Source organism: Paractinoplanes polyasparticus, from assembly GCF_019710575.1.
Classification (GTDB): Bacteria; Actinomycetota; Actinomycetes; order Mycobacteriales; family Micromonosporaceae; genus Actinoplanes; species Actinoplanes polyasparticus.
The window spans coordinates 1-57671 of sequence record NZ_JAHWFK010000025.1 but is presented as its reverse complement, the minus strand read 5'-3'; the positions used below and the strand labels follow the sequence as shown (position 1 = coordinate 57671).

Below are 57671 nucleotides of genomic sequence, written 5' to 3'. Positions count from 1 at the left end.
GCTGGTCCGTCAGGACGGGGGCGAGGGCGAGCGCCGCTCGACCGCCGGCATCGTGATCCCGGCGACGGCGTCGATGGGGCGACGGCTTTCCTGGGCCACCGCGGTCGGGGTCGGGCCCAACGTCCGCTCGATCGTCGTGGGCGACCGCGTGCTTTTCGACCCCGACGACCGCTCCGAGGTCGAACTGCACGGCCGGGAGTACGTGCTGCTCCGCGAGCGTGACGTGCACGCCGTGGCCGCCGTGCGGGTCGAGCCGGACGGCACCGGGCTCTACCTCTGACCCGCTCTTGATCATTCGGGGAGCGCCTCGGGGCGGTCCGTCGCCTTTCGGGTGACTACGCTGGCCACATGGCCGACGATTCGCCCGCTGCTGTCGCTCCCCCCTCAGAGCCGACGGCCGCTGTCGGCACCGAGGTCATGCCTGGCACCGGGCTGTCCGTGGCCGCGCGCCGCACGGGGTGGCGGCGGTGGCTGCCGATCGCCGGCGTCGTCTCCTTCCTGCTGGCCGGCGCCATCGGCATGCTGCTGTTCCTGGGCGTCAACATCGGCCCCACCGGCCTGGCCATCGGCCTGACAGCGGCCGTGCTACCGGTTCCGCTGCTGGTCGCCGCGTTCCTGTGGCTCGACCGCTACGAACCCGAGCCGATCCGCTATCTCGCGTTCTGCTTCGCCTGGGGCGCCGCCATCGCGACCGCCGTGGCGCTGCTGGTCAACACGGGCTCGGCCATCCTGTTCGACAAGATCGGCCTGCCCGACGCGCTGGTGGCGGTGCTGGTGGCCCCGTTCATCGAAGAACTGATGAAGGCGGCCGGCCCGCTGCTGCTGTTCTGGCGGCGCCGCGCCGAGTGGTCCGGCATCACCGACGGCATCGTCTACTGCGGCCTCTCCGCGCTCGGCTTCGCCATGGTGGAAAACGTCCTCTATCTGGGCGAACACGGCTACGCGGCCGGTGTCGAACAGTACGGCCCGGCCACCGGCCTGCAGAACCTCTTCGCGATCTTCATCGTGCGCATCCTCTTCACCGGCTTCGCCCACCCGCTGTTCTCCGCGATGACCGGCATCGGCCTGGGCATCGCGGCCCGCGCGGGCGACCGCAAGGTGCGCTGGCTGGCCCCCATCGCAGGCCTGCTGCTGGCGATGATCCTGCACGGCACGTTCAACCTGCTGCCGACGCTCTCGGTGAGCCTCGCCCAGCCCCTGATCATGCTGTACGGCTATCTGGGCTTCATGGTGCCGTTCTTCTTCGCGGTCGTCGGCTTCGCCATCGCGCTCCGCGCCTGGGAGGGCCGGCTCACCGAACGGGTCCTGCCGTTCTACGTCTCCACGGGCTGGTTCTCACCCCCCGAGGTCGCCGCGCTGGGCAGCCTGGGCCGGCGCTACTCGGCCCGCCAGTGGGCACGCCGGGTGGCGGGCGAGGCCGGCCAGAAGGCGATGAAGAGCTTCCAGTTCGCGTCGACCCAGCTGGCCCTGCTGCGCGACGGCATGAACCGCGGCCTCGACCGCAAGCCGCAAGACCTCCAACGCGCGGCGGCCGAGGAGCAGCGGCTCCTCACCGAGATCCTCGAATACCGGGCGGTCTTCACCGCCAAGGACCCGCAGACCCCGCAAGCCTTCTGGGACGGCCACAACTACCAGATAGCGTTCCCCGACGGGGTTACCCGCACAGTCCCGCCACCCGCCGAGCCGGTGGTCCCGCTGCCGATCCGGTTCGCCCAGCCCGCGTACGCCCAGGGCGGCTACCCCGGGCTTCCGTACGGCGCCCACCCGACGAGCGGGGCGTACGGTGGCCCGCCGCCCAGCTACGGCGTGCAGCCTGGCTACGGAGCGCAGCCCGGATACGGCAGCCAGCCGGGGTATGGCGGGCAGCCCGGCTACGGCACCCAGCACGGGTACGGCGGCCAGCCCGCTTACGGCGCGCAGCCTGGGTACGCCACCCAGCCCACCTCCGGGCCCCAACTTGGGTACAGCCAACCCGTTTCCGGCCCTCAACCCGGGTATGGCGGCCAGCCAGGCGACGGAACTCAGCCCGGGTACGGCGGGCAGCCCTGGTACGGCAGCCAACCCACCTCCGGGCCTCAACCTGGGTACAGCCAACCCGTTTCCGGCCCTCAACCCGGGTATGGCGGCCAGCCGGGCGACGGAACTCAGCCTGGGTACGGCGGGCAGCCCTGGTACGGCGCTCACCCTTGGTACGGCGGCCAACCCGGGTACGGCCCTCAGCCCGGGTACGGCCCTCAGCCCGGACACGGCCCTCAGCCCGGACACGGCCCTCAGCCCGGACACGGCCCTCAGCCCGGATACGGCGGCCGACCCGGATACGGCCCTCAGCCCGGACACGGCGGCCAGCCTGGATACGGCGGCCAGCCGGGACACGAGCCTCAACCCGGATATGGTCCGTCGCCTGTGCCGGGCCAGCAGTCCGGAAACGGCAGTCAGCCGGGTTACGCCGCCCAGCAGGATCACGCCGCTCCAGCAGGACACGGTAGCCAGCCGGAGCACAGCCCCCAGTCAGGCCTCGGTGCCCAACCCACGGGCGGAGTGGGATTCAGTCAGAGTGGCCAATCTGGCTACCCTGACCAGCCCGGGCACTCGGCCCAGGCCGACGACAGCGCGCGGACCGGCGACAGCGCTCAGCCCGGCACGCCGAGCTATGGCGCCCAGCCGACCATCGGCGCTCAGCCGGGGTACGGCCCCCAACCCGGTTACAGCTACCCGCCCGACCACAGCTCTCGGCCCACGACCGGCGGCTACCCGACACCCCCGCCATTCGCCTCACCGCCCGCCGACGTCCCACCGGCCACCGAACCGGAGAGCCGCCCGGCCGACCCGCCGCAGCAGTAGCGGATCACACAAGCGAGAAGCCGCGAGAGCAGCCCGTCGGCGCCCATCTGTCTGTCGGCCGCGCGGGCGACCCAGGCCGTCGCCCCAGCCGCCACACGCGCCTCAGCCGCCACAAGCGACAACCAGCCGCCAGGCGTGAGGACCAGCCGCCACAAGCGAGGCCAGCCGTCAGACGGGAGGGCGGCCCAGGGTCGGGCGGGTAGCGGGCTTGCGGCGGCGGGAGTGGGGACGGCCCACGGCTCGGCGGACCAGGCGGGGCGCCTCGGCGTAGTCGATGCCGCTGGCGCGCAGGATGTCGGTGGCGGCGGTGCGGACCTGGGCGACGATGACTCCGCCGGAGAAGCCGACGCCCTCCTCGTACGCCTGGCCGCACTCGGTCGCGGCGCGTAGGGCGCGTTCGCGGGCGGCGACCGGCTCGACACCTTTGGCCCATTCCTGGCGCAGCAGGTCGACCGCGTCGCCGAGCAGACCCACCGAGACGGCGAGCACCTCCGGGATCGGCTCGTCGTCGCCGAGCGCCGTGTCGGCTCTCCGGCTCATCACGCGGCAGTTCCTCAGGGCGTACGTGATGTGGTTGGCCCCGTCGACGTAGAGGGCCAGCGCACCCCGGCTGCGCCAGCGGGCCGGCGCGAAGGCGACGTTCTCGCGGGCGGCGGTGACAGCCGACGAGAACGCGGCGAACGACGTCTCGGCGGTCCGCAGGTTGCTCAGCGCGTCCGCGATGGTGTCGCGGTTGCGCTCGGCCAGCCCGATGCCGACCTGGTGCAGGCCGTCGGCCAGCGCGCGCAGAGCCGGGTCGGCCGCGCGGCGCACGACGTTGAGCGGGTTGAGGGGCAGCAGCACCGTCATCACGGCCAGGCCGACGCCACCGCCGACCAGGGCGTCGAAGAATCTGGTCCACGGCAGCCCGGTGGTCGAGGTGAGCGTGGCCACCAGCACGGCCGACGAGGCCGACTGCACCACCAGCGGCGTGCCACCCCCGACCGCCGTGGCGACCACCACGGCGAGCAGGACGATCAGCCCGATCTGCCACGGTCCGCTGCCGATGAGCAGGATGATGGCGTCGCCGATCCCGATGCCGATGGCCACTCCGAGCACGAGTTCGGCCGTACGCCGCGCACGCTGCCCCACCGAGGACGCCAGCGTGATCACGGCGGCGATCGGCGCGAAGAACGGCGTGGGCCGCCCGATCACGTCATGCGCGACATACCAGGCGATCCCGGCCGCCACCCCCGCCTGGAGCGCGAGCGCCAGCCCGTGGCGGGCCCGCCGCAGCCCCGCTCGCACGCCGGTTCCGGCCCGGGCGCGCACCCGCGCAACCCGCCCCTGCCGTGCGACCTCGGTCATGACCACAAACCCTAGGTCCTCACCGGCCGCACCATGCAGCACCCAGAGGCCAAGGCCACGCCTGTGGACAACCCGCCGCCCCAGCTGGACAGAAAGCGTAGTTTCACCGCACCCCGGGCGGGTGGGCAGGCGAGGCGACGTTGGGCACGCGAGCCCCGGGGTTCAAGGTCGTCGGGTGGAGCTGAGGCTGCGGGCGGCGTGTTCGGGGGCGGTGCCAGGATTGGGGGGTGGAGAATCTTGTGGGGCGGTTTCGGGAGGCGGTTCGGGCGGCGGGGGCCACGGCGCCGGACGGGGATCTCGACGCGGCCGGTGGGTATCTGATCGGGCGGTGGTCGGAGCCGCAGCGGCAGTACCACACGGTGGCGCATCTGACCGCTGTGCTCGACGTGGTCGACCGGTTCGCTGGGCTGGCGCCGCATCCGGAGCGGGTGCGGCTGGCGGCCTGGATGCACGACGCCGTCTATGACCCGCGGGCCCTGGGCGACGCGAACGAGCGGGACAGCGCCGAGTTCGCCGAGGGGCTGCTGGCCACGCTGGGGGTGCCGGACGCGACCGCGGCTGACGTCGCGCGGCTGGTCGGGCTCACGGCGGGGCACGCGACCGGCGACGACGATCCGGACGGTGAGCTGTTGTGCGACGCCGACCTGGCCGTGCTGGCGGGGGATGACGAGGCGTACGCGGCATACACGGCAGCCATCCGGCGCGAGTACGCCCACGTGCCCGACGAGGACTTCAAGGCGGGCCGGGCCCAGGTTCTCAAGGCCCTCCTCGAGCTGCCCTCCATCTACCGCCTGCCCCCGCTGCGCGAACAGTGGGAGTCGAAGGCCCGCGCCAACCTGGAGCGGGAACTCAACGGCTGAGAGCCGGCTACCGGTGAAGGTGTTTGGGCCGGCGCAGTCCGGCTGCTCGCAGGCGGGCGGCCAGGTCACGCGAGGGCAGCAACGTCGCGCCCAGCCACAGGGCGCTCCGAAACCGTGTTTCGGGAATGTCGTAATGGTCGCGGTCGAAGGCCCGGCGCGGGGCGCCCAGCATCTCGGCGAAGACGTGCAGTTCCTCGTAGCTCGCATCGCTGACCAGATGGGACCAGAGGCGGCCCCGGGCCGGCCAGCGCGGCTCGTCGACGAGGATCAAAGGTCGACTTGCAGCAGGTCGATCCCGCGGTCGGCGGCGTAGCCCCGGACGTCCGGGGCTCCGAGCCGGGCCGCGTCGGCCGCTACGTCATCGGCCATCGTCTGGCTCTGGCGTTCGGCCGTCACGCGGGCCACGTAGTGCTCGATCTCGCGCTCGCGCACCGCCTCGTCCCAGCCCAGCGCCTCACCCATCACCTTCGCCGCGTGCGCTACCGACTCGCTGCCCCGGTGGGCCGTCTCGATCGAGATCCGGGTACGCCGGGTCAGCACGTCGTCGAGGTGCAGGGCGCCTTCGGCCAGGGCCGCGTACGCCACCTCGGCCGCCAGATACTCCGGAGCACCGGCCAGCGGCGTGGCCAGGGCCGGATCCGCCTTGATCATGGCGAGCAGGTGGACCGAGAGCGTGCCGTACCGCTCGAGCAGATGCTCGATCACGCCGGTGGTGACGCCGTGGCGGCGGGCCGTGTCCTGCCGGTCGCGCCACGCGGCCGCGTAGCCGTCGGCCCCGAGCAGGGGCAGTTCCGCCGTACGGGACGGCCGGTCGACACCGAGGCGCCGGGCCGCCCGGTCGATGACGTCGGCCGCCATCACCCGGTACGTCGTGTATTTGCCCCCGGCCACCAGCAGCAGCCCGAGCATCGGCTCGACCACCGCGTGCTCGCGCGACAGCTTGGACGTCGAGTCGGCCTCGCCGCTGAGCAGCGGTCGCAGCCCGGCGTACACGCCCTCGATGTCATCGGTGGTCAGGGGGCGGTCGAGCACCTCGTTGACCTGGTCGAGCAGGTAACGGATGTCGCGCGCGGACGCCGCCGGGTGGGACCGGTCGAGCTTCCAGTCGGTGTCGGTGGTGCCGATGATCCAGTGGCCGCCCCACGGGATGACGAAGAGCACCGACGTGGGCGTGCGCAGGATGAGCCCGGCCTCGCCGGTGATCGCCGAGCGCGGCACCACGAGGTGCACCCCCTTGGACGCGCGGACCCGCAGGCCGGGCCGGACGCCCACGTCGCGCAGCATCTGCGACATGTCGTCGCTCCAGACGCCGGTGGCGGCGACGACCGTACGCGCCCGGACCTCGAATTCCGGCGAGTCGGGCGATTCCAGGTCGCGGACCCGGACGCCGACCACCTCGCGGGCCTCGCGCACGAAGCCGACCACCCGGGCGCTGGTCACCACGGCCGCGCCCAGGCTGGCCGCCGTGCGGGCCAGGTTGACCACCAGGCGGGCATCGTCGACCTGGCCGTCGTAGTAGCGGATGGCGCCGCTCACCGTGTCGGCCCGCAGGCTCGGGAAGAGGTGGCGGGCGCCGTCGCGGCTCAGATGCCGGTGCAGCGGCATGCCCCGGCCCGTGCCGAAGATGCCGGCGAACACGTCGTAGGCGGCGACACCGAGCCCGTAGTAGGCCCGGCGGCCCACCCGGGCGGCCGGGTTGCCGGCCGGCAGCGGCACCAGGATCGGCACCGGGCGTACGAGGTGGGGCGCGAGCCGGGTCGAGAGAAGGCCCCGCTCGGTCAGCGCCTCGTGCACCAGGTGCAGTTCGAGCTGTTCCAGGTAGCGCAGACCGCCGTGAATCAGCTTGCTGGAGCGGCTGGACGTGCCGGCTGCCAGGTCGCGGGCCTCGACCAGCGCCACTTTGAGGCCGCGGGAGGCTGCGTCGAGGGCTGCCCCGGCGCCGGTGACGCCGCCGCCGACGACCAGGACGTCGAATTGTTCGTCACGCAGGCGCCGGAGGTCGGACACCCGCCGGATCGGGGAGAGACGGCCGGCCGCGTAACGGGAGACGGAGGGTTCGCGCACCTGTCCCACGGTACGCGGCCCCGCCGCTCCCCCAAGTGGCTCAGCCACCGCGAGTGACAGAACAGCAAAAGGGCGGGTCGCTCACGCGACCCGCCCTTTCAAGACTGGACTCAGAAGTCCATGTCACCGCCGCCCGGGGCACCGGCCGGAGCCGGGTTCTTCTCGGGCTTGTCGGCCACGACGGCCTCGGTGGTGAGGAACAGCGCGGCGATCGACGCGGCGTTCTGCAGCGCCGAGCGGGTGACCTTGGCCGGGTCGATGATGCCCGCGGCCAGCAGGTCGACGTACTCGCCGTTGGCGGCGTTGAGACCGTGACCGGCCTCCAGGTTGCGCACCTTCTCGACCACGACGCCGCCCTCGAGGCCGGCGTTCACGGCGATCTGACGCAGCGGGGCGTCGAGCGCGACCTTGACGATGTTGGCACCGGTGGCCTCGTCGCCGACCAGGTCGAGCTTGTCGAACGCGGTCTTGCCGGCCTGCACCAGGGCGACGCCACCACCGGGCACGATGCCCTCCTCGACGGCCGCCTTCGCGTTGCGAACGGCGTCCTCGATGCGGTGCTTGCGCTCCTTGAGCTCGACCTCGGTGGCCGCGCCGACCTTGATGACCGCAACGCCGCCGGCCAGCTTGGCCAGGCGCTCCTGCAGCTTCTCGCGGTCGTAGTCGGAGTCCGACTTCTCGATCTCGGCGCGGATCTGGTTGACCCGGCCCTGGATCTGATCGGCGTTGCCCGCACCATCGACGATGGTGGTCTCGTCCTTGGTGATGACGATCTTGCGGGCCGAGCCCAGCAGGCTCAGGTCGGCGTTCTCGAGCTTGAGGCCGACCTCTTCGCTGATGACCGCGCCACCGGTGAGGATGGCGATGTCCTCGAGCATGGCCTTGCGACGGTCACCGAAGCCGGGGGCCTTGACGGCGACCGACTTGAAGGTGCCGCGGACCTTGTTGACGACCAGGGTGGCCAGGGCCTCGCCCTCGACGTCCTCGGCGATGATGACGAGCGGCTTGCCGCCCTGCATGACCTTCTCGAGGACCGGCAGCAGGTCCTTGACCGCGGAGATCTTGCTGTTCGCGATCAGGATGTAGGGGTCGTCGAAGACGGCCTCCATGCGCTCGGCGTCGGTCATGAAGTAGGCCGACACGAAGCCCTTGTCGAAGCGCATGCCCTCGGTGAGCTCGAGCTCGAGACCGAAGGTGTTGCTCTCCTCGACGGTGATGACGCCTTCCTTGCCGACCTTGTCCATGGCCTCGGCGATGATTTCGCCGACCGTGGAGTCACCGGCGGAGATGGAGGCGGTCGAAGCGATCTGCTCCTTGGTCTCCACGTCCTTCGAGAGCTGCTGAAGAGCCTCGGAAACGGCCGAGACGGCGGCCTCGATGCCCCGCTTGAGGGCCATCGGGTTGGCGCCCGCGGCGACGTTGCGCAGGCCCTCGCGAACCAGCGCCTGGGCCAGGACGGTCGCCGTCGTCGTGCCGTCACCGGCGACGTCGTCGGTCTTCTTGGCGACCTCCTTGACCAGCTCGGCGCCGATCTTCTCGAAGGTGCCCTCGAGCTCGATCTCCTTGGCGATGGATACACCATCGTTGGTGATCGTGGGCGCGCCCCACTTCTTCTCGAGCACGACGTTGCGGCCCTTGGGGCCGAGCGTCACCTTGACGGCGTCGGCGAGCTGGTTCATACCACTCTCGAGGCCGCGACGAGCTTCCTCGTCAAATGCGATGATCTTGGCCATACGGCTGTGTCCTCCTGGACATTCGAGGTGCTGGGCCGTGGGCCCCGCCCCCGCACGTGTGCGGAACTCTGCGGACGTCACCACCTGGCGATGTGACGTCCTCAGGCCGAGCCGGATAGCCCGCGACGACCGGCCCCGTGCCCCGGCGCCGATGGCGACGCCGCGACCGAGACCCCACCGTCCCGACCTGCTTGGCACTCAGCAGTACCGAGTGCCAATGACTTGTTTAGCACTCTCACAGGGCGAGTGCAAGAAAACCCGTCCGACCGCCCCGCCCCCGCCCAAGACCTGACTGAAGGCTGAGCTGCTGGCCCTGCCCGCTCAGTCCTCGGGGGCGGCCAGCTCGCGCATCAGGGAAAGGCTGGTCACCGGCTCGTCGGCCCGGCGCGCCTGCGCGTACGTGACCAGGGCCGCGATCGCCCACAGCTGAACCGCGACCACCCCGGCCGCGGTGGCCGCGAACCCGCCGAGCAGAGCCTCGGCCACCCCCGGCGCCACGACGACCGCGGCCGCCGCGGTGATCAGGCCGACCGGCCGGACCCGCGTGAGCAGATGCAGCGCGCGGCGGCGCCCCCGGCCGCGTTCGATCAGCACGACACAGCCGAGGACGCCGCCGAAGGTCAGCACGCCGGTGGAGACGACCCCGAGCACGACGGCGAGCGGCACAGCGGCGGCCAGACCGAACTGATCCTCGGTGAGCAGCAACGGCAGGCTGCCGGTGAGCACCGAGAAGGCGGCGAACCACAGCCACAGGGCCCGCAGCCGCAGGGCGACCAGCGACCAGGCGCGGCGCAGCCGGGGTCGGGAGCCGCCGGCCGCCCGGGGCACGGCCACCCCGGCCACCCCGGCCAGGCTCAGCACCTGGGGCAGCGCGGACACCGCCAGATAGGCCAGCCACATGAACGGGAGCAGCAACAGCCCCAGACCGTCGGCCAGGCCGGAGAGGTACGGCGCGGCGATCACCGCCTCGTCGAGCCGGCCGACGAAGAAGTGCATGGGCAGGGCGATCAGGACCATCACGGGCAGCAGGGCGAGCGCGTTGCGGCCGAGCACCCCGCCGAAGCGGTGCGACCACTCCGCCTGGCCCGGGCCGGGGACCAGCGGGTCGGACAGCGACGGGGCCGGCGGCACAAACGCGCGGGACAGGGTGAGGTCGGCCGTGCGCCCCTCGGCGTCGAAGGGGTCGGCGGCGGCCACCACCGGCGCCTCGACCATGAAGATGCGAGCCTCGCCGTGGTCCATCCGGACACCATGCCCGAGCCAGGGCCGGGCCGCCACCCCGTCCGATGTGCGCCAATCCGCTTGCCGCCCGGCACCGGGCGGGGTAGTCAGGACGGCATGGGCAGCTGGAACGTGCATCGGGTGACGGCGGACGACGCGGCTCGCATGCGCGCGTTACGGCTCGAGATGCTGGCCGACAGCCCCCTGGCGTTCCTCGAGACGCTCGCCGACGCGGCCGCGCGGTCCCACGAGTCCTACCGCCGCCGCATCATCGAGGCCTCGACCGGCGCCGGCTTCGCCAATTTCGTGGCCGATCCCGGCCACGGCGGCCGCCTGATCGGGCACGCCGGCGGCACGGTGATGCCCGAGTTCCCGGGCGAGACGGTGATCTTCGCGGTCTACGTCACGCCGGCCCACCGCGGCGGCAAGGTGCTGGCCGACCTGATCGAGGCGGTCAACGACTGGAGCCGGGCCGCGGGCCGCAGACGGGCCCTGCTCGAGGTGGTCGTGGGCAACGACCGGGCCGTCCGGGCGTACGAGAAATTGGGTTTCACCGACACGGGTGAGCGCGTGCCCCACCCGGTGATCCCCACGCTCACCGAGCTGCGGATGCGCCGGAGCCTCTGATGCCCGCGCGCCACGTGACCCGGGGCATCCTCACCGCGCTGAACGGCACCACCGGCGCGGGCCTGCTGATCGCGCTGGCCACGCGCACCCGGCTGCGCCGTGGCCGGCACGGGGTGCTGATCGCCGAGGGCTACCGCCTGCCGGTTCCGCCGGCCTCCTGCTTCACGGTCGGCTCGGTGATCCTGACCCGGCGCAGCGCCGAGTGGCTGCTCGACGACGAACGGGCCGCGCTCTTCGGCCACGAGCACCGCCACGCCGAGCAGTACGCGGTGCTCGGCCCGCTCTTCTGGCCCGCCTACTGGGCCGCGTGCGGGTGGTCGTACGCCACGACCGGCTCGTGGGGCGTCCGCAACTTCCTCGAGAAGCACGCGGGGCTGAAGGCCGGCGGCTACCCCGCCGACCTCCCGCTGCGCCCGTGGGCGGTCAGAGGTCTTTCTGCCATTCGATCCAGGCGTCGACCGCCCGGAAGCCCATCGCCCGGTTGATGTTGAGCATGAAGGCGTTCTCGGTCGCGTTGAACGTGTCGATCGCCTTGAGCTGGGGCTTGTGCTCCCGCAGGTGGTCGAGGTTGTCCAGTTTGACCAGCATGCCCAGCCGGTGGCCGCGGTGGTCGGGGTCGACCAGGGTGGTGTTCTGCCAGGCGTGGGTCTCTTCGTCCATGTCGGAGACCAGCCAGGTGAAGGCCACCATCTTGTCGCCGATCATCGCGCCCGACTGGTAGCTGCGGCGCCCGCGTCGCTCGCGCGCCTCTTCGCCCTTGCGCATGCGGTCGGCGTCGAGGTTCTCCTGCTCCCAGTTGATGCCGCCGGTGGGGGCGTCGACGTTCAGCCGGCCCTCCAGATAGGCCAGGTCGTCGATGATGTCGTCGGGCGCGACCCCGACCCACCGGCGCAGGTGGTAGCCCTCGGCGTGTTTCTCGGCATCGGCCCGCAACTCGGCCAGCCGGGTTTCGTCGAGAGTGGTGAGATCGAGCCGGCTGCGGGTCTCGGCCAGGCCGGCCTTGGCCCCCATCGCCTCGGCGAAGGCGGCGCCGTCGGGGTGCCGGTCGACCGTGGCCGCGATCAGATGCCGGCGGTTGTTGGCCCGGGCGCGCTCGACGGCGAGGTCGTGGAACGCCCGGCCCAGCCCGTGACGCCGATGAGCGGGCAGCACGAGCAGGTCGACGTCGACATTGGCCAGATTGTCGAGCTGCGGGTACGAGAGCTCGAGGTAGCCGGCGGGCTGGTCGTCGACGTAACCCAGATAGCGCTCGTATGTCACACCGGGTGGCGGATAGTCGAAGAGCGCGAGGAAATTTTTCTGCGACTGGTAGGGGATGTCGGGACAGTCGTGGACCGCCGTCGCCCGGGCGATCTCGTAGGCGATCTCGGGTGAGGTGAGGGGCCCCGTAGAAATGCGCATGGCCGCCACCCTGCTCGGTGACGGCCATGAACGCTAACGAATTAATCGTTTGAAGTTGGTCGGGATGGCGGACGCACAGCGCCTCCGGCACTGGGTCGTTGGGCACCTCGAGAGATTGTCGCCAAGCTCGAAGGTGAGGGGCCACGTACGGCGTCACGCCCTCCCGCAGAGAGCATCCTGCCGATCCGGAGATGCCGGCGCAAGCCCTCTGGCGATGGAATTCTCACTTCCTGGCGGAACGCCGACTACGCAGCGTCATCCCAGCAGGCCCGCCTCGCGCGCGCCGCGCAGCGACGGCTTGATCCGATGCGTGGGCCCGACCTGCTCGGCGACCGCGTCGATGGTCTTGAGGCCCTCACCGGTGTTGTAGACGACCGTCTCCTTCTCGGGATCGAGCTTGCCGCTCTCGACCAGCTTCTTGAGCACCGCCACGGTCGTGCCGCCCGCGGTCTCGGCGAAGACGCCGGTGGTCTCGGCGAGCAGCCGGATGCCGGCCCGGATCTCGTCGTCGTCGGCGAAGTCCATCCAGCCGCCGGTGCGCCGGACCGCCTCGATCGCGTACGCCCCCGCCGCCGGGTCGCCGATGTTGAGCGACTTCGCGATGCCGGTCGGCTTGACCGGCACGATCTCGTCCGTGCCGGCCTGCAGCGCGGTCGCGATCGGGTTGCACCCGGCCGACTGCGCGCCGAACACCTTCCAGCCGCCCTCGGGCGCCTCGACCAGGCCCGCCTCGACCAGCTCGGAGAACGCCTTGTCGACCTTGGTGAGCAGCTCACCCGAGGCCATCGGGATGACCACCTGGGCCGGGATGCGCCAGCCGAGCTGCTCGGCCACCTCGTAGCCGAGGGTCTTGGAGCCCTCGGCGTAGAAGGGCCGGACGTTCACGTTGACGAACGCGGTGTCCTCGAACTCGTCGGTCTCGACCAGCTCGCCGCAGAGCCGGTTGACGTCGTCGTAGGAGCCCTCGATGGCGACCAGGTCACCGCCGTACACCGCGGTCGTGATGATCTTGCCCTGCTCCAGGTCGGACGGGATGAAGACGATGCTGGGAACGCCGGCCCGGGCCGCGTGGGCGGCCACCGAGTTGGCCAGGTTGCCGGTGGAGGCGCAGGCGAACCGGGTGAAGCCGAGGCCGCGGGCGGCGGTCAGCGCCACCGAGACCACCCGGTCCTTGAACGAGTGGGTCGGGTTGGCCGAGTCGTCCTTGACCCACAGCGGGGCCCGCAGCCCGACGGCGGCGGCCAGAGCGGGCGCGCTGACGAGCGGGGTCAGGCCGGGGTCGAGGGTGACGCGGGTGGCCGGGTCCTGACCGGCCGGCAGCAGGCCGGCGTAGCGCCAGATGTTCTGCGGACCGGCCTCGATCTGCTCACGGGTGACCCGCGCGAGGGCGGCCTGGTCGTAAGCCACCTCGAGCGGGCCGAAACACTCGTAACAGGCGTGCTGGGCGATCAGCGGGTATTCGGCGCCGCAGGCGCGACAGACCAGCCCGGTGGCGGGCGAGGCGGAGACAGAAGCGGGTGCGCTGACGGCAGACGTCATTTTAGAGGCCTTCCCTCTCATCTTTCCCCGCGGCGATCTGCCGGACCGGGGACGGAATTAGCACCTGCCACGCGCGGCCTCTCCGTCGAGACATGCGTGGTGGTTGCCGGGGCTTCACAGGGCCGTTCCCTCTGCCCCTCTGGATGAGGTATTCAGTTGTGTTTCCAACACCTTACGTCGAGATCCCCCGCAATAAAGCAGGGGATCCCGAGGTGTGAGCAAGACCCGCGCCTACGAGGTGACGTCCTTGCGGGTGAAGCGCCAGAACGCCACGCCCCAGCACAAGGTCGCGTAGGCGATCGCGCTGATCGCCCCCTTGACCAGGTCGTCCACCTGCGCCGGGGTGGAGAGCAGACCCATCCAGGCATCACTGAAGTGGGTCGGCAGGAGGTAGCGGACGGTCCCCAGCGCGGTGATCTGGTCGAGGATGCTGGACAGGATCCAGATCATCACCGCGCCGCCCACCGCACCCAGCGGCGCGTCGGTCAGCACCCCGAGCAGGAACGAGAGCCCGGCCACGACCAGCATCGAGATCGCCAGGAAGCCGACGATCGCCAGCAGCCGCAGCAGGCCCGGCCCGGGCGCGATCTCGGCCGCCACCGTGCTGCCCAGCGGGTTCCAGCCGTAGCGCAGGGTGCCGGCGATCAGCGCGACACCGGTCAGCACGAGCAGGGCGACCGCCGAGTAGGCCAGCGCGACGATCAGCTTCACCGCGAGCAGCCGGGCCCGCGGCACCGGCACCGCCAACAGGTAGCGCAGGCTGCCCCAGCTGGCCTCGCTGGCCACCGTGTCGCCGCAGAACAGCGCGACCACCACGACCAGCAGGAAGCCGGCCGAGACGGCCAGACAGAACAGCGCGAAGTTGAGCCCGCCCGAGGTGGCCAGGCCGACCAGGCTGTCGAAGGCGCCACCGCTCTCCTCGTCCTCGCCGCCGCCGAACTCGAAGGCGGCCAGGACGATCAGCGGCAGCACCGCCATGAAGCCCAGGGCGAGCTGGGTGCGCCGGCGCGACGCCTGGCGGCGCACCTCGGCCCAGATCGGCATGGTGCGTGACGGCCGATATCCGGTCGCGCCCGACTCCGTAGCGACGCTCATCGGTCCCCACTCCCCCGCGAGTTGTCCCCCACCAGCGCGAGGAAGGCGTCCTCGAGCCTTCGCCGCGGCACCACCCGGTCGACGGCGACCCCCGCCCGGACCAGCGACGCCACCACCTCGGAGCGGGGCGTGCCGTTCATGTCGACGATCAGTCCCGACGGCCCGTCGGGCAGCACCGAGCGCACGCCCAGCTCGTCGAGCACCCGCTCGGCGGCCGGCACGTCGGACACCTCCAGCTGCACCGACGGGGATTCGCCGACGATTTCCTCGACCGGGCCGGAGGCCACGATCCGGCCCTTGTTGACCACGACAGCATGCGTACAGGTCTGTTCCACCTCGGCCAGCAGGTGGCTGGAGACCAGGACCGCCCGGCCGTCGGTGGCGTACCGCTTGAGCACCCGGCGCATCTCGGCGATCTGCGGCGGGTCGAGCCCGTCGGTCGGCTCGTCGAGCACCAGCAGCTCGGGCAGGCCGAGCATGGCCTGGGCGATGGCGAGCCGCTGGCGCATGCCGTGGCTGTATTTCTTGGTACGCCGGTGGATCGAGTCGCCCAGCCCGGCGATCTCCAGCGCCTCGTCGAAGCGGGCGTCCGCCCACGGCCGGCCGGTCGCCTTCCAGTACGCGTGCAGGTTTTCCAGCCCGGTCAGGTGCGGCAGGAAGCCGGGCCCCTCGACGAGCGCCCCGACCCGCGACAGCACCGGGGAGCCGGGCTCCAGCCGGTGGCCGAACACCAGCGCGTCGCCCGCGGTCGGCATGGTCAGGCCCATCAGCACCCGCAGCGTCGTGGTCTTGCCGGCGCCGTTCGGCCCGAGCAGCCCGACCACCTGGCCGCGCTCGACCGTGAAGCTGATCTCCTCGACGGCGACGAACCCGTCCCCGTACGCCTTGCGCAGCTTGCGGACCACGAGCGGCGTCTGTGCGAACTCGGGCAGGGTCGGCTCGTGCTGCCCGCGGGCGCGCCGGCGCCGCACGAGCAGCAGCACGGCCAGACCGAGCACGATCGCCCCGAGGAGGCCGGCCAGCACGTAGCGCCAGATGGTTTGCGGGTTGGCGATCGGCGTGCCCACAGCGGTCGGCAGTTCGAGGGCGGAGGCGACCTGCACCGTGTACGTCGCCGGCTGCACCGGCGACAGGAAGGCCTGGTCGGTCGTGGCCACCACGACCCGTACGGTGTGACCGGCCTCGATCCGCCGCACGATGGCCGGCAGCCGGATCGTGCGCTCCTGCGCCTGCTCGACCGAGGTGGGCAGCTCGGTGAGCCGCACCGGGGCGACCAGCCCCGCGCTCAGCGTCGGCGTGCCGGACTCGTCGACGTCGTAGAGCTTGACGAACAGTGTGGCCTCACCGGTCGGCGAGGCGGCCCGAAGCCGGACGGCGGGCGCCCCGACCACGTCGATCGCCGAGCCCACGGGCCGGGTCTCGAACGTCGCGAACTGGCCCGGGATGTCGGCCGCGACACCGGAGAGCAGCTGACTCAGCCGTCCGCCGGTGCCGGGCAGCGACGAGATGGCGCCGGGGTTGCCGTTGGGCGGGTTGGCGATCGGCTGCGCCGGGCCCTCGAGCTCGAGCTCGGTCCGGCCGGTTCCGGCCAGTCCCGGGTACGCGTCGGTCGAGTAGCCGTTCGTGACGAGATCCCGGTCGAGCGCGCTGAAGCCGGCCACCCGCGAGTAGGTGAAGCTGTCGGACGGCGCGTCGCCCTCGCCCTTCACGTAGTGGTCGAGCCACTGCACGGTCAGGAACTTCACCCTGTCCTGGTCGCTCTGCGGCCCGGCCCCGCCGTCGTGCCCGCCGGTGAACCAGGCGACCCGCACCGGCGTGCCGGTGGCCGCGATCGAACGGGCGTTGGCGTCGGCCTCGCTGAGCGGGAAGAGCGTGTCGACCGCGCCCTGCACGAGCAGCGTGGGCGCCTTGATCTGTCCCACCGTGCCGGCCGGGCTCGACCGGCGCAGCAGGTCGAGCGTCGACGCCTCGGGGCTGCCGGTGGTGGCCACGTCGAGGTAGGCCTTGCACACATCGGCGGCGAACCGCCCGCAGGCCGGGTCGATGGTGATGCCGGTCGGCGGTGGTGCGGCGGCCCCGTCGGCCGGCACCGTGCCGCCGTTGCCGAAGAAGACGCCGGCCCAGCCCTTCTTGAAGACGCCGGTGGCCGACGTGTCGGCCGACTGCGGCAGGAAGACGTTGGTCAGGTCGTTCCAGGTGATCGAGGGGACGATCGCGTCGACCCGCGGATCCTGACCGGCCAGCATCAGGGCCAGCGCCCCGCCGTACGACCCGCCGACCACGCCCACCCGTGGGTCGCCGGCCGCGTCGGTCCGGATCTCGGGCCGGGCCGCGAGCCAGTCGAGCAGGCCCTGAGCGTCCCGCACCTCGTAGTCCGGGCTGTTCAGGTGGATCTGGCCGCCGCTGCGCCCGAAACCCTGGGCGGTGTAGGTCAGCACCGCGTAGCCGCGCTCGGCCAGCGACTCGGCGTCGCTGCTGACCGACTCCTTGGTGCCGCCGAAGCCGTGCGCCAGCAGCACCGCGGGCACCTTGCCGTCGCGGTCGCGGGGCAGGTAGAGCCGGGCGTCGAGGGCCACGTTCTCGTTGCGCTCGGGCCCGCTGACCACGGTGATCATCTCGTCCTGCGTGGTCCACCCGTCCCGCTCGGGCCACACCGCCCAGCCGACCAGCCCGGCGACGAGCACGAGAGTGGCCGAACCGGCGATGATGCGCCTGCGGGTCGGCCGGGGCAGGGCGCGGCGCAGCCGGCTCGTCCAAGACATGCATGAAAGCTAGCCTGAGCGGTCTGAGCAGTGCCTGTGAAACCTCTCAGCAAGCGGGCGGGCGATGCTGCGGCCGGGCGATAACGTGGACCATCGGGATCAGACGCTCGACCGACAGGGGCCTGCACGCGTGGATGAGGAACTGAAGCTGACCGCGACCCTGCGGCCGGCCGGGCTCGACGACCGTCGCGGGATCGTGCGGCTGCACCCCGAGGTGATGACCGCGTTGGAGATCAACGCGGGTGATCCCGTACGCCTTCGGGGTGTCACCACGACGGCGGCGCTAGCGGCCAAGGCCGAAGCCGGCGCCAGCCGCGAGTTCCTCTACGCCGACGACCTCACGCTCGGCAACCTCGGGCTGCGCGAGGGCGGCCAGGTCACGATCGCCCGGCAGCCAGCGGTGGCGGCCCGCCGGGTGACGCTGGCCGGCGAGGCCGACGTGGTCGCGTTGGTCTCGCCCGAGATCCTGCGGCTCGCCCTGCTCGGCAAGGTGGTCAGCACGGGCGACCGGGTGTCGCTGCGCCCGCAGGACGTGCTGCCGCTCGGCGACCGCCCCCAGATGCCCGACATCGGCCGGCGGCTGCGCAACCGGCTGGGCTATCAGTGGAACGTCGCCCTGCTCACCGTGGCCGAGGTGACCGACTCCGACGCGGCCGTCATCACCATGGGCACCGTGGTCGCCTGGCAGGACGGTCCCGTCTCCACCCCGGTGCCCGGCCCGGCCGCCCGCCCGCAGGAGCCGGCCACCACCGATCCCGAGGTGCCGCCGCTCAGCATCGACGACCTGCCCGGCCTGCGCTCACAGGCCAAGGAACTGGAGGAGCTGCTCGATCTGGGCTTCAACCACGGCGAGGTGCTGGCCCGCCTGGGCACCAAGATCTCGCTCGGCGTGCTCGTCTCGGGCCCGGCCGGCTCGGGCAAGTCGGCGCTCGTCCGGGCCGTCGCCACCCAGGTCAAGGCGCGCGTGGTCCAGGTCTGGGCGCCCGGACTGGCCGCGCTGACCAACACCGCGGCCGCCGGCCGTCTGCATGAACTGGCCCGCGAGGCCCGCGCGGGCGGCGCCACCGTGCTGCTCTTCTCGGACGTGGATTCCATCGCGCCCCGCGACGAACCCGGCCCGATCTCCATCGTCTTCCGCCAGGTGCTCGAGGAAACGCTGCGGGCCGGGGTGGCGGTGGTCGCCACGACCAGCCGGCCCGAGTCGGTCGACACCTCGTTGCGCTCGCCCGACCTGCTGGCTCTGCAGCTCGCCGTGCCGCTGCCGGACTCGGCCATGCGGCTGGAGCAGTTGCGTGTGCTGACCCGTGGCATGCCGCTGGCCGAGGACGTGCGCCTGGACGACATCGCCGGGCGCACTCCGGGATTCGTCGCGGCCGACCTCGGCGCGCTGGCCCGCGAGGCCGGCGTCCGCGCCGCCCTGCGGCAGACCGACAAGAACAAGGACGGCGAGTCCGACACCGAGTCCCCAGACCCCGCGCAGGTCACCATGGCCGACTTCGAGGGCGCGCTCGACGTCGTGCGGCCGACCTCGATGGCCGACTCGACGCTCGAGGTGGCCGCGGTGACCCTGGACGACGTCGGCGACATGGTCGAGGTCAAGCAGACGCTGACCGAGTCGGTGCTGTGGCCGCTGACCTACCCCGACACGTTCGCCCGGCTCGGCGTCTCGCCGCCCCGCGGGGTGCTGCTCTACGGGCCGCCCGGCTGCGGCAAGACCTACCTGGTCAAGGCGATCGCCGGCACCGGCAAGGCCAACGTGCTCTCGGTCAAGGGAGCCGAGCTGCTGAGCAAGTGGGTCGGCGACAGCGAACGCGCGGTCCGCGAGCTGTTCCGCCGGGCCCGCGAGGCCGCTCCCACGCTGGTCTTCCTGGACGAGGTCGACGCGCTGGCACCCACCCGCGGGCAGGCCAACGACGGCGGCACCACCGACCGGGTGGTGGCCGCGCTGCTCACCGAGCTCGACGGCGTGGAAGACCTGCGCAACGTGGTGGTGATCGGCGCGACGAACCGGCCCGACCTGATCGACCCGGCCCTGCTGCGGCCCGGCCGGCTGGAGCGGCTGGTCTACGTGCCACCGCCGGACGCCGAGGCGCGGACCGAGATCCTCAAGGCGACGGCCAAGTCGGTGCCGCTGGACGAGGAGGTCGACCTGGCCGAGCTGGGGGCCGAGCTGGAGGGCTTCTCGGCGGCCGACTGCGCGGCGCTCATCCGGGAGTCGGCCCTGTCGGCGATGCGCGAGTCGCTCGAGGCCACGACGGTCACCGCGGCCAACGTGGCCACGGCCCGCAGGCGCGTACGGGCGTCACTCGACCCCGGCCAGGTGGCCTGGCTCGCCGCGTACGCGGAAACGCACCAGGCTTAGCGGCGGCGGGTCCTTGCTTTGCTGGAGCGGAGGCGCCGCAGCCGGCCGACGAGAACCGGGTCGTGCTCGAGCGCGGCCGGGTTGTCGAGCAGAGCGTTGAGCAGCTGGTAGTAACGCGTGGAGCCGAGGCTGAACGTGTCGCGGATGGCCTGTTCCTTCGAGCCGGCGTGCTTCCACCAGCGGGCCTCGAAGGCGAGGATCTGCTGCTCACGCTCGCTCAGCGCAGGCGCCTTCGCTGCGGGCTCCGCCGCAGCAGAAGGCTCAGCGAGCGGCTCGGCCCGCGGAGCCGGGATGTGCTGCTGCTCTTCGGACGGGTCAGCGGCGGGCTGCATGACGGCTCCACAGAAGAAGGACGAGCACAGATGTACGAAGCGGGGACCGTCAGCATAAGTCTGACGACCCCCGCCCGCATGCCCCGCCCGACGTTACCTCAAGTGACGTCCCGGCTACGCATAGTCCACATGGACGCCACCACGATGACCACGAAGACAGCGGCCAGGACACCGCCCGCCATCGGCCAGGTCAGCGTCAGCGAATCCGGCACACACCCGCTGGCCGAGGAGAAGTCGCAGGAGTTGTAGTCCTCGATCTTCACCTCCTTGTCCATCCACGCGATCATCCAGACCGGGATCAGGTAGGCCTCGGCGAACTTGACGCTGGCCAGCGAGAGCACGGTCCCGAGTCCGAACTGGAAGACGATCACCGCGCCGATCGTCACGCCCAGCGCCATCGCGGTGTGCCGGCCCAGCGAGGCCAGGCCGAAGCCGACCGCCCCGGCCACGATCACCAGGGCCAGACCGCGCAGTTCCATCAGCGCGATCGACTGCCAGGCGCCCGAGGTCATGCTCTCGGACGAGCCGCGGGCCTGGGCGATCAGATAGAACAGCCCGGTCCAGACCGCCGAGAACACCACCGTCAGCGCGGTGAAGAAGACCAGCAGCGCCGCCAGCTTGGTGCCCAGCACGCGCAGCCGCTGAGGCCGCCAGAGCAGCAGGTTCATCATGCCGCCGCTGCTCCACTCGGCGCCCACGAACGACGCGCCCACGATGAACGCGACCATGGCCAGCAGCGCCGCCAGCGTGGTGACCATGTCCGGGAAGCTCTCGCGGAAGTCGAACGTGGGCGGCATGTACCACTGTGCCTGGAAGTCCTCGGCGGTCGGCTCGATCATGCCCTCGCAGCCCGGCGGCCAGTTGCTCGCCTGGGCCGTGCCCTGGGCGGCCTGACAGGCGGCCTGGTCCCGCTGGAACTGCTCGAGCGAGCGCTGGTAGTCCTGCTGGGCCTGGGCCTGGGCCGACGCGATCTGCGCGGGGCCGGCCTTTTCGTTGGTGAAGAACATGCCGGCCGCGACCGCGGCCAGGATCAACGTCACGCCCAGCAGGAAGAGCTTGGTGAAGCGGCGCTTGGTCAGCCGCCGCGTCTCGGCACTGTAGAGGCTCACTGTCCCCACCCTCCGCTCGCCGGCGCGGGCGCTGCCGCCGACTGGTCGACCTGGCGGTTCTGGCCCTCTACCGGCGCCGTGCCGGTGAGCTCGAGGAAGACGCTCTCGAGGTCGGCCGACATCGGCGTCAGCTCGCTCACGTAGATCTCCCGCTCGGCGAGGATCCGGGTGATCTGGGCCGGGTTGCCGGCGTTGCCGACCGTGAAGTGGTCGTGCTCGACGGTCACCTGGGCGCCGTTGGCCCGCAGCAGCTCGATCGCGTTACGCATGTCGACGCCCGGCTCGAGGGCCACCTTCACCGACAACGAGGTGTGGGTCTTCAGCACGTCGGCCACCGAGCCCGCGGCCACCCGCCGCCCGGCCGAGATGATCGTGACGGAGTCGCAGATCAGCTGGATCTCGCCGAGGATGTGGCTGGAGAGCACGACGGTCATGCCCGACTCGGCCAGGTTGCGCATCAGTGTGCGCATCTCGCGGATGCCACCCGGGTCGAGGCCGTTGGCGGGCTCGTCCAGAATCAGCAGCTTCGGCTCCTTGAGCAGCGCGGATGCCACGGCCAGGCGCTGCTTCATGCCGAGCGAGTACGTCTTGACCCGGTCCTTGGCGCGGTCGCGCAGGCCGACCAGCTCGAGGACGGCGACGACCCGCTCCTTGCGCACCCCGCCCGCGTCGGCCAGCAGCGAGAGGGTGTCCTGCGCGGTGAAGTTGCCGAAGAACTGCGGGCTCTCGACGATCGCGCCGACCTGGCCCGCCACCTCGGGCAGGCTCGCGGGAACCTCGCGCCCGAGGATCGCCATCCGGCCGCCGTTGGGCCTGATCAGTCCGAGCAGCGTCCGTAACGTGGTGGTCTTGCCCGACCCGTTGGGTCCCAGGAAGCCGTGCACCTGGCCCGCCTCGACAGTCATGTCGAAACCGTCGAGCGCTCTTCGCACACCTTTGCGGCTGCGATACGTCTTCTGCAGCCCGGCTATCTCCAATACGGCAGTCACGGGCGAGACTCTAGACAGAGCCGTCAATATGCGCTGCTACTAATGCGGGTATTCACGCCCGGACGACGTGGACACCGGCCTCGCGGAAGCGCGCGACGACGTCGTCCGGCGCGCCGGAGTCGGTCACCAGCGTCTCGATCTTGGTGATCGGGCAGATCCGGGCGAACGCGTGGCCGCCCAGCTTCGACGAGTCGGCGATCACCACGACCCGCTTGGCCCGGGCCACCATCAGGCTGTTCATCGCGGCCTCGCCCTCGTGGTGGGAGGCGGCGCCGAGCTCGACGTCGACCGCGTCCACGCCGAGCAGCACGATGTCGAGCGTGACCTCCTTGAGCAGCGCGCCGCCGAGCGGGCCGACCACCTCGAAGGACTGCGGACGAACCACGCCGCCGGCCACGACGATCTTCATGCGCGAGCGGACCAGCAGCTCGTTCGCGATGTTCAGCGCGTTCGTCACCACGGTGAGCTGGGAGCCGTCGCCGCCGGCGTTCAGATCCGGGCGTACGGCGAGAGCGCGCGCGACCTCGGTGACGGTGGTGCCGCCGTTGAGCCCGACGACCGTGCCCGGGGTGACCAGCCCGGCGGCGGCCTCGCCGATGCGCTGCTTCTCGGCCGAGTGCTTGGCGCTCTTGTAGCGCAGCGGCAGGTCGTACGAGACGCCGTTGGCGACCGCGCCGCCGCGCGTCCTGGTGATCATCTGCTGCTGGGCGAGCTGGTCGAAGTCACGGCGGATGGTGGCCTGCGAGACGTCGAGCCGGGCGGCCGCGTCCTCGACGCTGACCCGGCCGCTCTCGGCGAGCAACTCGAGCAGGGCATTCCACCGCGCGTACCGGTCCACCCAGACTCCCCGCTGCACGTTCCGTGATAAGAGTGTGCACATTAGTGCGCGAAAGCCCGCGAAGCAAAGATCAGCCCTGCGCGGTGCGGCGACGATGGTTGCATCCCCGCCGGGCTTCCACGCAGAATGACGCTCGAAAGTACTGGGTACCGAGCGCTTATGCGCACGCGGGTGAAGGGTGGCCCATGACGTACGTCAAGGCGGAGATCGCCAGCCAGCCGGAGTGCTGGAGGCAGGCCGCGAAGCTGGCCGACGCCCCCGGCCTGCCGGAGCGCGGCGAGCGGGTCGCCGTCGTCGGCTGCGGGACCTCGTGGTTCATGGCCAAGTCGTACGCGGCGCTGCGCGAGCAAGCCGGCCAGGGCGAGACCGACGCGTTCCAGGCCTCCGAGTTCCCCCGCCGCCGGTACGACCGGGTCGTCGCGATCACCCGCTCCGGCACCACCACCGAGGTCCTCGACCTGCTCAACGACCTCGCGGGTGGCACGCCGACCACCGTGCTGACGGCCGACGAGACCCAGCCGGCCGCGCGGATCGCCGACCGGACCGTGCTGCTCGACTTCGCCGACGAGCAGTCGGTCGTGCAGACCCGCTTCGCCACCAGCACTCTCGCGCTGCTCCGAGCGCACCTCGGCGAGGACCTCGAATCCGCCGCCACCGATGCCGAGGTGGCCGTCCGCCTGCCGCTGCCGGTGCACCCGGCCCTGGCCGAGCAGATCACCTTCCTGGGCCGGGGCTGGACCGTCGGCCTGGCCGAGGAGGCCGCGCTCAAGTGCCGCGAGGCCGCCGGCTACTGGGCCGAGGCCTACCAGGCGATGGACTACCGGCACGGCCCGATCGCCATCGCCGCGCCGCGTCGCGCGGTGTGGGCGTTCGGCGACATCCCGACCGGCCTGGCCGACGAGGTCGAGGCGACCGGCGCCCTGTTCGTGCACAGCCGTCACCACGGCGGCTACGCGGCCCTCGGCAGCTGGTGCGGCGGCCGCGCCCCGCTCGACCCGATGGCCGACCTGATCGTCGCCCAGCGGGTGGCCGTGCTGCTCGCCACCAGCCAGGGGCTCGACCCCGACCACCCGCGCAACCTGACCCGCTCGGTAGTTCTGCAGTGAACCGGGTGGTGGTCGCCCTCGACGTGGGCGGGACGGGCATGAAGTGCGCGCTGGTCCGGCCGGACGGGACGGTCCACCACGCCGAGCGGCACCCCACCCAGGCCGAACGGGGTCCCGAGGCGGTGCTCGGCACGATTCTCGACGTCGCCCAGGGGCTGGCTGCCCAGGCCCGTGCCGACGGCCTCGAGCCGGTGGCGGCCGGCGTTGCCGTGCCGGGCGTCGTCGACGAGGAGAACGGCATCGCGGCCTGGTCGTCCAACATCGGCTTCCGCGACGTTCCGGTGCGCGCCCGGATCGAGGAACGGCTCGGCCTGCCCGCGGTGCTCGGCCACGACGTGCGGGTCGGCGGCATGGCCGAGGCCCGCCTGGGCGGCGGCCGCGGCCATCGCCACGTGCTGTTCGTCGCGATCGGCACCGGGATCGCGGCCGCGCTGGTGGTGGGCGGCGTGGGCTACTCCGGGGCGCACGGCGCGGCCGGCGAGCTGGGCCACATCGTCGTCCGCCCGGGCGGCCCGACCTGCCCGTGCGGGCAGCGGGGCTGCATGGAGTCCCTCGGTTCGGCCCGGGCCGTCGGGCTGCGCTACGCCGAACTGGCCGGCGTCCCGGGCGCCACCGCGCTCGACGTGGTCACCAGGGCCGGCGAGGGCGACGCCCTGGCCCGCACGGTCTGGCGCGAGGCGATCGAGGCGCTGGCCGACGGCATGGTCATCGGGCAGGCGCTCTACGACGTCGGCGTGTTCGTCATCGGCGGCGGGCTGGCCGAGGCCGGCGACGCGCTGCTGGACCCGCTCGAAGAGGCGTTCCGCGAGCGGATCACCTTCCACCGCCCGCCCGAGTTCGTCCGGGCCGGCCTCGGCGACGAGGCCGGCTGCATCGGCGCCGCCCTGCTCGCCCTCGACCACCTGGAGAAGCTCGCATGACCCGCATCGGCGGCAGGATCGTCCGGCCGGGCGCCGTGGTCGAGGGGTACGTCGAGGTCGACGGGCCGGCAATCCTCTCGGTCGAGGCGGCCGGGGGCGCGGGCGACGACATCGTCGTGCCCGGCTTCGTCGACCTGCACTGCCACGGCGGCGGCGGCCACACGTTCACCACCGGCGACGTCGAGTCGGCCCGCGGCGCGGCCGCCTTCCACCTCGGCCACGGCACCACGACGATGCTGGCCAGCCTGGTCAGCTCCCCGTTCGAGCTGATGCGCGAGGCCACCGCGGCCTACCGCCCGCTGGCCGAGGCCGGGGTGATCGGCGGCGTGCACTACGAGGGGCCCTACCTTTCCGGCGTTCGGTGCGGCGCCCAGAATCCGGAGTTCCTGCGCGACCCGTCGATCAAAGAGTTGACCGAGCTGCTCGACCTGGGTTCGGTTCGCCTGGTCACGATCGCCCCCGAGCTGCCGGGCGCGCTGGAGGCGATCGCGTTCCTGGTCGAGCGGGGCGTCGCCGCCGCGGTCGGGCACACCGATGCCACGTACGAGCAGACGCTGGCCGGCGTCGCGGCCGGCGCGACGGTCGGCACCCACCTGTTCAACGGCATGCGCCCGCCCCACCACCGCGAGCCCGGGCCGGTGGTCGGCCTGCTCTCCTCGCCCGTGGTGTGCGAGCTGATCGCCGACAACATCCATCTGCACCCGGGCATGCTGCGCTTCGCGGCCCGCACCGCCGGGCCTGACAAGGCCGCGCTGATCACCGACGCCATCGACGCCACCGGCATGGCCGACGGCACCTACGACCTCGGCGGTCAGCAGGTCGTCGTGGCCGACCGGGCGGCCCGGCTGGTCCGCGACGGCTCGATCGCGGGCAGCACGCTGACCATGGACGAGGCGCTGCGCAACACCGTCGCCGCGGGCATCGGGCTGGCCGAGGCGGTGGCCATGGCCTCGACCACGCCGGCCCGGGTGCTCGGTCTGGGCGACCGGATCGGCGCGCTCGAGGCCGGGCTGCGGGCCGACCTCGTGGTGCTCTCCCCCGACCTGCACGTCAAACGGGTGATGCGCTCCGGTCGCTGGCTGGAATGAAACCGGCCGGCTTCTCCCAGCCGCGCAGGGCGGGCAGCGGCAGGCGGTCGAACGGGATGCGCTCGATCAGGCGGGCCAGCACCACGCCGAGCAGCAGGCCGGCCACCGAGTCGGTCAGCCAGTGGAAACCCGTGTAGACGGTCGTGCAGAAGACGATCACCACCGGGACGACCCGGATCACGTACGTCTCCCAGCGCTGCAACGGCCGCCGCAGGAGCGCCGCGATCAGCATGGCCAGCACGGCGTACCAGACGAGCGAGTTGCCCAGGTGACCCGAGGGGTAGCTCATCGCGTACACACCCTCGGCCTGCGGATTGTGCATGATCACCCGCTCCGGGCCGTCGAACCGGGGAGCGGCCCGGTCGGCCCAGATCTTCAGCGGCCCGATCGTCACGTAGGTCAGCACGAACGCCGCCACGAACGGCAGGATCGCCCGCACCGAGCGCGTACGCCAGGCGAGCAACCCGCTGAGCAGCAGCGACAGCGGCATGAGAATCTGACCGCCCTGGCCCAGATAGTTGAGCACGCGGGCGGTCCAATACGGCACCGGCGGCTGGTGGCTCAGCGACCAGTCGGCCACCCGCTCGTCCAGGCGCAGCAGGTGGCCGCGCATGAGCGCCACGGTGATCGCGACGAACGCCGCCACCAGGACGACGTCCAGCCACCAGCTCTTCTTCTCGGCCACGCTCCCTAAGTTAGAGGAGCTTGCCCAGCTTGGCGGCGAGCAGGTCACCCCGGACGCCCGAATTGGGGCAGCCGCCGAAGTGATGCAGCGCCACCACCCTGTTGGTCGCCCGCGAGATCACCGGCGAGCCGGAGGAACCGCCCTCGGTGTCGCAGTAGTACGCCACGTCCGACCCGGGCGCGTAGCCGTCGTAGGCGGGGTCGGCCACCGCGCAGTTGCCGGCCTGCTCGCCCAGCGACCCGGCGATCCGGGTGGGCTCGCCGGCGGGGTGCTGCGGCACGTAGAGCTGCTGGTTCCTGGCCGGCCGCCGGGTGTCCAGAGTGAGGTAGCCGAACTTCTGCACCGAGTCGAACTTGTCGACCGTGAACAGCGTGAAGTCGTACGTGCGGTCGGTGGCGACGACCTTGGACCCCCACACCTTGGTCGGCTGGTAGACGTCGTAGCCGCCGCACTTCGCGCACTGGTAGTTGAACCAGACCTCGGTGTCGTAGGCCTGGGCCGAGGTGGTGAAGCAGTGGTTGTTGGTGAGCATGCGGTTCTGTGCCCCGACCCGCCAGCCGGTGCAGAGCTCGGTGCCGTTGATCAACAGGCGGGCGATGGCCTTCGACTTCGTGTACGCGACCGGGTCGCTCGACCGGTAACAGGCGGCGTCGGCCGAGGTGTCCGCGCCGCAGACCGATTCCTCGCGGCCGGTGCGGCCCGGTGCGGTCATCTGCTTCTCGGGCTGGCGGTCCTGTTCCGTACGGCTGAACCCGCGCGCCACCCGGTCGACGTCCACACCGAGCGAGCCGGCCAGGTCGCCCAGCCCGAGCAGGTTCCCGCCGCCGCGGTGCACCTCGAGCACGGCCGTGTCGCCGGTGACCGACATCGCCCAGCGGTCGCCCCGCTCGGTCCGGTCGGCCGGGGCGTCGTACCGGTAGCTCTCGGTGCCGTCGGCGTTCGAGACGGTGACGTAGTCGCCCGGCATCAGCGCCATCCGCGAGAAGTGCAGCTTCACATAGGACGCGCCCGGGTAGCGGAAGGTCTCCTGCCGGGGCTTGCCCCCGAGATAGCCGAGCAGCTTGCGCACGCTGACCAGCTCGCCGACCCGCTGCCGGCCGTTCGCCTGCGCCGAGCCCGACTCGACCGGCCGCTCCGGACTGCCCGCCTCGGGAACGGTGACCGCGGCGCTGGGCTGGACAGTCGCCTTTTCCGGCGCGAGTCGCGTCGCCGACGGACCCGGCACAGCCGAAGCCCCTCCGGGCGTAGCCGGCTGGGAGCGCTCGCCGGCCCGCTGTTCGGCCGACACCGGGGTCTGGCCGGCAGCCGCCGCCGGCGCCTCATGCCAGGAGCCCACCGACTTCCCGGACCCGGCGGCGTGCCAAGCGGTCGTCCCGGCCGCACCGGCCAGCACCAGGGCGGCGCACGCCGCGATCGCCATGCCTGCCTTACGTCGACCGGTCTTCAGGGGCACTGTGACAAACCGCCATTCGAGTCATAACAAGGACATATGTTCTAATCCGGCGTTCTCGTACCTGTGTAACGAGCCACCTGCGGGAGCGACGCGCCGCCGGGAGCGTGCACACTGGTTCCGTGCGCATCACTTCCGCAGTCGTCGACCCAGCCTTGCTGGATCTGCCGTGGGACATCCCGCTGGAGGAGTGGCCGGCCGAACACCTGGTCGCCCTGCCCCAGGGCATCTCCCGCCACATCGTGCGGTTCGTGAAACTCAACGACGTGGTCTACGCGTTGAAGGAGACCCGCGAGCGGATCGCCGAGAAGGAGTACGACCTCCTGCGCGCGCTGGAACGCATCGACTTCCCGGCCGTCGAGGCCGTCGGGATGGTCAACGACCGCCTGGACAAGGCCGGCGAGCCGCTCGAGACCGTGCTGATCACCCGGCACCTGCAGTTCTCGCTGCCCTACCGCGCGCTCTTCTCCCACGTGCTGCGGCCCGAGACGCTCAACCGCCTGCTCGACGCGCTGGCCGCCCTGGTCGTGCGCATGCACCTCACCGGCTTCTCGTGGGGCGACTGCTCACTGTCCAACACGCTGTTCCGGCGCGACGCCGGCGCCTTCGCGGCCTACCTGGTCGACGCCGAGACCGGCAACCTCTACCCGCGGCTCTCCGAGGGCCAGCGCAGCGAGGACGTCGAGATCCTGCGGCTCAACATCTTCGGCGAGCTGCTCGACCTCGAGGCGGCCGAGTTGCTGCACGAGTCGATCGACCCCGAGGCCGTGGTCGACGACATCGTGGCGCGTTACGAGCGGCTGTGGCACGAGGTCACCTACGAGCAGGAGGTGCCGCGCGACGCCCGGCACGACATCGAGCGGCGCATCCGGCGGCTCAACGAGCTCGGCTTCGACGTGGCCGAGGTCGACATGTCCACCGTGGACAAGGGCTACCGCATCCGCCCCAAGGTGGTCGACGCCGGCTACCACACCCGCCGCCTGCTGCGCCTGACCGGCCTCGACGCCGAGGAGAACCAGGCCCGCCAGCTGCTCAACGACCTCGACACCTACCGCGCCGAGAGCCTGCTCACCGACGAGCAGCAGGCGGCCCACCGCTGGCTGACCGAGGTCTTCGAGCCGGTCGTCCGGGCCGTCCCGGCTTCGCTGCGCCGCAAGCTCGAACCGCAAGAGATCTTCACCCAGGTCATCCAGCACAAGTGGCTGCTCTCCGAACGGGCCAAGCGCGACGTCGGCATGGCCACCGCCGTGCAGTCCTACCTCACCGACGTGCTCGCCAAGAAGCCCGACGAGCAGGCTGTGCTGGGTGTCGAGGTGGACTCACTGCCCGGCGTCGTGGAGGCCGGGCTCTAACGGCTCGGTGGCCTGCTCGCGCAGCACGCGCAGGCCGGCCCGGCGGGCGACGACCACGATCTCGTCACCCGCGGCGAGCACCCGGCGCGGGTCGGGCTGCCGGTCGACCCATTCCGAGCCGGCCGCGGTCATGCCGATCACGCGGGTGCTCTCGACCCTGTCCGCGCTGCTCAGCGGAGCACCGTCGAGCAGCGAGCCGGGCCGAACCCGCACCGCGGCCACCAGCAGCGCGTGCCGCTCGACCGGAATCGTCGCCAGCATCTCGCGCTCGATCATGGCGGCGGCGAACGCGGGCGCGCACAACCGCGAGACGCTGCGCGAAATGTTGATGTTGAACACCGCCTCCACCCGCTGCGCGAAGTCGTCGTCGAACAGGCGCAGCACCACGCGGATGTCCTCGCGGGCGGCCCGCGCGTGCAGCGCGGCCTGCAGGTTGACCGCGTCGTCGGTCGACACCACGACCAGGGCCTGGCAGTGGTCGATCGAGGCGGCGCGCAAGGTCTCCTCCTGCGACGCGTCGCCCTCGATCACCGGGACGCCCAGCGACGCGGCCACCTTGACACCGCGCGCGGCCGGGTTGCGGTCGATTGCCACCACGTCGAGGCCCAGGTCGACCAGCTGGCGCAGCACCCGGGTGCCGACCGTGCCCAGGCCGACCAGCACGATGTGCCCGGTGTGGACCTTGAGGACCTCGCCGCGGTCGAGAGCCAGGCGGGTCTTGACCACGCCGTCGACCACGGCCGCGGTGATCAGCGGGAGCAGGGCGACCCCGGCCACGGTCAGCACGAGCTGGGCGGCCTGGGCGGCCGGGGTGTTCTCGGGTTCCACATCGGACGACCCGACCATGGTCAGCAACGTGATGTAGATCGACTTCCAGAATCCGGTGACCCCGGTGAAGCGGGTCAGCAGCGCGCCCGAGACCGCGGTCAGGGCCAGTGCGACCAGCACGGCGATGCCCAGCTTGCGGGTCAGCCCGATGCGCAGGGCCCGGCCGATCGACAGCCACGGGCGACGGCGGCGACCGGCCCGGGCCAGGCGGCGTGCGGTCACGGCCTGGGCCGCCGGGCGGCCGGTGGCCTCGGCCAGAACCAGATCGGTCGGCTTCTGCCCGGCCGGTGGCGGCTCGGCCGGTAGCACGGTCATCCGGCCGCCGTCGTCCGAGGTGGCCAGGGTGAACAGCGCGGCGTCGCGCGGCACGTCGGCCCGCTTGGCCACGTTGAGCGTGCGGGCGGCGTACCGGAAATGGGTCGGCGCGACCTCACCGATCGCGGCCGCCACGAACGCGGGCGCGGCCATGGACGCGTCGGAGAGCACCGCGCAGTCGGTGAACAGGCGCCGGACCCCGGAGGCCAGACCGGTGGTGAACATGCGGATCACGAGCCGCAGGTCACCCTCGACGGCCCGCGCGCACAACGCCGCGTGCAGGTTTGCCATGTCGTCCGGCATCACCAGGGCCAGCGCGTCGGCGCCGGCCAGACCGGCGTCCGAGAACGTGCGCTCGTCGAGCCGGGCGGCCGTCATCACCCTGACCCCGCGGGTGCGCAGACCGTTCAGGTCGGGCACGACCGGCCGCAGGTCGGGCGGCGTGATCACGGTGAGCCGGATGCGGCCCGAGGTGGCCAGCTCGTCGGCCAGCGTATAGACCAGCGCGTCCGATCCGCACACCACGAAATGCGGACGCGGGTCGGCCGTTCGATCTCTCAACCGGGCGACCAGAGACCGCCGTACGCCGTCCTTCGCCGCGTCCGTTGCCACGTTCGCGATCGTAGCCAGCCGGAACCCGCCCCCGGGGCCACTCGTTGCCCCATCCGATGCTTTAGTCCGAATTCGAGGCTTTCCGGAATCGGATCTCTTTCCAGGAGGAGAACAGTGCGCAAGTTGTGGTATGCCGGAGCGGCTCTCACCGGCGGGATCATCCTGTTCGCGGCCTCACCCGCGCAGGCCGACCTGCTGCCCGGTGTGGACGCCGCGGCCCAGCAGGCCGACGAGCGGCTCGCCGACCTGCTGGGTCAGAGCAACGGGGTCAATGTGGACAATCCGCTCGGGAACAGCACGCTGAAGGACACCCCGGCCGGCCGGAGCCCGGTCGCACAGTTCAAGGCCGGGCAGAACAGCCCCGACCTCGATCCCCTGCTGCCCGGCCGGTCCGGCGAGCCGAACGGCGGGCAGCGGCGCGGCCTGGTCCCGGGCGGCGAGTCGGCCCGCGACCTTCCGGACGACGAGGAGCCCGCCGCCGACGTCGTGCGGAGCCCCACCTCGGCGCTGCCGCTCCAGAGCCTCCCCGTACAGAGCCTGCCGATCTTCGGCTCGGGCGGTCTGCCGCTGCTCAGCGGGCTGCTGCCGAGCGGCCAGGTCCGCGACTTCAACGAGCGGCCGACCATGCGCCAGGCCGAGATGTTCGACGGCGGAGTTCCGCTGCTGGGCGGGCTGGGCGGCCTGCTGCCGGCCAACGGGTCGCCGCGGACCCCCTCGGACGATGACACGCCGCGCACGCTTCCGGCCACCGACGAGCCCGACCTCTCCGGCATGCCGGCCGGCGGCGTGGCGATCATGCCCGCCGCGACCGCGCCCGCCGCCGACACCCCCGCCGCCGACACCCCCGCGCCGGACACGTCGCCCGCTACCGCTCAGCCGGCCCAGCCTCAGAAGCCCGCCCAGCAGCAGAAGCCGGCCAAGCAGCAGAAGCAGCCCAAGCCGCAGCCGACGCCGACGGCCATTCCCGACGACCCTCGCCTGTACGAGGAGCCGGTCGAGACCGACGACACCGAGGAGCCGGAGCGCCGCCCGTTCTCGCCCGACGGCCGCCCGGTGGCCGGCGTCGACCAGCAGTACCGCTGACCCCACGCGAAGGCCCCGCCCGGCAACACGCCGGACGGGGCCCTTTGCTGTTGGCGACTACTACCCGGTGACAGCCGTGATGGCGATCGGGCCGCGGCCGACGACCGCGCCCTCACTGGTCACGATCGCGACCTCACCCGACAGCTCCCGGCCGGCCGGCGGCACCGCGAGCACGGTGACCGAGGCGTTGACCGTGGTCGACGCGCCGTTGGCCAGCGCGACCGGCGTGGCCGGCGTGCTGACCGAACCGAGCGCCGGGCTGAAGTAGACGTCGAGGTAGTCGTAGGCCGTGGTGCCCGCGGGCACCGAATAGCCGTCCACCACCGCGGTGTACGTGCCCGCGGGCGGGTTCGCCAGCGAGATCGACTCGTCCGAGTCACCGTCGGCGTCCTGGCCGACCAGGGTGTCGCCCCGGTACAGCGACAGGTCGAGGTCGGCGGTGGCGTCGGCCGGGTTGCCGATCGTCACGTCGAGCCGGCTCGCGCCGTCCGGCACCACGATCTCGTACTCCTGGCTGGCGCCGTCCTCGATGGTCGGGCGCTGACGGCTCGCGCTGCCGAGCGGGCCGCCCTGCGCGGTCACCGTGACCGGGCCGAACAGGTTCTTGACGGCGAAGCTGACCGGCGCCGGCTGGTTGACCGTCACGCTGGGCAGGGTCACCGACGCCGGCGTCAGCTGCACGCCCTGGATCTTGGCGTCCAGCTTGACCGGGTTGCTCAGCACCGGCGTGGTGCGCCGGGCCTCGACCTCGAGCTCCCACACACCCGGGATCGGGTTCTCGTACGACCGCTCCGACGGCTTGCAGACGTTCGCGTCGGAGTAGTTCGTGTAGCAGTTCGAGCTGGCCGTGTCCTCGGCCGGGACGCCCCACGGGTTGATCGCGATCCAGCGGGCCTGCGAGCCGGTGGCGATGCCGGACAGGTCGACCTGCAGCGCCTTGGCCCCCTCGGGCACGGTGACGAAGAACGACGTGGTCGAACTGCGGTCGACCTGGCCCGAGAAGGTCGTCGCGTACGACGGCTTCTTCGTGTCGACGCCGGTGACGATCGTGTTGAGCACCTCGAAGTCGACCACCGGGGTGGACGGGTCGTCGACCTTGAGCAGCGCGCTGGCCACGCCGGTCCTGGCCCGCACCACGACCGGCACGCTGACGGTCTTGTTCAGCGGCAGCAGCACCAGCGGCGCCGAGACGAACGAGTCGCGGTCACCGATCCACGAGAGCTTGTGCAGCACCGGGTAGCTGGGGCCGGACGTACGGGTCAGCTTGATCGTCTGGATCTTGACCTGGCCCGGCTTGAGCCCACCGGCGGCCACGGCGCAGCGGTTGTAGATGCCCTCGCCCTGGTTGGGCGTGGCCAGCTGGCCGGCCAGCGGCGTGCAGACCGGAGCCGACGACGTGTACGTGCGGGTGGCCGACTTCTTCGCCAGCAGCTTCCACGCGTCGGGCACGTTGAGCTGGCCGTATCCCTGCTCGTTGACCTGCTCACCCGGGATCGGGTCGGACGTCGAGTAGATCGCGCGCCGCAGCGACAGCGGGGACACCTTGATGCCGTTGGCCTTGGCCGCCGACAGCAGCAGCGCCGCACCACCAGCGGCCTGCGGGGCCGCCATCGAGGTGCCGTTCTGCATCGAGTAGCCCGGCGGCAGGGTGTACGGCACGGTGGCCAGGCCGGGGATGACCTCCCAGGTCGGCGAGAGCGAGATCGCCGAACCGGGCGCGGCGATGTTCGGCTTGAAGCCGCCGTCCTCGCGCGGGCCCCGGGACGAGAACGGGATCAGCTGCAACGGCTTGCGGGTGTCCGCGCCGTAGTTGGCCTTCCACGTGTCGTCCGAGATGCTGGCGGCGACGCTGACCACGGCAGTGGCGCCGGAGGGCTCGCCGATCGTGTTCACGCCCGGGCCGCTGTTGCCGGCCGAGATGAACAACTGCACGCCGTACTTGTTGATCAGGTCGTTGTACAGCTTGGCCTGCGCGTTGGTGCCGTCGTTGAGCGAGGGCAGCCCACCGATCGACATGTTGACCACGTCGACGCCGCGGTTGATGACCAGGTCGGACATGCCGGTGGTCAGCGCGACGTTGGTGCAGCCGCCACCCCACGAGCACGCCCGCGACGACACGATCTTGGCGCCGGGCGCCTGGCCGTCGAACGCGGCGTTACCCAGCAGGTCGTTGCCCGCGGCGATGCCGGCCACGTGCGAAGCGTGCAGGCTCTCCGGGATGCCGATGTTGACGAAGTCAGCGGTCGGCGGGTAGTTCGGGTTCTCCAGCGGGGCGAGGTCGACGTCCTCGCGGTACTCGACGACGAACGGCATGCGCTCGACCACCGCGGTGGCGGCGTTGTCGGTGCCGAAGTGGCCGACGTCGAACTTCTCCTTGTACGGCCGCATGACGGCGTCATCGGTGAAGTCGAGGTTCTGGTTGCTGTCGACCCGGATGTCGTGGCTGACCGGGTCGTAGAGGATGCCCCACGTGTCGGTCGTGTCGCCGTCCCGGTTGACGTCACCGGCGGCGTCGGAGCCGGCCGTGATCGACTCGCTGAAGCGGTTGATCCGCCAGGTGCCGGCCGGCGCCTTCCACGAGGCGCCCGCGTACGTGAAGGCCGGGCCGGTCACCTCGGTGAGCATCGCGCGCCAGGAGCCGTCGTTCTCGAGCAACGGGTCGGTCGCGGTCACCCAGTCGACGATCTTGCGCTCACCGGTCGTGGTCCTGGCCAGCGCGGGGTGGTCGATGTCCACACCGGAGTCCATGATGCCGATGGTGATGCCGCGGCCGTCGTACTTCGGGTTCTTCTTCTTGAAGTCCACCGAACCGGTCTCGTCGGTCGGCAGGTACGGGTTCGCGGCGGGCGTCGACGGCCCGGGCGCGGCGAGCTGCACGGGCTTGCCCGGCTTCTCGTGCCGGCTACCCGTCTCCGGCAGCTTGATCGTCTCTTCGAGGTCGACCGCCACGATGCCGGACAGCTCGGCCGCGGTCAGCACCTTGCCGATCGGCACCGACGCGAGCACGTAGCCGATCTGGTCGAAGCGGCGGGTCACCACACCGCCGAGCGCCTCGATCTTCGCGGCCACCTCGGCCGACTTGCCTTCTTCGGTGGCGACGATCGCCGTGACGAACTTCTTGTTGGCCGCCTCGGCCTTGGCCAGCAGCTCGGCGTCGTGCGCGCCGAGGGTGTCGGCCGACGCGTCCTTGGGGGTGGCGGGGTTCTCGGCCGCCTTCTGCAGAGTGGCGAGAACGGCGCCCTGGTCAGGCGCCGCCGCGGCCGGAAGCGCACCGCTCAGCGTGACGCCGGCGGCCACGCCGACAGCCAGTACCGAGGTGAACGTTCGCCGGCCCCATGTGGATTGTTGTCTCACGTACGGGTCCTCCGGAAGGAAGGCGCCCCAGCGGGGGTTCACTGGGCGCGATCACCGGATCTTCCGATCGATCGGCATAGAAGTCACTACGGTCGATGACGTTGTGACGAGGCCGTGACATTCGGTCCTGCGCATCAATTCAAGCGTGTTACCGCAGGTCACCTCGTATCGACGGATGCGAAAGCAAATGTCAGGATCGGGTGGCCACTCTCCGCTTTATTCAGCTCGCCGGATCAGGTCCCAGTTGAGCAGGGTGAAAGGCGCCTCCTCGTCGGCGCCCGCCCGGCGATAGGTCGCGAGCGCGGCCTCGTTGTCCGGTTCGGTCCCCACCCACATGCCGTAACAGCCGTTGCGGCGCGCGATCGCAGCGAGCTCGGTCACCAGCGCGTTCCCGATTCCGCGCCGGCGGGCTTCGGGTACGACGGAAAGCTCGTACACGAACATCTCGGTGCCCTTGTCGGGGTGGGTCATCTCGACCCCCGTGATCATCCCGACCGCACGCCCGTCGTCGTCGTAGGCCAGCAGCAGGTGGTGCCCGGCCGTGGCCAGGAACCGCCCGGTCGCCTCGGCCAGCGGTGGCCCGTCGAAGAGATCCGCCGCCGCGTGCACCTCCGCGGCGTCCACGATCCGCTCGATCCGCACATCGACCACCCCTACGCTCGTTCCGTCGTCGTCTGTGGGTCGTAGCATGACGCGGGTGACCGAAGGCTTCGAGCTCGGCGTCGACCTGGGCACCTCACACACGGTGGCCATGCTGCGACGTCCCGACGGGCGGACACGGCCGCTGCTGTTCGACGGCCGCCCGCTGCTGCCGTCCGCCGTCCACCTCGACGCGTCCGGCCGGCTGCACGTCGGCGCCGACGCCATCCGTCTCGGCCACGCCGACCCCGGCCGCCTCGAACCCCACCCGAAACGCCACATCGACGAAGATTCCGTGCTGCTCGGCGACGGCGCCGCCGTGCCCGTCGCCGACCTGCTCGCGGCCCTGCTGGGCGCGGTCGCCCGCGAGGCCGTGGCCACCGCGGGCTTCCTGCCGCCGGCCACGGTCACCCATCCGGCCTCGTGGGGCGCGCCGCGTCGGGCGGTGCTGGTCGATGCGCTCGCCCGGGCCGGTTGGCCGAGCGAAACGGCATTGCTGCCCGAGCCCGTGGCCGCCGCTCGCTACTTCGCCGAGGTGCTGCGCCGTCCGTTGCCGGTCGGGGCCTCCCTCGGGGTGTTCGACTTCGGCGGGGGCACGCTTGACATCGCCGTGGTGCGCCACGACGGGCCCGGCGCGGCCTTCTCGGTGACCGCCTCGGGGGGCGCCGACGACCTGGGCGGCCTCGACCTCGACGCGGCCCTCGTCGACCACCTGGGCAAGTCGCTGGCCGGGGCCGAGCCCGAGGCGTGGCGAGCCCTGACCGAGCCGGTGACGCTCGCGCAGTGGCGAGCCCGGCGGCAATTCTGGGAGGACGTGCGCGGCGCCAAAGAGATGTTGTCGCGCAGCTCGTTCGCGCCGGTGCCGGTGCCGGGGGTCGAGCAGGCGGTGCACCTGACCCGCGACGAGCTCGAAGCGGCGATCGACCCGCTGGTGCGGCGGGGCGTGGCCGAGGCAGCCGCGGTGATCGTGGCGGCGGGGCTCCAGCCGGCCGAGCTGAGCGGGCTCTTCCTGGTCGGCGGGTCGTCGCGGGTGCCGCTCGTGGCCCGGCTGCTGCACGCACAGCTGGGCATCGCGCCGACGGTGCTCGAGCAGCCCGAGCTGCCGGTCGCCGAGGGGGCGACGCTGCCCTTCGCCACTCCCGCGTCCGCGGCGGCCTCCGCCGCTCCCCCTTCCGGGCCGCCCACCGCTGCTTCTAGCCCGCCTACGGCCACTGCAGGCCCGCCCACCGCCGCTTCCGAGCCGCCTACTCCGCTTCCGGGGCCCCCTCCGGCTCCCCCCGCGGCCTCGGGTCCGGTTCTAGGGCCGGCTCGGCTCGCCGACGACCGGCAGTACGGCGAGCCCGTCGACCCGTGGGCCACCGGTGAGGCCGCCGCCATCGCCGCCGGTGCGCACGCCATGCCCGGCTCGCCGTCCTACTCCGGCCCGCCCGCCTCGTCGTCCCCGTTCGGGCCGCCCAGCGCCGAACCCTGGCTCGCCTCCGACACTCCCCAACCGTCGTCGCCCCCGACCGGGAAGGCACGCGGCAAACGGCGCCGCTGGATCATCGCGGGAGCCGCGGCGACGGCCCTCGTCGTAGCGGCCGGCGCCACCCTCACCTGGGCCATGTGGCCGCGCTACCCCGCCCTCGACTACCAGAACCTCGGCGAACCCGTGCACGTCACCCCGGCTGTACCGCTCGGCTCGGCCTGGAAGGACGCGGTCATCCGCGGCGACCGCGCCTACCTCGGCAGCGCCGACTACGACACCGGCAAGGTCGGCGTCGTCGCCATCGACACCGGCGACACCAAACCCGTCTGGACCAACCCCGCCGCCGGCACCGCCGACCGCTGGGAGTCCATGACCGCCCTCCCCGACGGCGTCGCCCTGTTCAGCGAGACCGACTACGACACCGACAGCAGCCAGCTCATCGTCCTGAGCGCCGACCGCGGCGAAAAACGCTGGGAACGCACCCTCGGCGAGAACGACATCGTCTACTTCGCCGGCGACCGGGCCGTCGTCGCCGACCGCGCCGGCAAACAACTCCTCGGCCTCGACCTGACCACCGGCGAGCAACGGTGGGCGGTCCCCGACCCCGAAGGCACCCCGCCGCCCGCGCTCATCGCCGTCACCACCCCGGCCGACCTCTCCGGCCCGGCCAGCGCCCAGGGCCGTGCCCTCGCCCCCGACCTCGGCGACGACCCCCGGCTCGTCCAGATCGCCGCCGACCGCTCGGCCCGCGTCATCGACGCCGACGGCAAGGTCCTCGCCTCCCGCCCCAACGTCGCCCGCCCCGACGACGAGGTGATCGCCCACAACGGCCGTCTCATCGTGCGCGGCTCCGAGGACATCCACCGCATCGTCGCCTACAACCTGGCCGAACTGGACGGCGACACCATCGCCTACACGGCCGGCTCGGCCACCGCCCGGCTCAGCGCCCTAGCCCCCTGCGGCGACGACCGCATCTGCATGATCGAAGGCACCGGCTACGGCGACGACCGGGCCAAAGTGGTCGCCGTCGACGTCGCCGACCGCAAACGCGTCTGGGAAGCCGCCGCCCCCGACGCCGACAAGATCGTCCCCGTCGGCGAAGCCGTCCTGGTCAGCTACTCCACCACCACCCGGCTGATCGACTCCGACGGCGCCGAGATCTGGGCCCGCCCCGCTGCCGCGGCCCGCCTCGACGCCACCAACGTGCTCGAATTCAGCAAACCGCTGGCCGGCTACGCCGACGACCCGGCCCTAGCAGGCCGCCACCTCGGCGACGACCCCGTACAACTCGGCCCGCTGGCCGGCGTGCAGACCGACACCTGCTCGTGGAACAGCACCCACCTGGCCTGCGCCACCCAGAAAGACTTCATCGTCGTCCAGTACGCCGGATAGCCACTGCGGACACGAGAAACCGGGCGGCCCCCGAAGGGACCGCCCGGCCTACTGACGTCAGATCGTTCAGATGCGAACGCCGGACTCCGCGTTGAACATGTGGATACCGGTCGTCTGCGGCTTGATGTAAACCGTCTCGCCCATGTTCGGCATGTTGCGACGGTCGGTGCGGACCACGAACCGCTCCTGAGTGCCGTCGAAGTCGGCGTGGCCGTACACGTTGGCGTCCGAACCCAGGTCCTCGACCAGGTCGACGACGATCGGCAGCGCACCCGCGGACTCGGTCGTCAGCTCGGCCGCCTCGGGACGGAAGCCGATGGTGACCTTGCCGCCACCGTTCTGCGCGGCAGCGAGCTGCTCGCGGGTCAGCGGCACGTTCCACGAGCCGAACTTGCCGCCCGTCTCGGTCAGCGGAACGGTCTTGATGTTCATGGCGGGCGAGCCCATGAAGCCGGCCACGAAAACGTTGCCGGGGGTGTCGTACAGGGCACGCGGGGTGTCGACCTGCTGCAGCACACCGTCGAGCATGACGGCCACACGGTGGCCCATCGTCATGGCCTCGACCTGGTCGTGCGTCACGTAGACGGTGGTGACACCCAGCTTCGCCTGCAGCGAGGCGATCTGCGAACGGGTCTGCACACGGAGCTTCGCGTCAAGGTTCGACAGCGGCTCGTCCATGAGGAACACCTGCGGCTCACGCACGATCGCGCGACCCATGGCGACACGCTGGCGCTGGCCACCGGAGAGCGCCTTCGGCTTACGGGAGAGGTACTCGTCGAGCTGCAGAAGGGCCGCGGCCTCCTTCACCCGACGGTCGATCTCGGCCTTCGAGGTCTTACGCAGCTTCAGAGCGAACGCCATGTTCTCGTACACCGACATGTGCGGGTACAGCGCGTAGTTCTGGAACACCATCGCGATGTCCCGCGACTTCGGCGGCAGGTTCGTGACGTCCTTGCCCGAGATCAGGATGCGACCACGGTCGACATCCTCGAGCCCAGCGAGCATGCGCAGGCTGGTGGACTTGCCACAACCGGAGGGGCCGACCAGAACGAGGAACTCTCCATCGCCGATCTCGAGGTTCAACTCGTTGACAGCGGGGCGCTCAGAGCCCGGGTAAATCCGGGACGCCTTGTCATACGTAACGGTAGCCATGCTGAAACAGACTTCCTTTCCACCGGCAGGAACGTGCCGGACGATCCGAGTGGAGGAACAGCCATGTAAACGTAAAGCTTTTTACACGTCATGCCAAGGTGGCCAGCACTTTCACAGCAAGTATGCTGGCCCCCAGCCCGCCCCTGTAGCTCAGATGGCCAGAGCACCCGTCTTGTAAACGGGAGGTCGTCGGTTCGATCCCGACCGGGGGCTCTCAGATTCACCCAGGTCACGCCATGATCAACTTAGTGTGACATCGATGAACTTCGTATCGCGGTCCCGAATGGTAGGGAAACGGTAGGGATCTTGGTCCCGCTAGCCTGCCTGACGCCGTGGAACGATGGCCGCCGCCGCTTCCGCGGCCGCTTTGCCCACCGACCCGATCAGGTGGCCGTACGTATCGCTGGTTAGGCCGATCTTGGAGTGGCGCATCCGCTTGGAGACCACCGAGATGTCGACGCCGGCCTCGATCTGGATCGACGCCGCCATGTGCCGGAGGTTGTGCAGCGGCACGTTCCTCAGCCCTGGCTGCCGAATCAGCCGCTTGAAAATCTTGGTCACCTGAGTGGGATCATGGGGTGATCCGTCAGCGCGGGTGAAGACGAGATTTTCGTCGTTGCGGTACGCCCGGCCCATCTTCAGCCGCTGCCTGGTTTGCTCTCGACGCCAGTTGCGGAGCACCTCGACCGTGACGGCATCGAGGTCGAGGGGCGTGGCCTCGCTGTCGCCGGTCTTCAGCCGAGTCCGGTAACTGATCTTGTGGCCCTCTTTGTTGGCTCTTCGCGCTGTTAAGTAGCTCTTGGCCGTAATCTGCCATTCGGGGACAAGGCGTCCGGCGTTGAGGTCGACCTCGTCCCAGCCCAGACCGCACAGCTCGCCCCGCCGGAGCCCGGCAAAAGAGCTGAGGTGGAACAGCGGGTACAGCGGATGTTCCTCGATGGCATCGAGCCAGGACCCGAGTTGCTCGGGTGTCCATGGCCTGACTTTCCGGCGCCGTTCCGTGGGCTTGTCGGCCAGCACCGCGACGTTGCGGGGAAGGCCCGCCATGCGCATCGCGGCATTGAGCGCTGCCCGGAGAGTCGCATGCGCGCGGTTCGCCGTCGCAGGACCGAATGGGCGAGGCACGACTACGTGCTTGGGTTTGACGGGCCGCTTTCGTCCGGCACGCTGGCGCTCCTGGTCGGCGGCGGCCGCCTCGGCTTCGTAGCGCGCATTCAGCTCCACGGCGCTGCTGATCTGCTCGTTCCGCTCCTTGATATGTTCGCGTAACGCCTTGGTGACGTGATGTGCTCGGAGGTCAAGAAGCTTGTGCTTGCCGATCCGCGGAATCCAGACATTCTCGATGTCTCGTCGGTAATTGTCGATCGTGTTGTCGCGGAGGTCGCGCACCTCAGCCTGGTTGACGAGCCACTGCCGCAACCACTGAGTGACGGTGATCTTGTCGTCCTCGGGAAGCAAGCCGGCTCGATGCTGACGGACTACCTCAGCGCGAGCGTCGGTAGCGTCCTTCCCCGTGGCGAAGCCTCCCTTCTTCACCTGGTGTCGGTTCCCGCTCGGCTCAGCTAGCTCCACCAGGAACGACCACGAGTGATTGCTTCTGCACGCCTTGGCCGGGCACTCCTCCCGGCAACGCTGGAACACCCCCGGCACCGGCTTGCCTCGGTGCACGTACGGTCGGTTCACCTTTTCTCCTCATTCCTGAACCGGGACTCGTCAAGCGCGGAGGGTCCGGGTGGGCCCTCCGCGCCAAGATCGACCTACTTGCCGCCGCCGTCCTCGTCGTCCGGGACGCCCAGAGCGGCGAGCAGATCCGCACGCTTGACGATCAACTTCCGGCCCAACCGCAGCGGAGTGATGGGCAGTTCGCCTGCCGCCAACGCCCGGTAGGCGGCGCTGCGGCTAATCCCGAACGCCCGCGGCACTACCGGGTCGAACGGAAACGCGACCGGCAGCGCGCGCAAACGTGCGGGCGTCATCACCCCGATGTCTGGCCCGGATCCCATGATCGGCATGTGCGTCACCCATAGACGCTCCGCCTCGTCGCTGCGGTCAAGCCGTTCGGTACCGGTCATTCGCGCACCCACGAGACTTCGCTTTGCGAGCATCTGAGTTCAGTCGAACTCGTGGAATTTGAGTCCCGTCGAAGGACGATCACGTCTTCGTGCTGCACGAGCCATTGCGGGTCTCCGTCGGTGATGGCGTCACCGACGTTCTTCTGCTGGAAGAAGGACGCCCTCGGTATGAGTACGCCGTTGCGGACGCCGGCCATCAGGGCGACGCACTCTTCGACCAGTTCGAGCCCGGCCGCCTGTCCGGCGGCGACGGCCATGCCCGGGATGTCTACGAGTTCGCCGTGGCGCCGGTAGGGGCGGGCGGTGATGACGACGTGTCCGCCGGGTCGCAGGACCGTCCGGCATCCTGCGAGGATGTCGGTGAAGCCCTGGGCGAGGGTGTCGTGGTTGCGGTAAGCGAGGTTGTCGCTGCCGCCGTAGCGGTGGTGGAGCTTGCGGACTTTGCCGCGCCGGGGGCCGGGGGTTCGGACGTGGCCGTGGGTGGATGGCCCGTACGGCGGTGAGGTGATCACGAGGGCGACCGCGCCGCGCATCTGCGGCGGCAGCAGCGTCGGTAGCTTCCTGGAGTCGCCGGTGTAGATGACGCCGGTGCCCGAGACGCCTTGCTTTTCGGCGAGGGCGACATTGACGGCGGCGAGGGCGGCCCACTTGTCTTCGTATTCAACGCCAACGCCGTGGCGGTCGAGGTGCATGGCTTCGACCACAGTGGTACCGATGCCGGCCATCGGGTCGAGGACGAGATCCCCGGGGTCGGTGTAAGTGTTGATGGCGTAGCGGGCAATGGTCGGCAGCATCTTGCCCGGGTGGGTGATCGACTCGTGCGTGTACCGGCCCTGACGGAGCGCTCGGGAGGGCTGCTGCCCGGTCAGCCAGACCGATCCGGGATATCCCTGGGTGAGCAACGTGGCAGCGGAACCGGAGACCGGGACGGGGCCGGGGACGGCAGCCGGGACGGAGCTGGTGGCGGGGACGGGGACGAAACCGGGGACGGGGACGGACCCGGCGACCGAGGCATCCGTGGTGCCGAACGTGGGGACGGGGACGGACCGCGTGGTCGGAGCGTCCGGACTGCCGATCGTGGGGACGGTACCGCTTGCGGGGACGGAATCGAGGGCGGCGGAGGCGGGGCGGGTTTCGGGGGTGAGCTCAGACATCAGCGGCCTCCGGACTGATCGACGCGAAGACGACGAGATCGCGGTGCGCGCGGACGTGACGACCCGCGATGAGCGGCGGCCGGTCGACCGGGCCGAGGCCGGTGCGGGGGTCGGCCTCTGGCAGGCGCACGAGGACCGCCGGGATGTGCTGGTGGTAGAGCAGCCCGGCGGTGCGGGCGGCGGCAATGACGGTCGAGCGACGTGCCGGGGCTCCGGTGCCCGGCCCGGCGGCGAGCAGCAAGGCGAGGAACCCGCCGGGGCGTAGCAGCTCCTGCCACGAATGCAGCGCCCGGCTCAGGTCGTACACGTCGCGGGTATCGATGACGAGGCGCGGCAGGGTCGCTACGACGAGCCCGGCGGCGTGCCGGATAGTGACCGCCGACCGGCCGTCGAGGGGCTCCGGCCATACCGGCGGGTGTTCACCATCGGTGACCGCGACGCCGGGGTTGCGGTGCAGGTGCTCGGCAGCGGCGGCCACAGTCGGGTGGCCGTCGGTGTCGAGCACGGTGTCGCCGACGCGGGTGTAGCGGGCGATGAGGTGCGCGACATGGTCCGGGTGCACGCCGTACCAGTCGGGCAGCGCTCGCCCGGCCGAGTCTGTCGGGCGGTAGGCGTGGGTCGGGTGCAGGAACAGTCCGACGGGTGCCCGGGTCGGGCGGTTGTCGGTGGAGTGGGTCTGCGGCATGGGCGTGGTGGGCCATGTCCGCCGACGAAACGCTGACATATAGAGATACAGATTCCGGGCCTGTTTTCGACATCAGCTCGGACCTCGGACCCCTGCCGGTGCCCGGTAACACCGCCATGAAGGTCCTAAAACAAGATCTACTCAGGGTTGAACACGCAGGTCAGAGCCCTGGACGGTGTCGCGTCCACGTCTGCCAGAAGGCGTTGATCGCCGCACCCTGAACAAGACGAGGCATCCTCCAAAACAAGATCAAGCGTCACCTGTAACAAGATCGCCTTCCGGGTTGAACAAGATCATCAGCAACTGTAACAAGATCGACTTGAGGGTTAAGCAAGTTCATCGAGGGTTGCAGGGGGTGGGCTCGTCACTCGCTCGGGTTGAACACGGCCCCACCCGTTCGGCGCGCCCAGGTTCACCGAGGGCCACCTGTGGTGGAGGCGGACATTGATGTTCACGGCATGTCTGCGGCGACCGAGGGTCAGCGTTACGTGCTCGTGTGACAGGGGCTGAACACGCTGGTCAGCCGTCACCGCACTGCGTACCGGCAGGCGGGGCAACGTGTCGACTTTGGAGTTCCGGCCCATGCGCTAGCACGGAGATTGAACACGTGGCGTGACCCCTGAACAAGATCCACAGTGTTCAAGATCTGTGACACCCGAGTGGCGGGATGGGACCTGTTCCCGCTGGACGCCCTTCGAGGGCGCCGGCATCCCACACCCACGTTCTCGGGGGGTCTTCCATGTCTGAGTCCATCCGTTCCCTGCTGCCCACCGCCGGTGCGCACGCACCGGCTCTGGTGCTCGGTGAGCAGCCGTTCGACGTCGCCGCGACCGCGTTTCGGCTGCTCACCACCGGCCCCGGGCCGCTGTCGGTCGACGGCGCCGCCCTCGGTGGGGGCCTTCCCGCCCGGCGGATCGCGCTGTCGGAGCTGGCCGCGATCCTGATGCACCCGTCCTGCGCGTACGCCACGAGCGACCGGGTGTGGCGGCTGCTGATCGAGCGTGCCCGCACCGACGGTCCGGCCTGGGTGGTGGGCGCGGTCGGAGTCGCCCTGCCGGGGCTGCGTCCGGCGGCGTACCGGCTGCGCGGGTTCTCCGGTGACGTGCAGGCCGAGCTGTTGACCGCCTTCGTCGTCGCGCTGCGCAGCATGAAGCTGGGCAGTCCGCGGGTGGCGCAGCGACTGCTCAGCGCCACGTTCACCGCCGCCCGCGCCGCGCTGCGCGCCGACCAGGCGCGTCCGAAGACGCCGGTGGAGCTGTCGGTGTCCGCGCCGACGGCCGGGCACCCGGACCTGGTGCTGAGCTGGGCGGTCACGGCCGGAGTCATCTCCTCGGCCGAGGCGGAGCTGATCGGCGTCACCCGCCTGGAGGGCGTGTCGGTGGCCGGCTACGCGCAGCGCCTCGGCAAGGCGGCCAAGGCGGTCTACAAGGCCCGCGACCGCGCCGAGGAACGCCTCGTGGCCGCGATCCGCGCAGGCATGCTGTCCGACGAGGACGCAGCCGTGATCGCCGAGGCCACGATGACCCTCGCATCCGACCCGGGACAGGGCTTCTGAACTGCGCTTTTACAGCCCGATGTCGAAAACAAGGCCCAAATCTGTATCTCTTAATGCGGGACTTTTCCGCACCTGGTGACCTCGTTCGACCGGCCCCGCTGACGGCGCTGACACCCCAACGGCCCGCCGAACCTCTCGAAGGAGGACGGCCACCGCGCCGGTCACGAGGTCACCACCTCTTTCGCACATTCGCTCGCCCGGACCCACACCTCGGGGTGTGGGGCCGGGCTGCCTGGAGGTGCCCCCGTCCCATGAACCGCCACCCGTTGCACCGCCCCACCCCGGCCCCGCGTCGGCCGGTCACTGACCGGCGCGGCCGACGCCTGCCCCGCACCACCGTACGGCTCACCACGACAACCTCCGTCACTGCCTTGGTGGTCCTGACCTGCGCCGGTACGGCGCAGGCTGCCCCTGCCGATGCGGGAACGGTCGTGCTGGCCGCCGAGTCGATCAACCAGGTCGTCAACAACATCCGGATCTGGCTGATGGGGATTCTCGCCGGGTGGGCCACCCTGTGTCTGACCGTCGCGTTCCTGCGCTACACCAGTGGTGAGGCTGACGAGGTCGAGCGCGGCAAGCGTGGGTTCCGCAGCGCCGCGATCGGCTACGCCGGAGCTCTGCTGTCGCCGCTGATCGTCACCATCGTCGGTCAGTGGGTGGCCTGATGACCCCCATTCCATCGTCCCGTTGCCGGGTACGGCTGCTCGTGCTCGCCGTGCTCGCCGTGCTCGCCGTGCTCAGCGTCGGCTTGACCGCCGGTCCCGTCCTCGCCGGACCGGCGTGGGCCGATCCGTCCCCGGCACCCGTCCCCGCACCGGGCGCACCGTCCCCTACGTCCGCACCCGCACCGGTCCCCCCGTCCCCCATCCCGACACCACCACCGGCCGGGCCGACGCCGACCGTCCCGTCGTCCCCGCCCACGCCCGCGCCGTCCCCGGGGCCGTCCCCGTCCCCGCCGCCCACCGACGCCGGGGACGACGAGCCAGGCTTGTTCGACATTCCCGGCCAGATTCGTCAGGCCATCAACGAGTTCCTGCTGTGGGTCGCCAAGACCGGCCTGCAGCCGGTCATGAACGCGCTCGGCACCACGGCGTTGTCCACCCCGGACATCACCGGCAACCCACAGGTCAAAGCAGTGTGGACGACGAGCCTGATCGTCGCGAACGGCATCTACGTGCTGTTCGTGGTTCTCGGCGGGTTCATCCTCGCGTCCCGGGAAACCTTGCAGAGCCAGTACGGGTTCAAACAGATCGCACCCCGGCTCGCCGTGGGCGCGGTCGTCTCCAACATCAGTCTGATCCTGTGCGGCAAGGCCATCGAGATCACCAATGCCCTGACCGCCGCCATCGCCGGGCAAGGTGTCGACGGCCCGAACGCGGCCAAAGCCATCAGCGGCATCCTCGATCAACCCCTGACCGGCGCCTCACCCAACATCCTGCTCATTCTGCTGGTCATCGCCGTGGCGGTCCTCGGCCTGGTCGTGGTCATCACGTTCATCCTGCGCGTGGCGCTGCTGGTCCTGTTGTTCGGTGTGGCACCCCTGGCCATGGTGTGCCACGCCAGTCCGCAGACCGAGGGCATCGCCTACACCTGGTGGCGGGCCTTCTTCGCGTGCCTCGGGTTGCAGCTGGTCCAGGCGGTGATCGTGGTGGGCACCGTCAAGGTGTTCCTCACCCCGTCCGGGCTGGTGCTGCTCGGGGTGCCGGCCACCACGAGCGGCCTGCTCGGCGTGCTGGTCTGCGTCACGATGCTGTGGCTGCTGATCAAAGTGCCCGGCCTGATGAAACAGTTCGTCCTCGCCCCGATCGGGATGCAAAGCCAGGGCCGGGGCCTGATCGGGCAACTGATCCAGGCATTCGTCATGATCAAGACCCTGGGAGCCGCCGCCGGGCTCACCGGCGCGGCCACGGCAGGCAACCGTGCCGCCCGCGCCCAACCGGCGGCACGCCAGCAGGCCGCCACCAGCGGAACGAGGCCGGGGACGAGGACCGCTCGGCCCGTCCCGGCCCCGGGCGGACGCGGCGCACGTCCGACCACGCCGCGCCCTGCCCGGTCCCGGCCGTCCCCGACCGGTCCGGTGGCGTTCAGCAATGCGCCGACCACGCAGACGCCGTTGTCGGTGCCCGCTGGCACCAACGGGGCACCGGCGTTCAGCCACCCCGCACAGCCGGGCACCCCCGCACCGGCCCCGACCGGTCCGGCCCCGGCCACACCGTTTTCGCATCCCAGCCGTGCACAACCGCCTTCGTCACGGCCTGGTGCCACCCCGCCGCCGGTTGTTTTCAGCAACGCCGCGCCCACCCCGGCAGGCCCGACACCGCCAGGCGGCCCGGCACCCGCACCGACGTTCTCGGCTCCGCAGGCGCCGCAGAGCGCGCCGCGCCGGCCACCGGCCCCGGCCACGCCGGTGTTCTCCTCCGCACCATCGACCCCGAAGACGCGGCCCACGGCGGCCCGAAGCACGGCTACCGCCCGCCCGTCCAGCGCGGGCAGCTCGCCACCTGTGACCGGGACACCGGCACCGTCACCGGCTTCAACCGCGCGGCGGTCTCCGCGCCCGGCACCTCCACCGGCAAGCCCGCCGCCGTCTGGGCCGCGACCAACAGGCAGCGCTTCTCCGGTGTTTCGCCCGGCACCACCGTCCCCGCCCCCGGCGGCACCATCCCCGCCGCCTCCGGCGGCTTCGTCCCCACCGTCCCCGCCGCCTGCCAGGCGCCGTCCCCGAGGAGGTAAGTGATGAGTCGCCGTAGCGACGAAGCGCCGTTGCGCGCCCGGGTGCCTGCTGATGTCGAGCGGGAGGACCGGGTGGCGTTCAATCTGACCTGGCGGCAGTTGGTCATCCTGACCGTCATCGGCCTGCTGCTGTACGCGGCGTGGACCGCCCTCGCAACGGTGGTGCCGCCGCCGGTCTTCCTCGTCTGCGGGCTGCCGATCGCCGGGGCCGGGTTCTTCCTGGCGGTTGGCCGCCGCGACGGGATCAGCCTCGACCGGTGGCTGCTCGCCGCCGTCCGGCACCGGCGTGCCCCGCACCAGCTCGTCCCGGCGGACGGCCCGATCGCTCCGGCTCCCGGGTGGGTGTCGACGACGCGGGGGCCGGGTGACCGGCTGCCGCTGCCCGCCCCGCTGCGCCTGCCCGCCAAAGGTATTACCGCTGACGGGCTGGTCGACCTCGGCCCGGACGGCACCACCGGCCTGGTTGCCGCGTCGACAGTGGCGTTCGGGCTGCGTACCCCGGCGGAGCAGAACGGCCTGGTCGCTGGGTACGCCCGCTGGCTGCACAGCCTGGACGGCCCGGCGCAGATCCTCGTTCGCGCTCAACGCGTCGACCTGACCGATCTGGCCGACCGGCTGCTGTCTAGGGCGCCGAGCCTGCCGCACTCCGCGCTGGAAGAGGCGGCCCGCTCCCACGCGGGATTCCTCGACGACCTCGCCGCGCGGCGGGAGCTGCTGCACCGGCAGGTCACCGTCGCCGTGCGCAGCACCCGCAGCCCCGGCCACACCATGCATCAGGCCACCGAAACCGTGCGGGCGCTGTCCGGCTGTGAAGTCGCGGCGACCGTTCTCGGGTCGGCCGAGGCGTCCGTCACGTTGGCCGACGCCCTCAACCCCGCTGTCCCGCCGTCCCCGCCGCTGGCGGGCGGTGCGGGACGGCCCGTCCCCGACATGCACGGAAGTGAGGAGCTGTGAAGCTGTTGTCACGCCGTCGTCCGCCCACCGTTTCCGAGACGGGAACGGTCGTCCCCGGCATCCCCGACGCCGTCGAAGTCGGGGGACGATCCGTCCGGGTCGGGGACGACTACAGCGCCGCCTTGGCCGTGACCGGCTATCCGGCCGAGGTCGGCCCTGGCTGGCTCGAGCCGCTGCTGTCCTATCCGGGACGGGTTGATGTGTCGCTGCACATCGAGCCCGTTCCCCCGGTCGTGGCCTCCCAACGGTTGCGTAAGCAGCGCGGCCGGTTCGAGGCGTCCCGCCGGCAGACCGCGACCAAGGGTCGCCTCGATGACCCGGAGTTGGACGCCGCGGCGGCTGATGCCGCGGACCTGGCCTCCCGCGTCGCCCGGGGCGAGGCCCGCCTGTTCCGCCTCGGCCTTTACCTGACCGTGCACGCCGACACCGTGGCGGAGCTGGCCGACCGGCTGACCGAAGTCAAAGCCCTCGCCTCGTCGCTGCTGCTCGATGTCGCGCCGGCGACGTGGCGGCAGTTGCAAGGCTGGATCACCGGCCTGCCCCTGGCCTTCGACGCCCTCAACATGAAGCGGGTCTTCGACACCGACGCCCTCGCGGCCGCGTTCCCGTTCACCAGCCCCGACCTGCCGACCACCGCCGCCGAAACCGGCATGGGCGTGCTCTACGGCCTCAACCTGCACTCACCCGGTGTGGTGGTGTGGGACCGGTGGGCGCAGTCGAACTACAACTCGGTCATCCTCGCCCGCTCCGGTGAAGGGAAGTCCTACCTGGCCAAACTCGACCTGCTCCGCAACCTCTACCTGGGGGTGGAGGCGTTCGTTATTGACCCCGAAGACGAATACGTGCGCCTCGCTCAGGCGGTCGGCGGGACAATCATCCGGCCCGGCGTGCCCGGGGTACGGATCAACCCCCTGGACTTGTCCGCCGGGGACGGCGACGACGCCCTCGTGCGGCGGGCACTGTTCCTGCAGACCTTCGTCGCGGTCCTCACCGGCGGGGCCGGGGTGTCACCGCAGGAAGCCGCCGCCCTGGACGTGGCGGTCCTGGCCGCCTACCGGAGCAAAGGCATCACCACCGACCCGCGTACCTGGCGGCGGCCCGCGCCGCTGCTGGCCGACGTCGCCACCGCATTGCACGACACGGACGACGCAGGACGAGTCCTTGCGGCCCGCCTGTACCCGTACGTGTCCGGCAGCTTCAAGGGGCTGTTCGACGGTCCGACCTCCACAGCCCCGGACGGGCACCTGGTCGTCTACGCGATCAAGGACCTGCCGGAGGAACTGAAGCCGGTCGGCACGCTGCTCATCCTGGATGCGATCTGGCGCACCGTCAGCACGGCGAACCGCACCGGGGCGTCCACCCGGCGGCTGGTGTTGGTGGATGAGGCGTGGCTGATGCTGCGCGCCGGCCTCGGCGCGGACTTCCTGTTCCGCCTGTCGAAGTCAGCGCGCAAGTACAACACCGGGCTGTCCGTGATCACCCAGGACGCCGCTGACGTGCTGGGCACCGATGTCGGCCGGGCCGTGGTCTCGAACGCGTCGACGCAGGTGCTGCTGCGCCAAGCCCCGCAGGCCATCGACGTGGTCACGGAGGCGTTCGGGCTCACCGACGGCGAGCAGGCGTTCCTGCTGTCCTGCGCCCGCGGAGACGCCCTCCTCGCTAGTGGATCTTCGCGGGTGGCGTTTCACAGCCTCGCCGACGACGTCGAACACGACCTGGTCATCACCGGTCCACCCACGACCCGCCAGTAATCCCGCTCGACCGATCGGGGGTCCATCATGGCCATTTTCGTCCTGTTGTTCAATGCCTCGTCGCCGCTGTTCACGGTCTCGTCCGCGCTGCTGACACCGCCGTCCCCGTCCCCGTCCCCGTCGCCACCGTCGTCCCCGTCTGGGTGTGTGCCCGGCCGTGACGGTATCCCCGACTCCGTGTTCGGTGAGATGGCCTGCGGCACCTGGGGCCGCAAGGCCCCCGGCGCCGTCTGGGAGCAGGTCCGTGACCGGTGGCCGCTGCTGCTTGCCGGTCTGGTTGTCCTTGTTGGACTCGTTCTGGTGGGGCGGTTTTGGCGGCGGCGGGTGTGGCGCCAGCACGCCGCGCAGGCCCGCTGGTTGCAGATCGTGCCGCCGGTCACCGCCACCCCGGCCGCGACCGTCGGCCTCTGGCGGCTCCTGGCCACGGCGTTGCCCGCGCCGGGCCGGTGGGCGCTGCGCCCGCCGCGCATCGTGTGGGAAGTCGAGGCGGACCCGCACGGGATGCGCGCCGGGCTGTGGTTACCGCCGGGGGTCAACCCGACCGCTGTGCTGCGGATGCTGCAGCGGGGCTGGCCCGGCGTCCGCGCCGAGCAGGCCCGGCCGCCCCGCATCTCCCCCGGCGGGACAACGGCCACGCTGATGGTGCGCCCGACCCAGCCGGACTGGCTTCCCCTGGTCGAGGACACCTCCACCGCCAACTCCCGCCATTGGGAGAGCGCCCCGCCCGACGAGGACCGGCTGCGGGCGGTGTTCGACGGGCTCGCCTCGGCCGGGCGCACCGGCGGTGGCCTGCTGCAAGTCCACATCAGCCGCGCCCCCGCGCACCGGCTGCGGATGCTGCGCCGCGCCACCACCCACCCGGAACACGCCCGCAAAGCCTGGGGCACCGCCCGCGCCGCCGGTCTGGTCGCTGACGGGCTCCGCGCGCTGATCCTCGGCGTGCTCAGCCTGGTCACACCCGGTCCGTCGAGTAGTTCGCGGCGGCGTACCGGCCCGGCAGATCCGTATATGGCGGACCTGGCGCGGCAGGCGCGCGGGAAACTCGCCGCCGCCCCGCACCTACTGGTCGCGGTGTACGCCACCGGCACCGGGCCGACCAAGGCCGCCGCGCTGGCCGCCGCCGCGGACATCACGAGCGGATACGGGCTGCTGTCGGCCCACTTTACCCGCCGGCGCCTTCGAGGCGGTCCCAGCGCGGCGGCACAGCGGTGGGTGCCCGAGGCCCGGATGAGTCTCGCCGCTGTCGGTGAAGCCGCCGCCCTGGCCGGGCTGCCCGCCGAACCGGCCGCCCACGGCCTACCCGCCGCCGCGTCCCGGCGCCGCCCCGGGGGCCGCGACGTCTTCCGCGCCGGGCCCGCCTCCAGCCGCTCCACCTCGCCGAAGCCCGACAGCAACGAGCCGCCGAGCACCGACGATGACCCACCGACTCCTTGGAGCGCCCCGTGACCACCACCGACCCGCGTGCCGCGTCGAACTCCCGCCCGGAGGGCCGACTCAACCTTGTTCCGGTCGATCAGCGGCACGGTTTGGGCGGGAAGGTGATCGGTGTCGCGAACGCCGGCCCGCGCACGAGGATCGGGATTTCGCTGACCGACTGCCGGTACCACGTGCACGCGCTCGGTCCGACCGGTACTGGCAAGACCACCCTGCTGATGAACATGATCCTCGACGATGTCGAGGCCGGACGCGGTGTCGCCGCGTTCGACCCGGCCAAAGGCGACCTGATCCGGGACCTGCTCGACCGGCTCCCCAAGTCCGCCGGTGGCCGCCTGGTGCTGATCGACCCGGACGAGCGGCACGCACCCCCGGTGATCAACCTGCTCGACCCGGCCGTGCACGGCGGCACGCCGCACGACGTGGCCGCGAACCTGACGGCCGTCATGGCGAAGGTGTGGGCGCGCTGGTGGGGGCATCGCACCGCCGACATCTGCTACCACGCCCTGCTCACCCTGGCCCACCTCGAAGGTTCGACCCTGGCGCAGTTGCCGCGGCTGCTGTCGGACACCCGGTGGCGGGCCGAACGGGTCACGACGGTCACCAACACGCTGAAGGCGTGGGAGGGCAACACCCTCGGCGAGTTCTGGGAAGGCTTCGACGGCCTCTCGGCCGGGCAACGGGCCGGGCTGACCGCGCCGCTGCTGTCGAGGCTGCGGCTGGTGTTGGCGCATCCGATGGCGACGTCGCTGTTCGGGGTGGCGGCCACCACGTTCTCCTTCGCCGACATCCTCGACGGCGGGCTACTGCTGGCCCGGCTGCCCAAGGGGGTCATCGGTGAGGACGGCACCCGGCTAATCGGCTCGTTGCTCCTGGCGGGGTTGTGGCAGGCGACCACCGCACGCGCTCGCATCCCCGAACACGATCGCCCGGACGCGATGGTCGTGCTCGACGAGTGTCACAACTTCCTGCACCTGCCCATCGGTATCGATGACGCCCTCGCCGAGGCCCGCGGCCTGCACACCTCGTTCGTCCTGGCGCATCAGTACCTGGGCCAGTTGTCCGGCGACATGGTCGAAGCGATCGATGCCAACGCCCGCAACAAGGTGTACTTCGCCCTCGCCCCGCGCGACGCCGTCGACCAGGCCCGCCACCTACGCCCGTATCTAGACGACGGGGACCTGATCCGGCTCGGCGGCTACGAGGTCGTGCTGCGGCCGGTGGCCGCCGGCCGGGTGGTGCCTCCGGTCACCGCGGACACCGAGCCGCCTCGGCCACCGATCAAGGGCCGTTCCACGGTGCTGCGGCAAGCGGCACGCGAGCACACCGGTCTGTCGCACGAGGACCGCAGGAACCTGCTCGGCGCAACGGCGACGGTCCCGGCGAGCACCGAACCGCAGCGTTCAGTGCAGGTTCCTGTACAGCCGTTGGTCGGTCGTAACACCTTCGCTGTTCATGGCGTGCGGTCCAACGAGACCCCTCATGAGCCGTCCAACGAGCAATCCAACGAGTTTTCCAACGAGTCCGAGGACTCGTTGGAAAACGCCCCCTATGACAGCTCATACCCGCAGGTCAACGGCGTTGAGGAGGACTGGTGGACCGGAACCGACTGATAAGAGATATCACTCCTTCTAGCCTTCATGCTTCTGCCCCTAACGGTGCTCGCCTGACGGCGTCCGTCGTGGCCGGCGAACTGACCAGACTCACCCCCCGAGACCGGTTCCTGCTCAACCTGCTCGACCAGCACAAGACCTTCACCACCGACCAGCTCGTCGATCTCACCTTCGGTTCCGCCGGTCGAGCCCGCAACCGGCTCAACACCCTGCTCGAGCGCGACATCCTCGACCGGTTCCGCCACTACCAACGGCCCGGCTCGCAAGCCTGGAGGTGGACCCTCGGCCCCGTCGGCGCGGCAATCGTCGCGGCCGGAAACGGTGACCCGCTGCCCCGCCCGTCCGCCGTACGCGACGCCACCGCCCGACTGGCCCTGTCTCCGACACTCACGCACCTCATCACCACCAACGGGTTTTTCGTCGCGCTCAGCGCGCACGCCCGCACCGACCCGGCAACCCGGTTGGCGCGCTGGTGGAACGAGACCGCGTGCCGGGAGGCGGTCGGCACGGTGGTACGCCCCGACGGGCACGGAGTGTGGATCGACGGCGGACACCCGGCGCCGTTCTGGCTGGAGACCGACCTCGGCACCGAAACCCTGTCCCGGGTCGTCGGCAAGCTCGGCGGCTACGCCGCGCTCCCACCGTCGCGCGCCTATCCGGTGCTGTTCTGGTTCTCCACCGCCGCCCGTGAGCTGAACTTCCACGCCTACCTCACCCGCGCCGGGGTGCCCGGCGGGGTGACCGTGGCGACCGCCGTAGCGGCCGACACCGGCGGCCCGGCGGGTCCGGTGTGGCGGGTCGCCAGACAACCGGGCCGGGTCAGCCTGGCCGAGCTGACCATCCCGGACGGTGCGGCATGGGACGGGTGATCTCGTGGGCGCTCGGCGGCCTCGTACTACTGCTCGTGGTCATCGTCGCCGCCGGGGCCGGGGCCATGTCCGCGCTGTTCGGCGGCGGGGCCGCCTACGCCTGTACTGCCATCGTCACCACCCCGGGCACCATCCCGGCCGGGCTGACCGCCGAACAGGCGGGCAACGCGGCGGTGATCATCGGAGTCGGTCAACGGATGAGCATCCCGCCGCGCGGGTGGGTGATCGCCGTCGCGACCTCGTGGCAAGAGTCGCGTCTGGTCAACCTCGGCAACCTCGGGGCGGACAACGACCACGACTCGCTCGGGCTGTTCCAACAACGCCCGTCGCAAGGGTGGGGCACCCCGGCCGAGATCATGAACCCCGGACACGCGACCACCTCGTTCTATCAGCGGTTGCGACAGGTGCCCCGGTGGCAGAGCCTGCCGCTGACCGACGCGGCGCAAGCGGTACAACGCTCGGGGTACCCGGACGCCTACGCGAAACACGAGACGCGTGCCGCCGCCATCGTCGCCGCCTACACCGGCGGCGTGGTGTGCGACGGCGGCGACAACCTCCCGCCCGAGGCCGCCGCCAGCCTGCCGCCCGGATTCACCCTTCCGGCGGGCACGCCGCCGCCGGCGGTGACCGCGATCGGGTGGGCGCTCGCACAGCTCGGCACCCCGTACACCTTCGGCGGGGACTGCACCGCCGCACACTCCGGCATACCCCGGCACCAGTGCGACTGCTCCTCGCTGATGCAACAGGCCTACCGGGCCGCCGGAATCCGCATCCCGCGCACCACCGCCGATCAGGTCCACGCGGGTGCCGCCGTGCCCGGCCCCGCCGACCTTCACCCCGGAGACCTGATCTTGATCCCCGGTGGCGGCGGCACCCGCGCCGACCCCGGTCACGTCGGCATGTACCTCGGTGCGGGCCTCATTGTGCAAGCTCCGAAAACCGGTGACGTGGTGAAGATCAGCAAACTGTCGTCGTGGATAAATCAGATAGCGGCAATACGTCGCATCGTGCCGAGCTGACGCTTGACATTCCTATGAAGTCGAGCTCCGCCGGCCGGGGGCGGTGAAGTGACATTGAGCTCAATACGTCGACTTGACTTCACCGTGCGATAGAGCGTCCATGAATAGGTAAGCAATTCGCCACGGGAAGGAAACGACATGACCGCCCCGGTATTGCGTACCGAATCCATTGCCGCCGCCGTGACCGGGCTCGCGGCCCGCTGTGACGGTCCTACGCTGGCCACCCTGACCGCCGCCGGTGACACGGTGACCGCCCGCCCGGAAACGTTGCCCGGCGGCGTCACGACCGCCGACAGCATCCCCGCCGCGATGGCGGGAATGGCCCGGCTGATCGCCCGGCACCCGGCCATGTTCACCGCCGACGTGGCCGGATACGCGGTCATCCTGCCTGGTGAGCGCGTCGTGTTCGCCGCCGACCGCACCGGGGCAACCCACCACATCCAACTCCCCGGAGTCCCGACCGAGCCGCTACGCGCCGACCGGTGGGACGCCATGATCGACAGCATCACCGCCATGATCACCGCCGCCACCCACTGACCGACACGCCCGCTAACCGTTCGCCCCTACCGGATACACCGGCGCGGCCAGAAAGCCGACGAGCGGCCCGCACAATGCCGTTAAACGCGATACCGGGCCGATAGGCGCACGGCGCGACGAGGCGAAACGGGTTCCCGGAACGGCCGCCGGAAAGAGTCTTGGAAATGCGGGTTGACAATGACCGCGTGCAGAGGGTCCATGGACGTGGGCAACAACAACTGCCCTACCAGAACCGCCAAACAAAAGCGCACCGCATAACGCGGAACGCCATTACCAACCCCATTACCGGAGGTATTCAGCCATGACCACCACGACCACCACCGCCGCCCCGACCGCCGCCGAGACCGTCGCCGCCGCCCTGACCGCCCACGCCGACGGCATCACCACTCGCGCACTGTCCGAGGCGGCGGGCGTGAGCCCGTCATCGGTCGCGAAGGCCCTCGCCGCGATGGAGGCCGCTGGCACCGCCACCCGCACCCCCGGCCCGGCCAACGGCAACCGCAAGCCTGCCGACATTTGGCACCCGGTCACCGCCGCCCCGGCGGACGAGGCCCCCGGCGACGACGCCACCCCGGCGGGCACGGCGGACGAGACCCCGGCGGACGAGACCCCGGCGGACGAGACCCCGGCGGACGAGACCCCGGCCGACGACAGCCCGGCCGACGACAGCCCGGCCGACGACAGCCCGGCCGACGACAGCCCGGCCGACGACAGCCCGGCCGACGACAGCC

General features: G+C 71.2%; 44 protein-coding genes, 1 tRNA gene, 2 pseudogenes and 1 riboswitch (1 of these 48 running past the window's edge). Of the genes and pseudogenes, 24 read left to right on the top strand and 23 right to left on the bottom strand.

Annotation, left to right across the window (positions count from 1 at the left end; translation table 11 throughout):
• A protein-coding gene (locus KXC43_RS24150; protein WP_249999670.1) for a GroES family chaperonin crosses the window boundary here: on the top strand, positions 1-280 show its 3' portion. The gene continues 17 nt to the left of window position 1, outside the view; 280 of the gene's 297 nt are visible here — the last part of the coding sequence; its start codon lies off the left edge, out of view; it ends in the stop codon at positions 278-280.
• A gap of 68 nt (positions 281-348) precedes the next feature.
• Positions 349-2094: pseudogene (locus KXC43_RS51185) on the top strand (PrsW family intramembrane metalloprotease); the annotation flags it as partial.
• 915 nt (positions 2095-3009) lie between these two features.
• Here KXC43_RS51185 and KXC43_RS24140 read toward each other — a convergent pair.
• Positions 3010-4188, bottom strand: coding sequence for an FUSC family protein (locus KXC43_RS24140; protein WP_221378412.1), 1179 nt, complete (start codon positions 4186-4188; stop codon positions 3010-3012).
• A 227-nt stretch (positions 4189-4415) separates the two neighbouring features.
• On the opposite strand from KXC43_RS24140, the gene KXC43_RS24135 reads away from it, so the two are divergent.
• The gene (locus tag KXC43_RS24135) at positions 4416-5048 is read left to right on the top strand and encodes an HD domain-containing protein (protein ID WP_221378411.1); all 633 of its coding nucleotides are present in this window, start codon (positions 4416-4418) and stop codon (positions 5046-5048) included.
• Positions 5049-5055: 7 nt separating this feature from the next.
• Here KXC43_RS24135 and KXC43_RS24130 read toward each other — a convergent pair whose 3' ends face one another.
• From KXC43_RS24130 to KXC43_RS24115, 4 genes are all read right to left on the bottom strand, one after another.
• The gene (locus tag KXC43_RS24130) at positions 5056-5319 is read right to left on the bottom strand and encodes a DUF4031 domain-containing protein (protein ID WP_221378410.1); all 264 of its coding nucleotides are present in this window, start codon (positions 5317-5319) and stop codon (positions 5056-5058) included.
• Positions 5316-7112 carry a glycerol-3-phosphate dehydrogenase/oxidase gene (locus KXC43_RS24125; protein WP_221378409.1) on the bottom strand — a complete coding sequence of 599 codons (1797 nt, stop codon included), beginning with the start codon at positions 7110-7112 and terminating at the stop codon, positions 5316-5318. Before KXC43_RS24125 ends, KXC43_RS24130 begins: the two co-directional genes overlap by 4 nt.
• Before the next feature lie 110 nt (positions 7113-7222).
• Complete coding sequence (gene groL / locus KXC43_RS24120; protein WP_221378408.1) at positions 7223-8845, bottom strand: chaperonin GroEL; 1623 nt, start codon at positions 8843-8845, stop codon at positions 7223-7225.
• A 321-nt stretch (positions 8846-9166) separates the two neighbouring features.
• Positions 9167-10087 (bottom strand): hypothetical protein, encoded by a 921-nt coding sequence (locus tag KXC43_RS24115; protein ID WP_221378407.1) that lies wholly within the window; start codon positions 10085-10087, stop codon positions 9167-9169.
• A gap of 96 nt (positions 10088-10183) precedes the next feature.
• Between KXC43_RS24115 and KXC43_RS24110 the strand changes: the two genes are divergently transcribed.
• Both KXC43_RS24110 and KXC43_RS24105 read left to right on the top strand, forming a co-directional pair.
• On the top strand, positions 10184-10693 hold the full coding sequence (locus KXC43_RS24110) for a GNAT family N-acetyltransferase (protein ID WP_221378406.1): 510 nt from the start codon (positions 10184-10186) through the stop codon (positions 10691-10693).
• Positions 10693-11178, top strand: coding sequence for a hypothetical protein (locus tag KXC43_RS24105; protein ID WP_255644706.1), 486 nt, complete (start codon positions 10693-10695; stop codon positions 11176-11178). Before KXC43_RS24110 ends, KXC43_RS24105 begins: the two co-directional genes overlap by 1 nt.
• On the opposite strand, the gene KXC43_RS24100 is transcribed toward KXC43_RS24105, so the two are convergent.
• From KXC43_RS24100 to KXC43_RS24085, 4 genes are all read right to left on the bottom strand, one after another.
• Entirely contained in the window at positions 11117-12094 is a 978-nt protein-coding gene (locus tag KXC43_RS24100) for a GNAT family N-acetyltransferase (RefSeq protein ID WP_221378405.1), read from the bottom strand. The two genes, KXC43_RS24105 and KXC43_RS24100, sit on opposite strands and share 62 nt — an antisense overlap.
• Before the next feature lie 255 nt (positions 12095-12349).
• Complete coding sequence (gene thrC / locus KXC43_RS24095; RefSeq protein WP_221378404.1) at positions 12350-13633, bottom strand: threonine synthase; 1284 nt, start codon at positions 13631-13633, stop codon at positions 12350-12352.
• Positions 13634-13647: 14 nt separating this feature from the next.
• Positions 13648-13783, bottom strand: a riboswitch (SAM riboswitch).
• A gap of 81 nt (positions 13784-13864) precedes the next feature.
• Entirely contained in the window at positions 13865-14728 is an 864-nt protein-coding gene (locus tag KXC43_RS24090; RefSeq protein WP_221378403.1) for an ABC transporter permease, read from the bottom strand.
• Positions 14725-17490, bottom strand: a complete 2766-nt coding sequence (locus tag KXC43_RS24085) for an alpha/beta fold hydrolase (RefSeq protein ID WP_221378402.1) — start codon at positions 17488-17490, stop codon at positions 14725-14727. The genes KXC43_RS24090 and KXC43_RS24085 overlap by 4 nt, the downstream gene beginning before the upstream one ends.
• 130 nt (positions 17491-17620) lie before the next feature.
• Between KXC43_RS24085 and KXC43_RS24080 the strand changes: the two genes are divergently transcribed.
• Positions 17621-19852, top strand: a complete 2232-nt coding sequence (locus KXC43_RS24080) for an AAA family ATPase (RefSeq protein WP_308129227.1) — start codon at positions 17621-17623, stop codon at positions 19850-19852.
• Here the strand turns inward: KXC43_RS24080 and KXC43_RS24075 are convergent.
• The 4 genes from KXC43_RS24075 to KXC43_RS24060 form a co-directional block, all read right to left on the bottom strand.
• Positions 19849-20184 carry a DUF3263 domain-containing protein gene (locus KXC43_RS24075; RefSeq protein ID WP_221378400.1) on the bottom strand — a complete coding sequence of 112 codons (336 nt, stop codon included), beginning with the start codon at positions 20182-20184 and terminating at the stop codon, positions 19849-19851. The two genes, KXC43_RS24080 and KXC43_RS24075, sit on opposite strands and share 4 nt — an antisense overlap.
• A gap of 98 nt (positions 20185-20282) precedes the next feature.
• A complete protein-coding gene (locus tag KXC43_RS24070; RefSeq protein WP_221378399.1) occupies positions 20283-21293 on the bottom strand; it encodes an ABC transporter permease subunit in 1011 nt (336 codons plus the stop codon).
• Entirely contained in the window at positions 21290-22282 is a 993-nt protein-coding gene (locus KXC43_RS24065) for an ATP-binding cassette domain-containing protein (RefSeq protein WP_221378398.1), read from the bottom strand. The genes KXC43_RS24070 and KXC43_RS24065 overlap by 4 nt, the downstream gene beginning before the upstream one ends.
• Before the next feature lie 52 nt (positions 22283-22334).
• Entirely contained in the window at positions 22335-23120 is a 786-nt protein-coding gene (locus KXC43_RS24060) for a DeoR/GlpR family DNA-binding transcription regulator (RefSeq protein ID WP_221378397.1), read from the bottom strand.
• A 185-nt stretch (positions 23121-23305) separates the two neighbouring features.
• Between KXC43_RS24060 and KXC43_RS24055 the strand changes: the two genes are divergently transcribed.
• From KXC43_RS24055 to nagA, 3 genes are read left to right on the top strand one after another with little or no spacing between them, the layout of a single operon-like run.
• Positions 23306-24226 carry an SIS domain-containing protein gene (locus KXC43_RS24055; RefSeq protein WP_221378396.1) on the top strand — a complete coding sequence of 307 codons (921 nt, stop codon included), beginning with the start codon at positions 23306-23308 and terminating at the stop codon, positions 24224-24226.
• A complete protein-coding gene (locus KXC43_RS24050; protein WP_221378395.1) occupies positions 24223-25146 on the top strand; it encodes an ROK family protein in 924 nt (307 codons plus the stop codon). The genes KXC43_RS24055 and KXC43_RS24050 overlap by 4 nt, the downstream gene beginning before the upstream one ends.
• A complete protein-coding gene (nagA, locus tag KXC43_RS24045; protein ID WP_221378394.1) occupies positions 25143-26234 on the top strand; it encodes an N-acetylglucosamine-6-phosphate deacetylase in 1092 nt (363 codons plus the stop codon). Before KXC43_RS24050 ends, nagA begins: the two co-directional genes overlap by 4 nt.
• Here nagA and KXC43_RS24040 read toward each other — a convergent pair.
• A complete protein-coding gene (locus KXC43_RS24040; RefSeq protein ID WP_308129226.1) occupies positions 26197-26919 on the bottom strand; it encodes a phosphatase PAP2 family protein in 723 nt (240 codons plus the stop codon). The two genes, nagA and KXC43_RS24040, sit on opposite strands and share 38 nt — an antisense overlap.
• A 10-nt stretch (positions 26920-26929) precedes the next feature.
• Positions 26930-28339, bottom strand: coding sequence for a trypsin-like serine peptidase (locus tag KXC43_RS24035; protein ID WP_221378393.1), 1410 nt, complete (start codon positions 28337-28339; stop codon positions 26930-26932).
• 152 nt (positions 28340-28491) lie between these two features.
• Between KXC43_RS24035 and KXC43_RS24030 the strand changes: the two genes are divergently transcribed.
• The gene (locus tag KXC43_RS24030; RefSeq protein WP_221378392.1) at positions 28492-29721 is read left to right on the top strand and encodes a DUF4032 domain-containing protein; all 1230 of its coding nucleotides are present in this window, start codon (positions 28492-28494) and stop codon (positions 29719-29721) included.
• On the opposite strand, the gene KXC43_RS24025 is transcribed toward KXC43_RS24030, so the two are convergent.
• Positions 29689-31476, bottom strand: coding sequence for a potassium channel family protein (locus KXC43_RS24025; RefSeq protein WP_308129225.1), 1788 nt, complete (start codon positions 31474-31476; stop codon positions 29689-29691). The two genes, KXC43_RS24030 and KXC43_RS24025, sit on opposite strands and share 33 nt — an antisense overlap.
• Positions 31477-31590: 114 nt before the next feature.
• On the opposite strand from KXC43_RS24025, the gene KXC43_RS24020 reads away from it, so the two are divergent.
• On the top strand, positions 31591-32559 hold the full coding sequence (locus tag KXC43_RS24020) for a hypothetical protein (RefSeq protein ID WP_221378391.1): 969 nt from the start codon (positions 31591-31593) through the stop codon (positions 32557-32559).
• Between the two features lie 60 nt (positions 32560-32619).
• Here KXC43_RS24020 and KXC43_RS24015 read toward each other — a convergent pair whose 3' ends face one another.
• Together KXC43_RS24015 and KXC43_RS24010 are read right to left on the bottom strand one after the other, a co-directional pair.
• Positions 32620-35868 carry a S8 family serine peptidase gene (locus KXC43_RS24015; protein ID WP_255644726.1) on the bottom strand — a complete coding sequence of 1083 codons (3249 nt, stop codon included), beginning with the start codon at positions 35866-35868 and terminating at the stop codon, positions 32620-32622.
• A 261-nt stretch (positions 35869-36129) separates the two neighbouring features.
• The gene (locus KXC43_RS24010) at positions 36130-36564 is read right to left on the bottom strand and encodes a GNAT family N-acetyltransferase (RefSeq protein ID WP_251797195.1); all 435 of its coding nucleotides are present in this window, start codon (positions 36562-36564) and stop codon (positions 36130-36132) included.
• A gap of 46 nt (positions 36565-36610) precedes the next feature.
• Here KXC43_RS24010 and KXC43_RS24005 point away from each other — a divergent pair, with 46 nt between their 5' ends.
• Positions 36611-39412 (top strand): Hsp70 family protein, encoded by a 2802-nt coding sequence (locus tag KXC43_RS24005; RefSeq protein ID WP_221378389.1) that lies wholly within the window; start codon positions 36611-36613, stop codon positions 39410-39412.
• Positions 39413-39478: 66 nt separating this feature from the next.
• Here KXC43_RS24005 and KXC43_RS24000 read toward each other — a convergent pair whose 3' ends face one another.
• Entirely contained in the window at positions 39479-40564 is a 1086-nt protein-coding gene (locus KXC43_RS24000) for an ABC transporter ATP-binding protein (RefSeq protein ID WP_221378388.1), read from the bottom strand.
• Between the two features lie 139 nt (positions 40565-40703).
• Between KXC43_RS24000 and KXC43_RS23995 the strand changes: the two genes are divergently transcribed.
• Positions 40704-40777: transfer RNA gene (locus KXC43_RS23995), tRNA-Thr, on the top strand.
• A gap of 102 nt (positions 40778-40879) precedes the next feature.
• On the opposite strand, the gene KXC43_RS23990 is transcribed toward KXC43_RS23995, so the two are convergent.
• The 4 genes from KXC43_RS23990 to KXC43_RS23975 form a co-directional block, all read right to left on the bottom strand.
• A complete protein-coding gene (locus KXC43_RS23990) occupies positions 40880-42022 on the bottom strand; it encodes a site-specific integrase (protein ID WP_221378387.1) in 1143 nt (380 codons plus the stop codon).
• A 299-nt stretch (positions 42023-42321) separates the two neighbouring features.
• Positions 42322-42636 carry a helix-turn-helix domain-containing protein gene (locus tag KXC43_RS23985; RefSeq protein WP_221378386.1) on the bottom strand — a complete coding sequence of 105 codons (315 nt, stop codon included), beginning with the start codon at positions 42634-42636 and terminating at the stop codon, positions 42322-42324.
• On the bottom strand, positions 42633-43538 hold the full coding sequence (locus KXC43_RS23980) for a TRM11 family SAM-dependent methyltransferase (protein WP_221378552.1): 906 nt from the start codon (positions 43536-43538) through the stop codon (positions 42633-42635). The genes KXC43_RS23985 and KXC43_RS23980 overlap by 4 nt, the downstream gene beginning before the upstream one ends.
• A gap of 244 nt (positions 43539-43782) precedes the next feature.
• On the bottom strand, positions 43783-44475 hold the full coding sequence (locus KXC43_RS23975; RefSeq protein WP_221378385.1) for a hypothetical protein: 693 nt from the start codon (positions 44473-44475) through the stop codon (positions 43783-43785).
• Between the two features lie 739 nt (positions 44476-45214).
• On the opposite strand from KXC43_RS23975, the gene KXC43_RS23970 reads away from it, so the two are divergent.
• The 11 genes and pseudogenes from KXC43_RS23970 to KXC43_RS51180 all read left to right on the top strand — a co-directional run.
• The gene (locus tag KXC43_RS23970) at positions 45215-46030 is read left to right on the top strand and encodes a hypothetical protein (protein WP_221378384.1); all 816 of its coding nucleotides are present in this window, start codon (positions 45215-45217) and stop codon (positions 46028-46030) included.
• A gap of 251 nt (positions 46031-46281) precedes the next feature.
• The gene (locus KXC43_RS23965; protein ID WP_221378383.1) at positions 46282-46695 is read left to right on the top strand and encodes a pilin; all 414 of its coding nucleotides are present in this window, start codon (positions 46282-46284) and stop codon (positions 46693-46695) included.
• A 323-nt stretch (positions 46696-47018) separates the two neighbouring features.
• Positions 47019-48767 carry a TrbL/VirB6 family protein gene (locus tag KXC43_RS23960; protein ID WP_221378551.1) on the top strand — a complete coding sequence of 583 codons (1749 nt, stop codon included), beginning with the start codon at positions 47019-47021 and terminating at the stop codon, positions 48765-48767.
• Positions 48767-49717 carry a PrgI family protein gene (locus tag KXC43_RS23955; protein WP_221378382.1) on the top strand — a complete coding sequence of 317 codons (951 nt, stop codon included), beginning with the start codon at positions 48767-48769 and terminating at the stop codon, positions 49715-49717. Before KXC43_RS23960 ends, KXC43_RS23955 begins: the two co-directional genes overlap by 1 nt.
• The gene (locus tag KXC43_RS23950) at positions 49714-51468 is read left to right on the top strand and encodes a VirB4 family type IV secretion system protein (RefSeq protein ID WP_221378381.1); all 1755 of its coding nucleotides are present in this window, start codon (positions 49714-49716) and stop codon (positions 51466-51468) included. The genes KXC43_RS23955 and KXC43_RS23950 overlap by 4 nt, the downstream gene beginning before the upstream one ends.
• Before the next feature lie 27 nt (positions 51469-51495).
• Positions 51496-52914, top strand: coding sequence for a hypothetical protein (locus KXC43_RS23945; RefSeq protein ID WP_221378380.1), 1419 nt, complete (start codon positions 51496-51498; stop codon positions 52912-52914).
• Positions 52911-54515 (top strand): type IV secretory system conjugative DNA transfer family protein, encoded by a 1605-nt coding sequence (locus KXC43_RS23940; RefSeq protein WP_221378379.1) that lies wholly within the window; start codon positions 52911-52913, stop codon positions 54513-54515. Before KXC43_RS23945 ends, KXC43_RS23940 begins: the two co-directional genes overlap by 4 nt.
• Positions 54516-54583: 68 nt before the next feature.
• Entirely contained in the window at positions 54584-55384 is an 801-nt protein-coding gene (locus KXC43_RS23935; protein ID WP_221378378.1) for a replication-relaxation family protein, read from the top strand.
• Positions 55372-56403: a C40 family peptidase gene (locus tag KXC43_RS23930; protein WP_221378377.1), complete on the top strand. Its 1032-nt coding sequence runs from the start codon at positions 55372-55374 to the stop codon at positions 56401-56403. The genes KXC43_RS23935 and KXC43_RS23930 overlap by 13 nt, the downstream gene beginning before the upstream one ends.
• A gap of 138 nt (positions 56404-56541) precedes the next feature.
• Entirely contained in the window at positions 56542-56940 is a 399-nt protein-coding gene (locus tag KXC43_RS23925) for a hypothetical protein (RefSeq protein ID WP_255644703.1), read from the top strand.
• Positions 56941-57241: 301 nt separating this feature from the next.
• A pseudogene (locus KXC43_RS51180) lies at positions 57242-57671 on the top strand (MarR family transcriptional regulator); the annotation flags it as partial.

Bases quoted from the DNA above. Each gene is read 5' to 3' on its own strand.
- KXC43_RS24140 (WP_221378412.1), bottom strand. From the start codon at position 4,188: ATGACCGAGGTCGCACGGCAGGGGCGGGTTGCGCGGGTGCGCGCCCGG.
- groL (WP_221378408.1), bottom strand. From the start codon at position 8,845: ATGGCCAAGATCATCGCATTTGACGAGGAAGCTCGTCGCGGCCTCGAG.
- KXC43_RS24115 (WP_221378407.1), bottom strand. From the start codon at position 10,087: ATGGACCACGGCGAGGCTCGCATCTTCATGGTCGAGGCGCCGGTGGTG.
- KXC43_RS24110 (WP_221378406.1), top strand. From the start codon at position 10,184: ATGGGCAGCTGGAACGTGCATCGGGTGACGGCGGACGACGCGGCTCGC.
- KXC43_RS24105 (WP_255644706.1), top strand. From the start codon at position 10,693: ATGCCCGCGCGCCACGTGACCCGGGGCATCCTCACCGCGCTGAACGGC.
- KXC43_RS24100 (WP_221378405.1), bottom strand. From the start codon at position 12,094: ATGCGCATTTCTACGGGGCCCCTCACCTCACCCGAGATCGCCTACGAG.
- thrC (WP_221378404.1), bottom strand. From the start codon at position 13,633: ATGACGTCTGCCGTCAGCGCACCCGCTTCTGTCTCCGCCTCGCCCGCC.
- KXC43_RS24090 (WP_221378403.1), bottom strand. From the start codon at position 14,728: ATGAGCGTCGCTACGGAGTCGGGCGCGACCGGATATCGGCCGTCACGC.
- KXC43_RS24085 (WP_221378402.1), bottom strand. From the start codon at position 17,490: ATGTCTTGGACGAGCCGGCTGCGCCGCGCCCTGCCCCGGCCGACCCGC.
- KXC43_RS24075 (WP_221378400.1), bottom strand. From the start codon at position 20,184: ATGCAGCCCGCCGCTGACCCGTCCGAAGAGCAGCAGCACATCCCGGCT.
- KXC43_RS24055 (WP_221378396.1), top strand. From the start codon at position 23,306: ATGACGTACGTCAAGGCGGAGATCGCCAGCCAGCCGGAGTGCTGGAGG.
- nagA (WP_221378394.1), top strand. From the start codon at position 25,143: ATGACCCGCATCGGCGGCAGGATCGTCCGGCCGGGCGCCGTGGTCGAG.
- KXC43_RS24035 (WP_221378393.1), bottom strand. From the start codon at position 28,339: ATGGCGATCGCGGCGTGCGCCGCCCTGGTGCTGGCCGGTGCGGCCGGG.
- KXC43_RS24000 (WP_221378388.1), bottom strand. From the start codon at position 40,564: ATGGCTACCGTTACGTATGACAAGGCGTCCCGGATTTACCCGGGCTCT.
- KXC43_RS23985 (WP_221378386.1), bottom strand. From the start codon at position 42,636: ATGACCGGTACCGAACGGCTTGACCGCAGCGACGAGGCGGAGCGTCTA.
- KXC43_RS23975 (WP_221378385.1), bottom strand. From the start codon at position 44,475: ATGCCGCAGACCCACTCCACCGACAACCGCCCGACCCGGGCACCCGTC.
- KXC43_RS23970 (WP_221378384.1), top strand. From the start codon at position 45,215: ATGTCTGAGTCCATCCGTTCCCTGCTGCCCACCGCCGGTGCGCACGCA.
- KXC43_RS23965 (WP_221378383.1), top strand. From the start codon at position 46,282: ATGAACCGCCACCCGTTGCACCGCCCCACCCCGGCCCCGCGTCGGCCG.
- KXC43_RS23955 (WP_221378382.1), top strand. From the start codon at position 48,767: ATGAGTCGCCGTAGCGACGAAGCGCCGTTGCGCGCCCGGGTGCCTGCT.
- KXC43_RS23945 (WP_221378380.1), top strand. From the start codon at position 51,496: ATGGCCATTTTCGTCCTGTTGTTCAATGCCTCGTCGCCGCTGTTCACG.
- KXC43_RS23930 (WP_221378377.1), top strand. From the start codon at position 55,372: ATGGGACGGGTGATCTCGTGGGCGCTCGGCGGCCTCGTACTACTGCTC.
- KXC43_RS23925 (WP_255644703.1), top strand. From the start codon at position 56,542: ATGACCGCCCCGGTATTGCGTACCGAATCCATTGCCGCCGCCGTGACC.